The following is a 56,060-nucleotide window of genomic DNA, read 5'->3' on the forward strand; positions in this document are numbered from 1 at the left end:
GAGATATCTCTTTGGTAAGTAATCGAAAGGGCAAGTGGATGAGGTGTAATATCCTGTTCAACAACATAACCACCATTTGGCGTTAGTAATTGAGATTCATAAATATCAAAGAAAAACATGGTTAACTGAGCTTGGCCAACACTGGACCAACTTTTCCAGCTTTCAACGTTATGTCTTGAAGACTCAGACGCAAAAACACTACCGGTCAGCATTAGGAACACTGTTATTACTACTATGCGCTTCATATCCGTATACCTTCACAATCAATGCAATGATTAGAGTCCACTCAACGAGCAGTATGCTCACCGTGGTGAAGGTAGAAGCCCCAAATGAAACGGCTCCAAGACTTTCCCCCGCGATGTAGCTAAGTGTTCCTCCAATCCCTCCTACCATTGATACGACGGTTAATGGATACTGGCTCAATATCGGATACAAAAAATAAGCATACCAAGCAAAGATTAGCCACAGTGCAAACAGCCAAACGGGGAAATACTCGTGTTGAAACTGAAACCAGCCAATCGTTAAGTTGGTAAAATCAACTGCAACGCCTAAACAAACAACAACGACATACTTAAACCAATTAAGTGTCACTTTCGCAGCTGAGTAAACGAGAGTCAGTACGACAAGGGATAATGTCAGGTATTGCAGGTCGTAATTGCCGATAACCGCACAGAACCAGATAACTTGAAACCAAGTTGAGACAATTAGTAACCGTTTCATCATGCGCTCCTTTAATTTGGCTTCTAAGGGCGCTGAAAGGTCATGTGAACAGTGCTGATTGATTTTGCACGAAAGCCACCTTCACAGTAGCAAAAGTAGTAATTCCACATTCTTACAAATCGCTCATCAAATCCCAAGTCAGAGACCTGTTCATGAGCTTGGTTGAATTTCAGGTACCAGTCTCTAAGAGTTTTGGCGTAATCCTCACCAATGTCGTAAAGATCTCTCAGAACAAGGTCACTATGTTTTGTTGTGGACTGTGTTAATGCAGTGATCGACGGTAAAAAGCCACCTGGGAAGATATATTTCTGAATAAAATCAACATTATTGCTGTAATAATCGTAGCGTTGGTCTGCGATGGTGATAGCTTGGATTGCCATCAGTCCACCCGGCTTCAACAATGACTGGCACTTTTGAATGTAAGAGGTAAGAAACTGCTTGCCAACTGCCTCTATCATTTCAATCGATACGAGCTTATCAAAAGCCCCCTCCAACAAACGGTAGTCTTTTTTGAGCAGGGTAATCTTGTCTTGCAAGCCCTTCTCTTCTATCTTCTGCTGCGTGTATTGAAACTGCTGTTCTGAAATAGTCGTGGTTGTAACATGGCAACCATAGTTTTCTGCCATATAGATAGCCATTGCTCCCCACCCAGTTCCTATCTCAATCACGGAATCTCTAGACGAAAGCTTCAGTTGCTGACATAAGCGATCCATTTTATTAATCTGGGCTTGCTCTAGCGTGTCATTAGGCGATTCATAAATGCCTGATGAATAAAGCATGCGACTATCAAGGAATGTTTCGTAAAGTTCATTACTCAGATCGTAGTGAGCTTCAATGTTTTTTGCCGAGTTCTCTACCGTGTTGCGATTCAACCAGTGGCCAACTTGATAAATGAGCTTCGACAGAAAGCTTGAACGACTTTCTATAGTGTCTAAAGTTGACAGGTTCATTGCCATCAACTCCATTAAAGCGGTGAGATCAGGGCTTTCCCACCATCCGTCCATGTACGCTTCACCAGCAGCAATGCTGCCACCTTTCAGTAAGCGTGCATAAAAGGCAGGATTTTTAACCTCAATAATGGCACTAGGTTGACCCTTCTGCGGACGACCAAAGCTCTCTCTGACTTGAGGAGCACCTTGAGAACCAAAAGATTCGATGATGGTCAAGGAGCCATACTGAATCTTGTATAAACATGAAAATGCGATGTTTCGGGCTGTTTTCTGCACCGAAGTTAATTGCGTAGGCAAAGGTAGCGTTTGTGAATTAATCATTTCCTAGGCTCCTTGTTATTTTTCTATTTTCGCGCTTTGAGTCTGTTCAATTTCATCACCCTGCCTATATTTGGGGTGAGAATAAAACGGCGCTCCTTTGATCCAGAGTTTTAATGCGTGCCAATAAATGCCCACAGTAACTTTTACTGCCATTATTGGAGTAACGATCAAATGTTTAAGTAGAACTCGCGAACACAGTGGTTCCCTAGCCATCTTCATTGTGGCGTCAAACTCTTTATGGCTACGATGACACTCCAAGTGAATCGAGAGACGCTGATCAATAGGCTTAATTTTCCAAACGTACTCTTGCTCAATCGGATTAAAAGGCGAGACATGAAACGCTTTTGCATGCCTCCAAGTTTCTTGATCATTTGCATCTAATAAATAGTAGTAGCGTTCGTTCCAAGGTGTGTTACTAACCTCTGCCAGTAAGTAGCACCACTTTCCAATCTCATCGTAAATGTAGTAGAAATTGACCGGACTAAAATAGACGCCAAAATACCTTAGGTGGACCACAGCTTTAACGCTTCCTTTTGTGACCTCACCGCCAAGTTCCAAGACCTTGTTAAATACCGACTGTTTTAAGTCCCCTGAACCCAAGTAGTCATCACGTTTAAACCTAGCCCAATGCCACCAGCGAGTTCCGAACCCCCACACCTTACTTTGCAAAAGTTCAAGCTCATCTAAGTCTAGACATGGCATAAATAGGCGGTAGTTCAAAGCGTGTTGAACGGGAGTAAAACGCCTGTGCCTCACATCACCGACATAAAGACAGCTACCCTTTCCTTCGAACATCTTAAGCCACTCCCTGAGAACCGAGATTGGAATCAAGTAGATTGATTCCTCTCACTATGTCTAGAGCGCTACGTACACCATCTTCATGGAAACCGTTGTACCAATACGCACCACAGAACCAAGTTCGAGATAGACCGTTGATTTCGTCGCGTCGAGCCTGTGCCTCTATGGATTGCTGGTTAAAAACCGGATGGTGATAAACAAAGCGTTTTAGCACCTTATCTTGTGCTATTTGCTCACTACTGTTGAGTGATACGCAGAAAGTTTTCGGTGCATCAATGTGCTGCAAAATGTTCATATTGTAGGTCAATGTAGGCGCTCTGCCTTCTTCGCCTTCAGTGCCTTCAAGCCAATAGTTCCAAGATGCCCATGCCGCTTTTCGTTTTGGCAATAAGCTTTCATCTGTATGCAAAATGACTTCATTGGCTTGATAAGCAAGATTGGATAAAACAGATTGCTCAGTTGCGCTTGAGTCGTTTAAAAGCTGTAGAGCCTGATCGCTATGGCAAGCAAACACAACTTGATCAAACCTTTCTGCCTGACCATTAAAATGCAGCGTCACACCAGCTTGGTCTCTGACTACAGAGTCAACAGGAGTGTTGAGACGAATCTTATCAGCAAATCCTCGGGTAAGAGGCTTGATGTAGGCTCTTGAGCCGCCTTTGATGACATACCATTGCGGGCGATTGGTGACATCGAGAAGACCGTGATTGAGGAAAAATCTCGCAAAGAAGGGCAATGGAAACGCTCGCATATCTGCCAATGTCGAAGACCAGATAGCCGCACCCATTGGCAAAATATAGTTGTCGCAGAAGTAGTCACTAAAATCACGCGAAGTGAGGAAGTCTCCAAGCGTTAAATCGACCATATTGGGTTGATTGGCTATCTCTTTGACTTCTTTGTTGAAGCGGAGAATTTCCAAAATAAACGAGTAAAATTTAGGATTTAACCAATTGCGTTTTTGAGCAAACAGCGTCGACACAGTATGGCCATTATATTCAAGCCCATTACTATCGTTTCTTACGCTAAAACTCATTTGGCTTGGCCTGCCCTCCACTCCAATCTCTTCCATCAAAGCAATGAAATTAGGGTAGGTTCTGTCGTTATAGACAATAAAACCTGTATCTACAGAGTAAGAACTACCTTCAACGTCGATATCAACAGTTGCAGTATGCCCGCCAATGTAATCATTCGCTTCAAACAAAGTGATGTCGTGATCTTTATGTAAATAGTAACCACAAGTTAACCCTGATATTCCTGTTCCTATAATGGCTATTTTCATCGTCCAGTTCCTATCCTTGAGCGAGTAGCTTGGCAGTCAGTGCATTTTGCCAGCGATATGGGAGAGCGCCGATCAAGCGTAAAATTGAGGTGAACTTCCTAGGGAAATAGATGTGGTCTTTTCCTTTCGCAAGTCCGTCTCTTATCTCCTTAGAAGCCCTCTGAGGGGAAATTAACATAGGCATTTCAAAGGTGTTTTTGTCGGTCAACGGTGTTTTGACGAATCCAGGATAAATAATCGATACATCAATGCCTTGCGGCTTGAGATCCACCTGAAGAGTTCGTGCTAAATAACTTACTGCCGCTTTCGATGCACCATAAGCTTCCGCTCTAGGCAAAGCCACCTCGCTCGCAATCGACCCTACTATGGCGAGTCGTTGTCCACGCGAAAAATACTTCTGGCAAGCCTCAATGGCGTTAGTAAGCCCGATAACGTTAATGTCGAAAACACGTTTCATCAGAAGCGCATCAAGCTTTCCATCATCTACGTACTCGCAGTCACCTGCATTTAAAATCCAAAGGTCGGGAGTACTTTGTAGGGTGCTAAGAGCAACACTCGTCGCCTCTAGGTCTGTGAGGTCAAAAGCAATAGGGTGTAAGTTGGAAAACGTCTGTTTTAGCTCACTTAATCGCTCTTCATTCCTACCACAGGCATAGACCTCGAAACCGTTATCGGCATAATCTTTTGCAAGTTGGAGCCCTATCCCCGAAGTGGCCCCCGTTATTAGAACCGTCTTCATTTGCCCAACCTTTGCTTAATTGTTTTGATGACCGAGCCTAGTAGAGGCAGGTTTTCGTAGAGCATCTCTCCAAGGTCAAAATAGTCACGATGGTAAATAACTCGACCTTGAGAAAATTTCAGATGGCTAACACCATTAACGTACACCACAGAACCTTTTGATAGCTTTGGATGTTCCAGCGCCATCTGCCAAGTTAGAAAGCCACCGTTTCCTGTTTGCTGGTGCTCAAGAATGTTGAAATCACAACGCGTCACATTGGAGTAAAGAGATTCAAAGTAGGTTTCTAACTCTCGCCAACCTTCTAACCTGTGCGCAGCATCTTCAAAAACAACCTCGTCATGATATACATCGGATAAAAGATGAAGATTTGATTTGTTCAGCTGTTGATAAACCTCGCCTACCGCCTGTACATCCATTCGAAACACCTCATTCAATCTTGTACATTTATTTTTTTTGTACAACAATTTAACCATAGATGATTTCTAAAAGTTGTACAAATTTTAATTTGTATAAATTTTTGTATAACTTGTACGTGGAGTTTTTTAAAAGAGATCAAAAAAAGGCTTGGTTTTAAACCAAGCCTTTTCAATGGATTAGATGCGAAAACTACGAATTGCGTAGAGCTGAGATGCGTTTGTCTAGCGGTGGGTGACTCATCAATAACTCTGTCATAGAACGTTTGCCGTTGATGCCAAACGCCATCATAGAACCTTCTAGTTGAGACTCGTGGCTTACTTTTAGTCGCTCTAGTGCTGCGATCATCTTATGCTTACCCACTAACTGGGCCGCACCTGCATCAGCATGAAACTCACGATGACGGCTGTACCACATGGTGATGAAGCTCGCCAAGAAGCCGAACAACAACTCCAACACCATACTTACGCCAAAGTAGACCATCATATTGCTGCCGCCCTCTTCTTCATTGTCGTTAGACGCGACAATATTGGCGATAAAACGCGACAAGAAGATAACAAAGGTGTTCACTACGCCTTGCATCAAGGTCATGGTCACCATATCACCATTCGCAATATGACTCACTTCATGCGCAAGAACCGCTTCTGCCTCATCACGAGTCATATTGTGTAGAAGACCTGTCGAGACAGCAACTAAAGAATCATTGCGTTTTGCACCAGTCGCAAATGCGTTGATATCTGCTGAGTCGTAAATCGCTACCGTCGGCATACCAATGCCCACTTGTTCAGACTGACGACGAACCGTTTCTAATAGCCAATGTTCAGTCTCATTACGTGGGCTTTCAATCACCATCCCGCCCACAGAACGTAACGCCATACCCTTCGACATCATCAATGAAATAAATGAACCACCAAAGCCAAAAACAGCGGCCATAACTAGTAGCCCTGACAAACTACCTGGCTGCATCCCCGTCATTGCATACACAATGTTGAGGACGACACTCAACACCAAAACAACAGCTAAGTTGGTTGCAAGAAATAACATTACTCGCTTCATTACTTTTCTCCAAAAACCGGAAGCATTTTATTATTGTCCCTCAGAATCACTCTTGGGACTGTTCTTTACCTAATAGATATAGTCTATCCCCTTTAATTACAAGGTTAAGAAGTAAATTGAAACATTTGATTTCTAGAAAGTAAGTTTAGATTTAACACTCAGTAAACAATAGGCACAACAAATGAGTAGAACACCTTAAATAAGGCTACGACTTTTGCGTTAGACTTTGGTCGTATTGTGACTGTTTTCAAACGTGCTAGATTTAGTTGAGATTAAAAAATCCATGTAATAAGGGAACAAAATCATGGTTGAAACTAACAACTATCAAATGGCTATTGATCTGTTGTGTTGTCATCTCGGTATTTCTGAGGATGAGGCAAAGCAGCAGCTTGGGATCTCGGTTGAAGATCAAACTCAAAAACGCATTATAGAGACACAAAGCGCGTTAATGGGCTTAAACCAAGACAAGTAACAAAGACTAATATTTAAAAGGCTGCCAAATCAATTTGGCAGCCTTTTACTTTTTATCGATTTAGAAGTGGCGAAACATCAATATACTTAGCCAAATCCTTGCGCTTAACTTTAGGAACATACGGAATCTCACCAAGTTTTGGCGCAGCGATTTTGTTCTCAAGCATCTCTATAATTTCAGCGTAGTGCTCTGTGCCTGGGTTAACTCGGTTTGCCACCCAGCCAATCACTTCAACACCATCGGCCTTAATCGCATCTAGCGTAAGCATTGCATGGCTAAGACAACCTAGCTTGATACCAACCACCAACACCACTGGCAGTTTTTCTTGCTGTACCCAGCTAGATAAACAATCCTGCTTTGAAACCGGAACGCGCCAGCCACCGGCACCTTCAACCAGCACGATATCTGAGTTTTGTTTGTGCTCAGCTAGCTTATCGCTCAGCACTGAATACTCGATTTCTACATTCTCGCGAATAGCGGCAATATGGGGAGAAGCCGGCAGCTCCAATGCATAAGGATTTACGTCATCGTAAGCTACACTCACTGTTGCAGCGTCTTGCAAATACAAAGCATCCGAGTTACGGAAACCTTGCTCAGTTTTGTCACTGCCTGCCGCTACTGGCTTATAGCCAATCGTTTTTAAATCCTTTTCAGCAAGCGCATTTAAGATTGCTTTCGAAGCAACCGTTTTTCCAACATCGGTATCCGTACCCGCAATAAAAAATGCATCAATCATAGATTAATAACCCCTAAACAGACCTGATATGTTGCAGGTAGAAGACCCTGATGATTTCGATAGATTTGGTACTCGCCTTCTACTTTAAGCAATGCACTACGACTTGTTAGCCCATTGGAGCGACCATCAATATGAGTTGCACCGATGCCTTTTAGGTCGCGCATTAGCGCAAAAGACGTTTCATACCAAACCTTGATCGGCGCTAAGTCTAGTTGATGCGCATGGCATTCAGATTGCGCTAACGCAATTTTTACCTGATTGAATGGAATAAAGTCATTGACGTGTTGATATGAGTCAATTTTTGCCCAAGCTTGTTTGAGTTCAAATAACGAGCCATCGAGTAACGTGGATAAATACGCATTACCTTTCGGTTTAACCACTCGCTTGATTTCCCTTAGAGGAATACTAAGGTCGTCACACCACTGCAATGCAAGGCTAGAAAAGACGAAATCGAACTCATTACTCTGAAATGGTAAACACTCAGCATCTCCTTGCTGGTAGTGCACATTTACCGAGCCGCAACGTAGCTTAGCTTCCGCGAGCATTTTATCAGATAGATCGAAGCAGACGACCACTGCACCACGCTTTAAAAGTTCAAGCGAAAAATACCCAGTCCCACAGCCGATATCGAGTACGGTTTTTCCAGCAAGGTTTTGAGGCATCTTGTCTAGTAGGCGATGTCCAACCTCACGTTGAAACGCGGCATGGTGATCGTAGGTATTTGCAGCTCGGCCAAACGCTTCAGCAATCGCTGCTTTGTTGACTGTGTCTTTTGAATCTATCACTACTGCTTGATTCATTAACTTACACTCCTTTCACTGCTTGCTTGAGTGCATCAGCCAATTTGATGACATCTTGCTTATCATGTTTAGTGCTGAGAGTAATTCTCAACCTTGCGCTGCCTGTCGGTACTGTTGGTGGACGAATTGCCGTCACCCAGAAACCCTGATCGCGAAGCTGCTTTGATACACTTGTAGCTTTGTCAGCAGAGCCCAATATGAAAGGCTTTATTGGGGTAATCGTCTCTCTGTAACCTTCACATCCATGAAGTTGCTCATCAAAGCATCGAGATAGCTCAGCGAGTTTTTCTCTTCGCCACTCTTGTGTCTCAATCATTTCTGTTGCTTTTTTTAGTGCTATTGCTTGAGAAGGAGGAATCGCCGTTGAGTAAACGTGATGTTTAGCAAACTGGGTTAAATAGTCTCCAACCGAGTTGCTACACATAATCGCCGCTCCCGAGAGTCCAAACGCTTTACCAAAGGTAACCACCAATATCTCAGGTTGGATCCCAGCATAGTCACAACTGCCCTTCCCTTTGTTGCCCAATACTCCTACACCGTGAGCATCATCAACCGCTAGCCAAGCGTTTTGTACAATGGCCGATTTAATCGCCTTAAGCGGAGAAAGATCACCATCCATGCTAAACACACCTTCAGTCACGACCAAGGCACTCTGAGTAAGTAAGGTTTTTAAGTGTGTAACGTCATTGTGCTTGAAGCGCTTCATCGTTGCGGGAGAAAGCATACCTGCCTCAATTAACGAAGCATGGTTTAACTTATCTTGCAGTAGGAGATCGTCTTTCTTAAGCAATGTAAACAGTAGCGCTTGATTGGCAGAAAAACCTGACCCAAACAATATTGCTCGCTTAAATCCAAGCCAGCGACACAAGGTCTCTTCAAGCTTTTTGTGCGCAGAACTAAAACCGGTGACGAGTGGAGACGCACCACTCCCATTGCCATATATGTCGAGCCCTTCTTGCCATGCCTTAGTTAGCTCCTTATCTGAAGCTAAGCCAAGATAGTCATTACTGGAGAAGTTTAGATACTCTTGATCATCGTGGGTTAAGCTGGCGGTGTTATTTGACTCTACAGCCTTAAGCGAGCGAGTTAAGCCCTTAGCTTTTCGCTCACTAAGGGCAGAATCAATACGTTGCTCAAACACTTGCATCGTAGAATAGGTCGTCTTTAGTTGGTCTCGCCGCAACACGCTCTACAACGCGATCAAGAAGATCATTCTCTTCAATTTCATCAGGTTTTTGAGAAACTTCCTGGCTGTTAATACCAAGCTTGTTAAATAGCTGCATATCTTTATCTTCTGACGGGTTTGGCGTTGTCAGCAATTTGCAGCCATAGAAAACCGAGTTAGCGCCAGCCATAAAGCACAACGCCTGCATCTGCTCATTCATGTTTTCACGACCAGCCGAAAGACGAACAGCAGAGCCAGGCATCATGATACGTGCAATCGCGATTAGGCGAATAAAGTCGAATGGCTCAACATCATCAACCTCTTCTAGTGGTGTACCTTTCACTTTGACAAGCATGTTAATTGGCACACTTTCAGGGTGAGTAGGCAGATTCGCAAGCTCTACCAATAGACCTGCTCTATCATTAGCACTCTCACCCATACCAATAATGCCTCCAGAACAAATCTTCATTCCTGCATCACGCACATGCGAAAGCGTATCAAGACGATCTTGGTAAGTACGCGTGGTGATGATGCTGCCATAAAACTCAGGTGAGGTATCTAGGTTATGGTTGTAATAGTCTAAACCTGCATCCGCAAGTGATTTTGCTTGGTCAGAGGTTAGCATACCCAGTGTCATACAGGTCTCTAGACCCATCCCTTTGACACCTTTGATCATTTCAGTCAGGTGCGGCATGTCACGCTCTTTTGGGTTCTTCCACGCTGCGCCCATACAAAAACGCGTCGAACCTGCGCTTTTCGCTTTTTGAGCGGCATCGAGCACGCGTTCCACTTCCATTAAGCGTTCTTTTTCAATATCTGTGGTGTAACGGGCACTTTGCGGGCAGTATTTACAATCCTCTGGACAAGCACCTGTTTTAATAGAAAGCAACGTACTGACTTGTACATGGTTATGTTGTTGATATTGACGATGAACCAATTGCGCTTCGAACAACAGATCCATAAATGGTTTTTCCATAAGGCCGCGAACTTGCTCAATAGTCCAGTTATGACGTACTTCCACGTGCTTTCCTTTGATTATTGTTGGTTTGATTACTTGGCTAGTCTACTGACACCATGTAGACTGTCAACACAACAAAAAATCAAAAGTTTACATTTGGTTATCTTTTAATCGATCAGATTTCAGGAACTGGACATGGATCTCGCTTTCGACCGCCGTCATATATGGCATCCTTATACTTCAACGTTAACACCTCTGACCTGCTACCCTGTGACATCAGCAAAAGGGGTTCACTTACAACTTGAAGATGGAAAACAGCTCGTAGACGGTATGTCTTCTTGGTGGTCGGCAATACATGGCTATAATCATCCTCACCTCAATGCAGCAGCTCATACTCAGATTGATAAAGTGTCCCATGTTATGTTTGGCGGGATCACGCATGATCCTGCAATCAATTTGTGTAAAAAATTACTCTCATTTGCGCCAAGTAATTTACAGCATGTGTTCCTCGCAGACTCAGGGTCAGTCGCGGTTGAAGTCAGCTTAAAAATGGCACTGCAATATTGGCATGCGAAGGGTGAATCTCGACCTAAATTCTTAACCCTGCGTGACGGTTATCATGGCGATACATTTGCCGCAATGTCAGTCACCGATCCAGATAATTCCATGCACTCTCTGTACAAGGGCTTCTTACCTGAGCACATTTTTGCTACTTCACCCAAAACAGGCTTCTGGCAAGATTGGGATCAAAGCGATCTTGATCACTTTAGGTCTAAGATCTCTCAGCACCACAAAGAGATTGCTGCCGTCATCATAGAGCCGATTGTTCAGGGTGCCGGGGGAATGCGAATTTATCACCCAGAGTTCCTTAAAGGTGTACGAGAGCTGTGCGATCAATTTGGGGTGTTGTTGATTCTCGATGAAATCGCAACGGGATTTGGACGCACAGGCAAAATGTTTGCTTGCGAGCATGCAGAAATTCAGCCTGACATTTTATGTGTAGGCAAAGCATTAACCAGTGGTTATATGACGCTTTCAGCAACGCTAGCCTCAAGTGAAGTAGCAAATACCGTTTGCGGAGGTGAAGCGGGCTGCTTTATGCATGGCCCGACCTTTATGGGTAACCCACTAGCCTGCGCCGTCGCCACTGCGAGTATGGAGCTGCTAGAGAGCAATGAATGGCAAAGCCAAACCAGCCAAATTGAACAGCTGTTTTCAGAACTACTGCCTCAACTAAAAAAATATCAATTAGTTAAAGATGTTCGTTGGTTAGGTGCCATCGGTGTCGTTGAGACAACAGCCCCAGTCAATATGGAAAAGATCCAAGCGCTATTTGTTGAGGAAGGTGTGTGGATTCGTCCATTTGGCAAGCTTATCTATATGATGCCACCTTATATCAGTGAGCCAGAGCATATCGAGAAGCTAGTCTCTGCCATAGAGTCTGCCCTCAACGACCCAGAGTGTTTTAGTTAGTTGTTTGTTTTACTCTCGCAAAAACAAAACAGGCTTCCAATTGGAAGCCTGTTTTAGATTCAATTCTTTGTGATCATTACTCTTGGTCAATCATCCAACGACGGAACGCTTTACGCTCTTCTTTAGATGATTTTAGGTACCAAGCTTTTAGCTGTTCCACATTGCTAGTCGCCACTGGCTTAGCCGAAGAGGTTTTCTCTACTGTACTTGAAGTAGACGTCACAGCAGCCGTCGTTGCAGCTACGGCAATAGCTTGGGCTTCAACAGGCTTGTCGATAAGTTGGCCGTTGTTGAAGTAAATACCCCTTTGACTATTGTGCTTTTCAATGAGCTCAGCCATACCACCGTAAGGAATAAAACCACCTTTTCCTTCCAGCATAACTTGCTCGTGATTTAGAGCATTACCATCTTCTGTCACAATCCATTTAGGGTTAGACTCAAACACCCTTTCTGCTTCCACACGGCTACGTGCTTTAGGGTGGTTAATTACGACTTTGTCACCATCCGCTGTAAAGGAAATCACATAAGGCTTAGAAGTAAACACGTCACTGCTAGAACCACGGGACATATCTTTGTCCATACGCACCACCACTTGATTAAAGCCTGGTTCAATGTGGTTTTCAGAAATTTTACTTTCAGCAGGCTCCCCGTTTATATAAAGAATAGACACCCCTGATTTTGGAGCTAGGGTAGCTGCTTGCGCTGCACCTGTCATCAAACCTATAGACACAGCAATTACAAAGCACTTCTTCATAAATATTCCTTAATTTCTAGAAAGTAAGCTATTTTTACATTAGGACAATAAAAAAGCCACCCGAAGGTGGCTTTAAACAATATTTTAGCTTAGTTCATCTTAGAAAGAAGCTTCAACACCGATTGCTAGACCTAGGTTGTCATCTACGTCTTTCTGGTCAAGACCACCAACTTCAGCGTACAGTTTAGTGTTAGGAGCTACGCCGTATGTAGTGTTCACAAACCATAGGTCTTTTTCTTGAGCTTTGTCGTCGTGGTCACCGATAGAGTAGCCAGCCGCAAAGCCCCATTTACCCATAGTGTAATCTGCTGCAAATGCAACAACGTTGTTGTCGTCTTTATCAAGGTCAGAAGATACTGCGTAGTATGCAATCGCTAGATTAACATTTTCGATACCACTGAACACAAGTTCAGTACCAAAACCACTATGGTCTTTTGCAGTTGCAGTTTCAGTTTCAACACTGTATTGAGAAGCGAAAACAGAGATATCAAAGTTGTCTAAACCACGGAAACCAGCACGGCCATCGTAGTAAGTGTCACCGTTACCGTCTGCAACTGTGTCTTTAGTGTTGCTTAGGAAAGTGTTCTCAATTTTGTTTTGAACGTAACCTAGAGTTGCGTAGAAGTCGCCATTGTCAAAGTCGTAACGAACAGCTTCATCTGAACACTCATCAGTCGCGTTGTCTAGGAATGTAGAAATACCGAACGCTTCATCAGAACCGATACCTAGGTCATCAACTGCAGTACATAGGCGACCGAACTTGATTGAACCGTAAGTGTCATGGTAAGCAGCTACGTAAGTATCGCCGTTACGAGTGATTTCAGAGTTAGTTTTCTTTGAACCGTTGAATTCCCAGTAAGCACCAACTGCCCACGCGTCGTTCACAGTGTAGCGAACGTCAAAACCGAAGTCAGCATCTTCGATCTTTTGCTTCATTGAGCTGTCTGTCGTTGTGTTGCTGTATACAACTTCGATGTCACCTTTTAGAGTAACTGATACGTCGTCTTGGTTGTATAGTTCGATACCAGCTTGAGCCGAAGCCGCCGCTAGAACTGAAAGAGCTACTAGAGTCTTTTTCATAATAATCCACTGCCTTTTCTATAGAATGGGAATTCCTTGTCCGGTTCCCTTTATGTTTTTTGATGATGATTCCAATCTCTTAATGGTCGGATATCATCGCCACTTAATTTCGGGGTCTAGATTGCAAAAGATTACGCGACGTGTCAAATAATCTAAAAAACTTTGATAAAAAAACATAAAAACCATACTTATCAATAATTTACAGATTTTCAAGGTTAAATTTCGAGCGACATCATGGTTTAATGACGACTTTGTTAGTTTCTTCTGTTAAAACTAATTTTAGATTTTTATCCTGCAAGCATTGTCACAGATAGAATCTGACAAAATAATTAACTACAAAAGCAAAACCATTGGCGTGATATATTTTTTACATTTAGAATTAATTGTAAGTACCTGAAGGTTCAGTTTTTTTTTGTGAACAAGATCCACATTTGATTAATAAGGATTCTATTTCGTGAACTAAGTAGTACTTAGAGAACTGTGCTATGATGCGACACCCGCAATATAGGTCACAGTATGCTAACCAGTAAAATTCAACAATCCATTCGTACCAGTTATCAAAACCTGCAGTCACAGCTAGAAAACTTTGTACCTCGTCGAGCTCAGAACTATCTTGTTGCGGAGATAGCAAAAACATTGTGTGGCGAATATCACAAATCGACACGGATGATTGTCGCTGAAGCGGGCACTGGAATTGGCAAATCTCTCTCTTATTTAATGGCGACGATTCCCGTTGCTGTGCTCAATAATCGTAAAGTGGTTATTTCAACCGCGACTGTCGCGCTTCAAGAGCAATTGGTTGGAAAAGATCTGCCTCTATATAGAAGGCTCACAGACCGAGAGTTTTCATTTATCTTGGCAAAAGGTCGCCAACGCTATTGTTGTGCTGAGAAACTGGCTTCAGCGAGTGGCGTTGATGGCGGTCAGCTTGCCATGTTTGAATCGAAACCGAAGAAGAAAGACATTGAGCTACTCGAAACCATGTATAAGTCACTGGCTCAAGGTAAGTGGGATGGTGATCGCGACAGTTGGCCCAAGCCAATCAAAGATGAGATCTGGCAATTGATAGTCAGTGATAAGCACAGCTGTAACCTTAGTATGCCTGCTCATAGAGACTGCCCGTTTCAAAAGGCGCGTTCTGAGCTTGATAAAGCCGATGTCATCATTGCTAACCATAGCTTGGTCATGGCGGACGCAGATCTTGGCGGCGGTGTCATTCTGCCAGAACCAGAAAACACCATTTATGTTTTTGATGAAGCCCACCATCTACCGCACGTTGCCCGTGACCATTCTTCTGCGGCAGCGAGTCTTAAAGGCGCTGCGAGTTGGCTTGAAAGACTTAATCAATCGGTGACCAAGTTTGCCAATATGGCTGACGAAAAGAGAGTCGCTCGATTTAGAAATGAATTACAAGATTCTGTTCAACAGCTCATTCCTTCATTGAGCCAACTAGCAACGCGCTTTGACTCGTCTTATTTTGAAGAGAACATCTATCGTTTTGAAAATGGAGAATTGCCGAACTGGCTTGAAGAAGAGGCCAAAGAGCTGAAAAAACTCTCCCAAAAAGGTGCACAAGCAGTAGCCAAGGTCGCGGACCTTATCTCAGAGCGAGTTAAAGATGGCGAACTTGCTAACCGACTTGCAGAGCCTGCTTTAGCAGAATTAGGCTTCTACATTCAACGCATGGATAACCTCGCGCAAGTTTGGAATCTGATGGCTGAGCCATTGAGAGAGAAAGGCGCTCCACTTGCCCGTTGGCTAGAAGTAAGCCCAGAGCGTGAAGGTGATTTTGTGGTCAATGTTTCTCCGCTCGAAGTTGGTTGGCAACTTGACCAACAAATATGGAGCCGCTGCGTCGGAGCCGTGCTTACATCCGCTACCATGCGAGCACTTAATTCCTTTAGCTTTTTCTGCCGTCAAGCAGGCGTGAGTGAAAAGGCAGAAGATGGCGTTAGGTTCCTCGCGCTGGCTTCTCCGTTTGACTATCAAAACCAAGCAGAGCTACATGTACCAAAAATGTCCTGTGAACCTTCTGCGCCAAAGTTTACTGAACAGCTGATCGAAAAACTGCCTGAACTGATTGAAAGTAATAAGGCAAACCTCGTTCTGTTCTCTTCTTATTGGCAGATGAACCAAGTGGCCGACGCCCTCTCAACAGATTTCGTAAAAAGAGGATGGGGCTTGCAGGTACAAGGGAAAGAGTCGCGCTCAGAAATACTAAAAAAACATAAAACACTGGTTCAGTGCAAAAAAACGAGCGTTCTTTTTGGTACTGGGAGCTTCTCTGAAGGGCTAGATTTGCCAGGAGAGCTATTAGAAAACTTGATTATCACTAAGATACCTTTCGCTGTTCCTACTTCCCCTGTTGAGCAAGCTCACGCGGAATACATAGAAAGTCGCGGCGGGAATCCGTTTATGCAAATCACTGTGCCAGAGGCAAGCAAAAAGTTGATTCAGTCGGTCGGTCGTTTGCTGCGTAAAGAGCGTGATTCTGGTAAAGTCATCATCCTTGATCGAAGAGTAGTGACTAAACGTTACGGCAGCGCGTTATTAGACTCACTCCCTCCGTTTAAACGTATTATTGAATAACAGAGGTCAACAGGCCTACTCCCACTCTATATATAGAATTAAAGAAGAATAACTATATGGAATTTTTTGAGCCAACCATGTTGTTGGTTTTGGCACTTGTCGCTTTCTTAGCAGGATTTATCGATGCAGTTGCAGGTGGTGGCGGAATGCTTACCGTACCAGCGCTATTGTCCTTGGGGTTACCTCCGCATATTGCGTTAGGTACCAACAAGCTTGCGGCTACATTTGCATCATCAACTGCCGCATTTACCTACTATCGTAAAAAGTTGTTTAAGCCCCAATGTTGGGTGCGTGCGTTTGTTGCCACTTTAATTGGTGCCATATTAGGTACTCTGTTTGTTGATCTGATCAGTACCCAGTGGCTAGAAAAAATATTGCCATTGGTCATTCTTGCTGCAGCGATTTACACCATTTGGCACAAAACGCCAAGTAATGTGAACAATGAGTCACCACAACCCTGCCCCGTCTTAAACAAAAAACAATATGCTCAGGGATTAACGCTTGGATTCTATGACGGTGTAGCTGGCCCGGGTACAGGCGCATTTTGGACAGTCAGTTCAATGGCACTGTATCGACTCAATATTTTGCTCGCTTCTGGCTTAGCCAAGGCGATGAATTTCACCAGTAACTTCACTTCTTTAGTCACCTTCGCGATACTTGGACATATAGATTGGGTACTTGGTTTGACAATGGGTGTGTGCTTAATGGCAGGCGCATTTGTTGGCGCACACTCTGCAATACGCTTTGGCGCAAAATTCATTCGCCCTGTTTTTGTTACTGTCGTCAGTATCCTTGCAGTAAAACTCGCTTACGAAGCTTGGTTTGTTAACCTTTAGGCACATTTATGAGTAAAGTTAAGCAGTTACAATCAACGCTTGAACAACTCGCCATCAACGCTGCGGCTCTTGACCGACAGCGTGGTGAGCACCATCTCGCCCTTTTTGACGAGCGGCTGTTTCGGTGTAAAGCCAAGTTGCTCGTTCCATGCGTCAAAGAAACTCAGTCGACTCTAGACAGTATCATTCGCGAAGAAGATGCAGGAAAGCTAACGGCGATGCGTGCCGAGTATCTGACTGAACGTTTGCTAGCTCAGATCAGTGCTATTCAGCGAGAACTTGCCACCACAACTATTCGTAAGAACGAGCCTAAGCACAGCAGCTATTTTAGAAAGCCGATCAATGAGCTCTACCAACATTTGGCACAGCACCAAGAATGGGAGCGACGTCTAATGGAGATGGTACGCGATAAAGAACTTGCGCTTCAATATGCTCCACCTTTTCAGCAACAGTCTGCCCAACAAGCGCTAATGGCCACAGAGCAGCGACTGCAACGCTGCCAAGAGGCCAAACTCAAAATAGAAAAGCAAATTACCTACAGAGAGAGAAATCAGTAATGTCTTCGTCGAACTCAGGATTAGATAACGCACCGGATGAAATCAAACTTGCGGTTGATCTTATCTACCTTTTAGAAAGTAATGAGGTTGATCCTAAAGTCGCGCTCGAAGCCATCAAGATTGTCCAAGCAGATTTAGAAAGTAAGTTGGAGAATTCATGTACCAACTAAGCTTTGATCTTAAGAGTTTTCTCGCTGAGTTCTGGCACAAGAAGCCAACAGTCATTAAAGGTGGCTTTACCGACTTTATTGATCCTATTTCTCCTGATGAGTTAGCTGGCCTCGCGATGGAAGAGGAAGTAGATTCGCGCTTCATCACCAACAAAAATAACAATTGGACAGCGCAACATGGGCCGTTTGCTGAATCTCACTTCGAATCTTTAGATGAGTCACATTGGCAGTTGGTTGTACAAGCGTGTAACCATTGGCACTTGGGTTCAGCTGAATTGATTGAACCTTTCAAACCGTTACCTAACTGGTTATTTGATGACTTAATGGTTTGCTTCTCAGCACCTAAAGGGGGCGTTGGTCCCCATATCGACCAATATGACGTTTTCATTATTCAAGGTAGTGGTAAACGTCATTGGCGAGTTGGCGATAAAGACGTTGGCCAATACAAAGAGTCGATTCAAGCAGGTGCTTTAAGACAAATTGAAGGGTTTGATACGATTATTGATGAGATTTTAGAACCCGGCGACATTCTTTATATTCCGCCTGGTTTCCCTCATGAGGGAGACACGCTTGAACCAAGCATGAGCTACTCTATCGGCTATCGTTCACCGAAAGAGCAAGAGCTGCTCAGTAACTTTGCCGATTATGTCTTGGCGCATGATATGGGTGATGTTCATCTACACAACCCAAATATGAAACCCCAAGCAAGTTATGGCGAAATCTTATCTTCAGATACGGAGTTGCTTACTAACATGCTAAAGAATGCTTTAAGTTCTGATGCTGATATTAAGCAGTTCTTAGGTGCCATGCTCAGTCAATCTCGCCACCAGCTTGACGTTATTGAGCCAGAAGAGTTACTGACCCCATCGGAGGTTTTCGAGCACCTTGATGCTTCGGGCACACTGCGTAAAGTATCGGGAGTTCGCGCTTTATATCATCAGCAAGCTGCTGATACAGCCTATATTAACGGTGAAGCTTTCCAAGTCAGTGAAAAGTGGCTGCTTGATGCGTTATGTAATCATGAATGCATTGATATTCATTCTTTTACCAATGTGACCGATGAGCAGGCAGTGAGCCTTCTTACTGAGCTTGTCAACAAAGGCTATTGGTATCTCGATTAACTCGCTAATTGACGCTAAGCACTGATACAAAAAGGGTTTCGTACAACGAAACCCTTTTTTATTTTTAACGGTGAGAATCCATTATCTAAACTTTAAACTGATTCACCAACTGCTGCTGCTTATCAGACAGATCGGCAATTTGAGTACTCACCATCTCTGACTCTTCAGCTTGCGTGAGGATCTGTGCGCTCAAATCTCGGATATTGCTAACACTTTGGTTAACCTCTGCTGAAACCGATTGTTGTTCTTCAGCGGCCTTAACGATTTGAGTGTTCATATCATTGATAGACGCGATGGCTTCAAAGATCTGACCCAGCTCTTTGGCCGCACTTTGAACTTGAGCAGCGGAATCATTGGCAAGGTCGTTACCATCTTGAATCGCTTGAACCACATCTCGCGTGCCGTTTTGCACGTTTTCGATCACCTGCCTAATTTCACCAACGGATTCTTGAGTTCGGCTCGCAAGATTACGAACTTCGTCGGCAACGACCGCAAAGCCACGACCTTGATCACCTGCCCTTGCCGCCTCAATAGCGGCATTAAGTGCTAACAAATTCGTTTGCTCTGACACACCTTCGATCACCGATAAAATCTCGGTGATATTGGCGTTGTTTGCCGCGAGTTCTTCTACAACAGGAACCGCTGCTGTCATACGTTCCACCAAACGCAGCATTTCTTGTTGAGACTTGTCTATCACATCTTGACCAGATGCAGCCGCTTCATTTGCTTTTTCAGCTTCTCTTACTGCAATTTCTGCATTTTGAACCACTAAGCCCGCCGTTTGTGTCATCTCTTCAGATGCCGTTGCTACTAAATCAACTTCTTTAAACTGCGAGTCGCTACTGGTGCGAGTTTGCTGCGCGGCAACTCGCGACTGTTGGGTTGTTGTTCCTACTTGAATCGTCGTATCGACAACTTCACTGATAATTGATTGCAGTTTATCTAAGAAGCGGTTGAAACCGATCGCGAGCTGTCCTATTTCATCTTGCGACTTTACATCTAAGCGTTGGGTTAAATCCCCTTCACCTGAAGCGATATCATCTAAGCGTGCAACCACTTCTCGAATTGGCTTCACTAAACGCGAGGCAGAGAAGGCAATCGTAGCAAGACCAAGCACCACAAGCACAATACCTGCGATAAGCTCTGTCGTCACACTCGACTCGACTTGCTGGCTGATTATCTCATCTAGAGCCTCTGCATCTGCAAGCACACTAGAGCGAGGCAGATCAAATAGCACACCCCAAGTCTGATTCGCGACCATAATTGGTGCAAAAACATTAAGCCACTGGCCGTCTTCACTCCACTGTGTCTGAACAGATTGCCCAAACAATAGGTCAGTTAACTTATCCGGAGAAACAATATCACTCACAAATGGCTGGCCGACCGCACTAGATGGATTATCACTGGCGATCAATGAACCATCCAAACTGATCAGATTGACGTTACCACTACCGGAAAACAGCTGTTGATCAGAGTTAACGACAATCCCTGACAGACCATCTAATCGCAGGTCGATGCCAAAGAAACCAATTGTTGTATCATCAATCAAGAGTGGAATTGAAATTGAACTGGTTAAGAATGCCCCACCATCTTGAGTGACTACTCTTGGCGTGGTGATACAGGTATCACCCGATGCTAATGGGCAGTAGAAACGCTCACTGTTGGTTGAGTCTTCTAATACGGCTTCAGATAAAACACTCGAAACAATGTTCTCACCGTTTTGCGCTGTCATCCAATATGGTGCAAATCGACCAATTTCATTGGAACCAACATACTCAGCGTCAACATAGTTACTGTCTTCGTTATCAAGCATATTGGGCCTAAACACCAAGTAGGCACCTTGTACACTCTCAAAATCTATAACCGCTCTGCGTACCATCTCATCCAATGCGGTTCGCAGCTCCTCACTATCACCAAAGTTTTCTTCACTTAGGTTCTTTTGAAACATCACGCTAGATGCGAGCATCTCTGCTCGGTACAAAGCTTCATTTAGAAACTCTGAAACTTGCGTTGCATTAAGCAAGGCGCGAGTCTCTACAATCTGTTCTGACTTGTCGATAACAGACTTTGAACTCTGCTGTTTGATCTGGTGTTGATTAGAAATCGCGTTATAAACGGAAAAGCCAATCAAAGAAAGGGAAGTAACAAGCAGGCAAAAACCTGCTAGGAGTGTGATTTTCCACTGCACTGATAACGTTCGCATAATACATCCTTATAGCAAACTCGGTGTTTCAAATAGACAAATTAATTAATAAGTATCCTTGGAATTACACCATAAACGAAGTAGATATCAATCGAAAGTTTAAAAAAATGTTAAATACTGCCAAGTCCGTTCATCGCCTTCGCCGCGACTGAAAATTGATGCTAGTATTGCCTTACAAAAATTCGAACAGCCACAAGCAAGGAACGGAAATGAAAGTTATCTCTTTCAATATCAACGGTCTTCGTGCCCGCCTTCATCAACTACAAGCCGTGATCGATAAGCATCAACCTGACGTTATCGGCCTACAAGAAATCAAAGTTCACGACGAAGCCTTCCCCCTAGAAGATGTGGAAGCGATGGGTTACAAGGTTTACTACCATGGGCAAAAAGCACATTACGGCGTGGCTATGCTGTGTAAGAAAGAGCCTATCTCAGTTCAAAAAGGTTTCCCGACCGATAACGAAGATCATCAAAAGCGTATGATCATGGTGACGTTAGAAGATGACAATGGTGAAAAAGTCACGGTACTCAATGGCTACTTCCCACAAGGCGATAACATCAACCACGAAACCAAGTTTCCGTATAAGCGTCAGTTTTATAAAGACTTGATGACTTACCTCAACGATCATCACAACAATGATGAACAGCTTATCGTTATGGGTGACATTAACATCAGCCCAATTGACGCAGACATCGGCATTGGCGAACCAAACCGTAAGCGTTGGCTGAAAAGCGGTAAGTGTTCGTTCCAACCGGAAGAGCGCGAATGGTTGAAGACATTATTAGACTGGGGCTTTGTCGACACTTTCCGTCAAATCCACCCAGATGTGAACGATCGTTTCTCGTGGTTCGATTACCGCTCAAAAGGGTTCCCAGACAACCGTGGCCTACGTATCGATGTGGTTCTCGCTACACCGAAGCTTGCGGAGAAATGTTTCGAGTCAGATATTGACTACGAATTGCGTGGTATCGAAAAACCTTCTGATCACGCACCGATTTGGTCGACGTTTAAGTAGCGAGAAGCGAGAAGCGAGAAGCGAGAAGCGAGAAGCGAGAAGCGAGAAGCGAGAAGCGAGAAGCGAGAAGCGAGAAGCGAGAAAAAATTAAAGGGTTGGCACAATGTGTCAACCCTGTGTTTTTTATGTCATCCCCGAGAGGGAGGCAAGACTGAGTTGGGGACCTCTTCAAGCAAGTAGATAACTGATTGAGATTCCCTACTCGCTCCTTCGTCACTCTATGGAATGACCGAGTAATGCACGGGGTTCATCTCGAAGGACGAAGTCCGCTCTCGGAACGAAGCGTTCTGAACACGCCTCAATCAACCGCTTTAATCCCATACTTGACTTGCAGTTGACTAACCTGTTCCGCGTGGGTGATTAAGTATTGATTAAAATCACTGATTAGACTTGGGTTGTTGATGTTCGAAAGGTGATAACTGCCACCGACAGACTCGAGCAACCAGGTATTCACATCCAAACTAATACTTTGATCCATTTGTGACAGCAGAAATTGTCCAACGCTGCGATCCATTACCACCCCTTGAACCCTGCCTTTAAACACCATCTCTAACAGTAACTCGGGATTATCTGCTTCAAGCACTTTTAGCTGACCACTTTCAATTACCTCAGAGAGTTTCCTGGGAGTCATGCCCCTTACGATACCCAGCTTGTTAAAGTTAGCCAGCCGTAGGTCTTTATCTTTCTGCTGCACGTACATGACTTCCTCGAGTTCAATCACAGGTGTTGAATAATTGATTTGGTAGCCGACTCTCGACTCAATATTCCATAAGTCGCTATCAGGAAACTTGGCATCAATTTCACCGCTATAAAACTTCTTATATAAGCGATTAATCGGCAATGCCAAATAGTCCACTTTATAGCCATAGGCCTGCCCAAAATTATTGAGAAGTTCTGGCACGTAGCCGGAATAGGAATCCATCGATTTATCGTAGGCGTAGAGGGGATAATAGTTGATGTTCTCGATGCCGATTGTGATCGATTTTGCGTAGCAGCTTAAAGACAAGAAAATAGATAATAACAATCCAACTGCCCGTGAGCCTTTCATCATCGTCTATGCTCTCCAGCGACTAATACCTGCAGTAATTATAGACTCAAAACGCTTTCCACCAGTTTAAATCGAAATACATTCCCCTCAGCAACAAAAAGCCGATGTATTCACATCGGCTTTTAGTTAATTCTAGTTATCGAGATTTCTAAGAGCGAAACGTTCCAGCTCTCCAAAAGGCGGAACGTTGTTCATTCTCTATCAAATCGCGATGAAATCTGCTTTGTAATCTGGGTTTACGTCAGCTTCGTAATCTACGCCTTCAACACCAAAGCCGAATAGCTTCAAGAACTCTTCTTTGTACTCAACGTAGTCAGTCAGCTCTTTTAGGTTTTCAGATGTGATTTGAGGCCATAGGTCACGACAGTGTTGCTGAATGTCGTCACGTAGTTCCCAGTCATCTAAACGTAGACGGTTTTTGTCGTCCACTTGTGGTGCACTGCCGTCTTCTTTGTATAGACGCTCACTGAACATACGGAAGATCTGTTCCATACAGCCTTCATGTACACCTTCAGCACGCATCTTCTTAAATACCATAGCGATGTATAGTGGCATTACAGGAATAGCAGAACTTGCTTGAGTTACAACAGACTTAAGTACTGCAACATTCGCCGTACCACCTGTTGCCGAAAGCTTATCGTTAAGAGCTGTTGCAGCGCGGTCTAGGTCCATCTTCGCTTTACCTAGCGCACCATCCCAGTAGATTGGCCAAGTCAGTTCAGTACCAATGTAGCTGTATGCAACCGTCTTACAACCGTCAGCTAATACGCCAGCTTCAGATAGAGCGTTGATCCAAAGTTCCCAATCTTCACCGCCCATTACAGTAACAGTGTCTTTGATCTCTTCTTCAGTTGCCGGCTCTACGCTTGCTTCAATGATCACGTCTTTGTTGGTATCAACCGCTGTAGAAGTGTAAGTCTCACCGATTGGCTTAAGTGATGAACGGATTAGTTCACCAGTTTCTGGCATCTTACGTACTGGAGAAGCCAGTGAGTAAACTACCATATCAATCTGACCAAGGTCTTCTTTGATCAATTCGATTGTCTTTTCTTTCGCTTCGTTAGAGAACGCATCGCCATTTAGGCTCTTTGCGTACAAACCTTCTTCACGAGCAAGCTTTTCAAACGCTACAGAGTTGTAGAAACCCGCTGTGCCAGGTTTTTTCTCTGTGCCTTCTTTCTCAAAGAAAACACCGATAGTTGAAGCACCGCCACCAAATGCCGCAGCGATACGAGAAGATAGACCGTAGCCACTTGAAGCACCAACAACAAGTACACGCTTAGGTGCATCTTTGATTGGGCCTTGCGCTTTTGTGTAAGCAATTTGTTCTTTTACGTTAGCTTCACAACCCACTGGATGCGTTGTAGTACAGATAAATCCACGAATTCTAGGTTTGATGATCATATTCAACTTCCTTTAAAAAACCCCGCTAGGATAAAAGGTTCATCTAAAGATCGCATCTAATTTCTGTAAAAATGTCGCGAAAATGTAAGTGGTTGGAGCACTTTCAGCGGCTATCGAGATCTTTAGCAAAAAAGAAAGGCACCATAAGGTGCCTTTTTATAACCTCTAAGCCTTTGTTTTAAAACAACTTAAAATTACAAACGACCCAATAAAGACCACAAAAATTAATGTACTTGTAGCTATTTAAATCTAATTAATAGTGTTTTTAGCACAAGTGACTTTCCTCGGATAAAAAAGACTTCCACGAGATCCAAACAGCATTCAAAGTGAGATATGTCATTAAAAAACCGCTCAAAAGGGGGCTAATCCAAAGTTGAGTTATCTATACTATTTACACAAAGACTCAACTATCATCTTCAATGTAAACCACCAAGCATATACCGCTTGATAAGTCTCTCCATCGTCATCATCGAATAGTCCATGAGCAACTTCATTTCGATAATTCGCCCCTTCACTTTCAGTAAAAATTGCTTTTAGTTCAAAAGCACGTAGCTTTCCGAATATATTAACAACTTCGGGTTTATCCAGAAGCGACCCCAACCCTATATGCTCCTCAATACCATTTTCATCAAGTCTCGTTACATGGACACCATGCTCTCTTAGCTTGAAGCGAACCATACTTTCAACTTGAGGACAAAGGATGTGTAAAGCACCTGTAAAGTCATATTCAAACCCTAACCACAAGCCAAGCCCAACTATTTTTTCTCGTTTATCTGAAATTAAAGGAGACTCTCTACAAAGGAACTCGAGTAGTTCTCGTGCAACACAGTGCTCTGACAAAAGTTTTTGTATCGCAGGGAAAATAGATACTCTTGAGTGAAAGCTGACTCGAAACATGTAGCTTTCAATCATTTCTGAATATATGTCTTCCTTAATTCCATTTTTTGCGATGACCCGACCATCACGAGAAGTCCTAACCGTAGATACCAAATGTTTAATTACACCCTTTCTCAAAGACTCAGAAGCTTCTACTTCGAGCTCTTCATAGCTATTACAGATATTAAAACCCGTAAGTGCTCCCACTGCGGCTTCAGTAGAAAGCCTGCCTGAGACATGAAGCATTGCCTTTTCGACTTCATCTGACACATCAGGCATAGGAATATTAACCGCCGCCATCTCATTCAGCATCTGACGACCTGATTCCGCTACTTTATGTAATAAACGGTCTATTGAAGTATTAACCTCTCGGCTATCTCTATCTTTGTTAGGAATTTTTCGATACGCCTGAATGGCTCTCTCATAAAAAGAATTCGCCGCCATGCTAGAATCACGAGATCTAGAATCCCCTTGTAACTCATAGCACTCCGCAAACGAAACTAAGTGATCAATATATGCTTCACGATCAACCCGTTCGCATATATCTGCTGATAACTCAAAATAACTTCGTGCCTGAAAAAAGTCCCCGTTATCTTTAAAGTGCTCTGCGACATCAATCAGTCTAGAGACTGTGCCCTTTACTCTATCTGAAGCACCTTCTGTCCGAAAAAGAATCTTTACCAATCTGAGTATTAAAAAATTGTATTCACTATCATCTTTCGCCATGCGATCTAAGATACGTTCAGCCAAACTATCATTTCGAACTGTGTCTCGAATCTGCAATGATAAACGTATAGCCCTTTCCCATTCATGCTCTTGCGTTATAAACCATTTATCTTCGTCAATATCGTCCTGTGTAAAACAGTCAATAGCCAAACGAGCCCACTCTATATTTCTCTTACCTCTAGTCCAAATCCACAAGATATCTGCTAATCTTGCACGTAAAATTCTGTCATCAATTAATGGAAGTATTGAGTCAAAAAACTCTAGTTCTATCGGCTCAAAAAGTAGTGGGGTACGTGTACCTGTTGCTACATTAGTTGTATATGGATTGTTGACATTCCACGACTCTCGTAGATTAAGTTCCAAGGCTTTTTGGAGCATGTTTAGAACACTTTTCCTCAACTCATCAGATTCTGAATTAATCGCGTCAGACAAATAAAAATAGTATGAATGTTCATATTCAGGCTCTATTTTATATTTTTTATCCCACTCTAAAGAACAAAACGCTTCCAAGTATTCATCCAGCACAGTCATATACACACCTAAAATTCAACAACTTACCGTACATTCACACGATTAAACAAAAAAATCAAATTCTCCTTAGTCGCCTTACAGCACAAAACGCCCACATCTTTTGGGGTTTATTATTATTCATATTTACGTGTTTTACTTTTAGTTGCTGTTCCATCACAATCAATACGATTAACAACTGTTTAGAAAGAACTTTTTCTATTCCTCAGGACAACTGTACTAAAATTAGTTATAGAAAGAGACACGTATAGATTTTATAAAACACAACTACTACAAAGGCTTAAAGGGATGGAAAATATAGGACTGATATTCTTTGAACTGCTTTTGATTGCAGCTCCATTCATCATTCGTTATCTGGTCGTTGAAGAGGTGATCAACATTAAAACGGCAAAAGTCGTTGCCTCTTTGCTGCTTCTTTTATTGCTCGGTGAGATGGTTGTAAGTTTCTCTATCGTTATGGGTTTCATAGATGTGCCGTTAGCTAATCGCTCATTGCTAATAGGGTATGAAATTTGGAACACGCTGCTTTCAACTGCACTGTTAGGTATGTATGGTTTGTTTCTTCTCGAAACCCTGCCCAACTTGGATAACCAAATAAAGAAAAAAGAAAAACCGCTATAGAGCGGTTTTTTATTACTTACGTTTTCTTATTTTACGTTTGGTTGTCGTGCCTTTTGCTTTGACCACGCCACCACCTTTCTTGAATCGGTAGCCTTTCTTTAGTGTGCCGTTTGCCTTTAAACCAGTTTTACGTGCTGCCATTACGCTGCTCCTTTTGTTTCTAATATCGTGACCCGTGTATGAAGCTTAAATAGCCCCACCAAAATTAAAATTGTGTTGCCGTCTAAACCCAGCGCTTGAATAACTTCCATCAATATCCCCGCTTAACCAGTAAGCGATACACCAAGGATTTAAAGCCGAGCGTGTAGATAATCGATGCTGCTACCACATACTGAAACCAAACGGGCATCGTCGCTAAGCTCTTAACCCCTGCAACCGCATGAGGCTGCAAGTCAGGAATAAAGCACGACCACACCACCGCCCAGATAGAGATAATCACAAAGTCATCTAACCACCCGATTTGCTTGAGCGTGATGGCGTCAAGCTCTGCCATTGAGCGCTCACCTTGCGCCAGATTGTTTTCGCGCTGTTTGTTCTCTTCGCGTTTGGCTTGCACCGCTTCTCGCGCAGCAATGGACTTTTCCTTTACCGCTTCCGCCTTGCCCTGAACCCAAGATTTAGCCAAGGAAAAGCCGCCTGTAATGAGTGAGATAATCGGGAGTGCCATCAGACTGCAATCCCCGCCATCTGCGCGCCAAGATTCACCGTTTCACGGTCAAGGTACTTACCATTTTCATGCTTAATCATGTGATAAAGCAGCTCTGGAATGTCTGACTCTAGAATAGGCTCATAAGGACTCACACCCAGTTTATGCGCGACATGTTCAGCGTAAGCGTTCGTGTCGTTCTCCACCGATGGCGCCCAGCGGTCAACAATGCCGTAGACGGTGCGCAGCCCGTAGAAGTTCATGTAATTGCGAACCAGTTTCGCTGCTGCTCGAATGCCCCACTTTTTCGATTTGAACGTCGCAAAGCGCGGATTAGACACGCCCTTTTCCATGCCTGTTTGACCGTCCCATTGATTCGATGGGTTGTAGTCAATGTTTAGAGGGTTGTTGTTACGAAAGCCGCGAGGCTCTGTTGTTTTACTCATGATGACACCTGCCGTTATTAGTAGGAGTGCCAGCGCGATAATTTTTGTCTGTGTGGCCATAAACACCCCAATAGATTGAAAATCAGTTCACTTGAGCGCCCGCAAAAGCGCCAGTAACCAGAATTGTTATTTTTGATTTGCCGTCGATGGCATAGCCACCCCGACCGCCATTAGCGCCACTTGGACGAATTAAGCCCGTATTGCCCCAAGAGGCTGAGAATTGCGCCGTGCTTTGACCTGCTTCACCGTGGCGACCACCGCGCCCGCCATACACACCCCAAATGACCGTAGCACCATTGCCTAAGATGGTAGGGGCACCACCATTCCCGTGACTCTCTAAAGAGCCATTCGAGCCGCGTTGTCCACCATTGCCACCCGAGGCACCAGAGCCGCTACCTGCTCCGCCACCACCGCCACCGCCTGCTCCAGTCATCGTGAAGGCGCTACCCGGTGACAAGAAAGCCGAGCCACCCGCACCACCACCGCCGCCACCAAGAATGCGCCCGTGATTGCGCAAAATTAGCGGGTTCGCCGTGCGAACATACAGCGCTGTTCCCCCTGCGCCGCCATGACCGCCACGCGTTGAGCCCGTGCCGCCTTTCCCGCCTTGACCGCCCTTACCAATAATGGAGCCCCAGTTATTGATGACGACGTTTTTCCCTGTGAACGCGTTGCCCACATTGAAAGCCGCAACCGCAGAAGTGCTAGAAGACATCACCACACCCGACTTGATGTTGACCTCAATCTCTTCAACATCAGGAATGGTATTGCCGAGCGCCGCAAACAGGTTGTAGTTGACCTGATTGCTGCTGATATCAACCACAAGCTTGCGGTTGTAGGTCAGCACCCATTGACCATTGACCTTGTGAAATACCCGCTTGGCAAAGTGCCACAAACCATTGTGTTTTATGGCGGGTTTACCTTGCTGCCAATGCCCCTCAACTTTGACTAAATTATCCAAGCCCCACCCCTAATAGACGTAAAACACATCGCCGTCTTTCCCCACGTCACTGGTTGGCGTTTCTGTCCCACTGTGCACCTTGGCAAGCTTCGACATTTCGATGTTTGTCCAGTTAACCTTGTTGTTGACGAGGCTGACCGCTTTCTCACTCGCCGCCACATCCGAGCGATTACCCGCAATCTGATCACTCAAAGCGACTTGCTCTGGAAACTCGATTTTGAAAGGCGGTGGAATAATCTGACTCATGCCGTCACCTCGCTTACATACAGCTCACAGTTAGGCGGAATCAAGACCTCAAGACTTGCCCCGTTTGACAGAATAAAGCCGCCGTCCGGTCGCAATGGGTAGCCGCGATTTTCATAGCCGCCCAGCCAGATAATCCCTTGATTGTTCGGCGCCGCATGGAGCAGCAGTTCTTTACGGCGATTGTTGGCGGAAATCGTGCCCGTTTGCGTCATGGTGTCGTGCGCCACATAGCTGAGGTTTGGCTCTGACACTTCGACCACATGCACCTTTTGCACGTCTTTTGCTTCAGGCATATTGACCACTCTCACCGCTTGCTCTGACGGTAAGTTGCTGACTTCCACGCTCATGCTTTGGTCGTCCGGTAGCGTGACAGGTTGAGCGCCAAGAAAACGCACGCCCACTTCACTCACTTCTAGGTCAGCACTGATATTGAGCTTTGACCCGTCCACACCCGCCGTAAAAGGCACGTCGGAAATGAGCAGAGCAATATCCCCGTCTAGCCCCTGCTGAGTAATCACGAGCTCGGTAAACTCGCTTTCCACGTCAAATGTAAAGCCGCGATAAATATCCATTGAGCGACCGTTCGCTATCACCTGAATCTCATCACCTTTATCTAGATAGATATAACGACCTGTGACACTTGCCGTCACCGTGGCGCCATTCGTTAAATATTGCTCGTACTTCATTGTTTATTTCCCTCGCCGCATCGCCATGAGTGCAATAATCAGCATCATTGCGCCGATGACATACAACGCGACTTTTTGCGTTTCCAGAACGTCGCTTGCGCCGCCTGTGTTGTTGCTCTTGACCGTGGATTGAATGCCTTTTAACAAAGCCGCATTGCTCGAATTTTGATTGCTCTGAATGTTGGCTAACGTATCTAAGGACTTATTGTTCGATTCGGTTAACTTGGTTAACGCGTCCTGACTCAGCAGCAAACTGTTATCAAGCGCCGTTTCGGTGATGTCCTCATAGTTATCGAACGCTTCTTTCGTCACGGTCACATTGCTATCCAGCGCGTGTTTCGTGGTCTCTCCCGCCGTTTTCACGGCATCATTGACCGAATCAAAGCCCTCATCCGCAATGTTGTTAGCAAAGTCAAAGCTTGCTTGAATCGCACCACCGTCTAAGACGTTGTTAACCGTAGTATTGGTGGTAGTACTGGCTTGAGAACTCTTAGAACCCGACATTAGTCACCCCCTAAGTTGACGCGATACACGCCATGCGACGGGTCGTTATCCCACCCCTGTACACGCTCAGGTTTCCAACCGCCAATCACTCGCAGAATCAACAACTCGCGACGACTGCTTTCGTCGATGTGAAAGCGGATAGACTTCGCCCCTGCACGCTTGGCACCATCAAAGAAGGTTTGCGCCCACTGCTTAAGACCGCGACCAATCGACGCCATCCACACCACTTCGTAATCGTGCTCATTGACCATTTCAACGCGGGTAATGATTTGTAAATCCCCCGCCTGATACACTTCACCATTGCCCTTGTTGACGAACATTTTCAGCTCTTCAATGATGATGGGCGCAAAGCCCGCATCGGCAAAACGCTGCTCAAGCTCTGGCGTCCAATTGACTTTTTTAGGCGTTACTTTTTCCATAGCAAAATCACCAATAGCGCAACCAAAGCCAACACCGCATAGAGCTGATAGTTTGGCGCTTGCTTAAACGATGACGTGCCGTTGTTAAACGTCACATTGCCAACGCCGCCGCCCTTAAAATCGCCATTCTTCGCGCTTGAGCTAGAGCTGTTGGAGTAGCCACCGCCACCGCTTAACATGTCCATCATTAGATAAGCCCTCGCTTTTTCGCCCAGAGATAGGCAAGCCCTAACACCACAAGGTAGACCCAAGGCGGGACGCGAAACGCATCGCCGCCCGTGACTGCCTCAACCGTAGATTTGGTACCCCACCAACCCACGCCCACACCCGCAACCAACGGAATCAGTAAAGGCATTGTTGACCCCCTTACTTACTTTTCAGCACAGAGAACAGCAGAAACACAGCCACCAGAACCCCGCCGCCAATCAGCATCATTTTGCGCTGCTCGGCGTCCTTTTCACGCTGATAGGCAAGCTGCTCGGTTTGCAGCTCAATGCGCGCTTGCTCGGTCTTGGTGGCGTTTTCGTTTTTCACTTTTTCCACTGCTGCCGCGTCTTGCTGCGCCTTGGCTTGCTCGTTAGCGGTCACGTTGCCGTACACGTCTTTACCGAAATCAAGCGCATCACCAAAGAAGCCGCCCACTGAATCGCTGATACCTTCATACCAAGCCATATCAGCCCCCTTAATCGCTCAGTTGTGCTTCGACTTCGAGCAGTTCAACGAAGAACTCAACTTCACCCGTGGTGCGCTTATCAAGCTCTAGCTTTAAGCTGTTCAGCGCGGCAGGAATAAACGCGGTATCGTTCGCCCAACCCAGCTCAACAAAGTCAATCCAAAAGCCCGCTGACGGCGGCAACTTGTCCCCGTAGCGCTTTTGGTTGTAGCGCAAGTCTTCCACCGAGATTTCACGCTCAATCGCGTTATCACGCTTAATCGTCACCTTGGTGATGTCGTCGTTTTCGGTGCGCACAAAGATACGGCGAATGCGGTTATTGATACCCGCAAATGGGAAGTCATGTTTTTGCGCACCGACCAGTGAATGCGTCACTGAAGTGTGCAAAAACTTGATTTGGTCAAAGCGCACCGTTTGAGCGCTGCTGACACGCGCCGTCGCATGAAAGCTCGGCATATCAGGGTCACCGCTTGCTTTCGCTTTCACCTGTACTTTCAAAATCAGACGCTCACCGTCGAGCATGACCAGCTCACCGCGACGAATGCCAAGCAGTGTTTTTAAGTTTTCGTCTGCAAAGTCGATGGTTAAACGCGTTTGCGCTGCCCCATCCACACCCTTAAGCTGCGTTGGATTCTTCAAATACGCATCACGCATCTGGAAGAACTCCGCTGGAACACCAAACACTTCACGACCATCACGCTCTAGAGACACACGCCCCAAGCGTTTAAGCGGTAAATCGACCTTTACGCAGATAGACGAATACGTGTAGAGGTCGGTGATATCCAAAACCGCTTCTTTGCCATACGGCAAGCCGTTTCGAAACGGTTGCAGGTCAATCTGACGAACGTCATAAACGCCCTTAGTCTGAACGCGCGCCGCTTGCTCTTTTTGTGGAGTTGCCATTTCGTTACTCTCTTGTTAGTTAAACCCAGTGACACAACGCTTACGCGTTAGTCGTCCAGACCAATCTGGTCAGCGACATCTTCAAGCGCAGACACGTTATGAATCGCATACATCAGCGCAAACACGACCACGACTGCCACAGCAACGACTTTCCATTGCCCTTTAGTGATACCGAACATATTTTCAAACCCTTTTCCGATTAAGGTATTAAACCCAATTTTCCACATATAACCCCCGCCACCATTGGCTTGAGGCTTATTAGATAACCACGGCGAGACGCGTAAAAAAAGGGCACAAAAAAACCTATAGGTCTGAGACCTATAGGTTTAATTAGCGTCTAAATTGTGATCTGTTTAACGCAACTTTTTAACCCCTTGCGCCTTGTAATTTGCCGTAAATGGCAGGTTTGCCCGTTTCTTTAAAATAGTAGTGCCAACCTTTTAAATTCTTGATGTCCGTAACAGGCACATCAATCTGCTTACTCCACCACTCCGCTTCAGAGGAATTGTCGACTTTGCCTATCCATTTGTAACGAGATAGGTTAGTGACCACCTTGGGTACATCTTGCGGACGCTGAAACAGCGCGTGCATCACAAGCCCAAACTGACGACCACCGCGCCACAGCTCACCCACGCGCCCATCAATCGCCCTTGGCGTGACGGAAGCGGCAAGCTCTTCAATCACGGTATGCAGCTCTTTGTTGCCATCTGCCACCGCCCACAGAATTTCCGCGAACAAAATCAGCTCTTTCTTGCCATACACCCCACACAGCGACACGACAAACGGCTTTTTCTGGTTCATCAGCTTATGCAAAGTGACCGCGAACTCTTTTAGGGAATAGGTTTTGATGACGGGCTTGCGCCCGAGTTTGTGATACGCGTTGTAAGGGTCAAAAATGGCGATGCGGTTTTGTTTGCGCAGTACATCCGACTTATGGATGGCGGTCGTCTTACCGCCGCCCGTAGTAGCAGAGTAAAGCGTGTGCTTGGCTTCCAGCTCTCTGCTATTTTTTGCCATCCTCACCCCCTTCTGGCGCCACTGGCTTGCGCTTCATTTCCTTAACCGACATCCACATTGAAAAGCCCAGAATCGCCACAGCAAACAACGCTTGCCCCTCTTCTTTGTAATCCCCAAGTAAGCCAACAATACCGCCGTCATACTTGTTCAGTACGGGCGTGAAGTTATTCACGATAACGGCTTTTTTCTTATCCGGTAGGGCGTAATCTTCATTGATGAAGCTCTTAAACCCCGCCTCAATCATTTCAATCATCCACTCGGCGGTCATTTCTCCCTTAGCCCCTGAGTAGTCCTGTTTCGCCTCTTCCTCCTGCTCCGCTTCCGGTTGTGGCGTTGGCTCAATCGCTTCAAGGTCTGCGATTAACTCAGGGCTGAAATCCAAGCCATTGAGATCAAACTCTTGCTCTAGTGCTGCCTCACTCATTGGCTTTCACCTCTTGTTTGGCTTGCGCTTCGACCGCTTTGCGCTTGCTGCGCTTGATTAGGCAGTAACCACCGACAGAGACCAGTAGCAAAACGGCAAGCAGCACGAACAGCCATATCGCGCCGCCACGCTCTTGCGGCTTTTTTGCTTCGGCTTCCTCATCCACCACCTGCTGCGAGTCGTTGTCGATAGTCACCGACTCCTGCCCTGGCATGTCCGTTTTATCCTGCTGAGGGGGTGCGACTTCGAGCACCTCCCCCTCTAGAGGCTCACTGTCTTCAAGCAAAGAGGTTTGCACCTCTTCGACCACACCGTTGACCTTTACCTCATACAAAGCAGGATTTTCCGTCCACTTGTTCGCGGCAAGTTGCTCTTGCTCGGCGCTCACATCCACATCAAAACGCTCGGCGTAAGCCTCAAGCGTAGGCGCGTAATTCTGCTTAATGTGCTCTTTGGTCGCACTGGCTTGAATGGTTTTGTTGCAGCCACCGCAAGACAGATACGGCGTGTTGGCGCGTCGTCCGCCACTTGGAAAGTGCACCACCGCTAAAGTGCTGCACTCCGAGCATGGCACATAGCCTGTAATTGGTTTGTTCGCGGAGACTTTAAGCATTGGTCGCCGCCTCCATCTTCGCCGCCACTTTTTCCGCGACATCACGAAGTCTCGCGCTTAGCGTCTGGTACTCGGCTAAGTCACTGAATAGGCTTTCAGGCAAACCCAGCGCCTCAAGATTTAGCCCACCACCGCTAAAGACTTTCATCAACGACATAGGGTTAAAATCTCCCTTACCTTGAAAGCTCTCTAAAGCCTGTTGAATGTTCGCTTCTAGCTCTTTGTGACGTGTTGTGATTTGAATTAAGTTCATGGATAAAATCCCCTGTCTCTCGACGTTAGTTAAAAAGGTTGCCCCTGATTCCCATCGTTGGCGTGTTTGGTTTACTGCATGAGGTGGTATTGCTCTAAGTCACTCATGTTTTGATTCAATAATTCTTGGTGTATCTCTTCCGGCATCACCGGCGGCAGCTCTTGCTCTAACTGATTGCTCCAATTGGCTTGCTTAAGTTGCCATGCTTTAAAGGCACACTCGTAGCGGTCTTTGGCTTCAAGGCGAATATCATCCAAATACAAATCATCGGTATTCATGCTCCAACCGCGCGCACCCGCCGCCCACTCTAGAAAGTCATTGGCTTTTTGCTCGAAGTCGTCACCTTCAAAGCTGATAGAGAATTGATTGTCTGAACTGGCGAACACGCCGCGACTGTTTAAGCGCGCTTTTTCCGCTTGGATTTCGCTATCAAGCTGACTAATGAGTTTGTTTAACTTGACCACCGCGCTGACTTGGCGGGTCTTTTTGTTGATATCGACCGCTTTCTTTGCCTCAGCTTTTTTAGCTTGCTTGCGAGCAATGGCGCGCTTGATTGGGGCTTTCCACTGATCCAAGCGATAACCGCACTCTTTGATGATCCCAGTCATGTTGTGTACATCGAAACTGGCGAGCGCTTCCCACTGCGGGGCACGGCTACAGCGAGCAATGTTGTAGCGGTTGCCCTTAATCATGCCTTGGTCAGCGTTGCCGCCTTTCGCCGCGTAGCCCACCGCCTTAATCAGATAACCCGCTGCTGCCTCTTTGTATTTGATGCGCTCAAGGTGCGCCAAGCCGTGACCCCATAAGCGCTCAATACGTTTTGCCCACGCTTGAAAATGTTCAGGCTCGACTTGCCAGTTCAAAAGAATGTGTACGTGAGGGTTTGGTTGCCCGTGCTCATTGGTCGGACACTCAGCGACCCAGATATAGTGAAAATCCGCTTTAGCGCGAGCGGGACCCACTAGCTCAACCTTGCTTTTGCGTCCCATCAATGGCGCGGCTTTGTAGTGACCCGCCACCTTGACCTCATCCCCATCAAAGGCAAGATTTGCCTGACCGGACAGGTGACTTTGTTTGTAGCTAAAGCCACGGTGATACATGCGCTTTGCTGCATCCAGAAAACGCGACACCTCGTTGCCAATCGTGATTTGTAGCGGGGAATACGCCGCCATATCGTCAGACAGTGGCGAAAACTCGCAGCCTTCAGAGGTCAAATGGACATTGGAATCAGTAGCAAACAGCTTAGCGCGCTGAAAATCATCAAACGTGAGCGTCAAAAACGTGGTGAAACCACCTCGGCACGCTGCCACGTAAGCACCTGATTCAAATATCTTCTTAACGGCATTTGGATTGAGTTGATGGGTGTAGCGCTCACCCGTTTGCGCCTCGGGTGCGTCGCTTGGGCTTGGGTGGTAAGTCACTTGCAACTTCACTTGCTTTGACCAATCGCGCTTAAGCAGGTAAGCGCGGCTCATGCCCTTACTTGGTAGATAATCCAAACGCTTGCGCTCATCGTCTCGCGCCCATCCGGTTTGTGGCGCGGTCTGCTCGATACCGTAGCCTTGCGGCTCAACGTAAAAGCTTTCGCTCTTGGTGCGCGGTTTGAGGCGGCGTGAGCGGGTAATAAAGCGGTCAATGTGCTTACGATTGCCGTGTCGGACTTTGCCGCCCTTTGACAAGCCTAGTGTCTCCACGGCTCCGCCGTGCGCTCCGCGCCGAGCATTGTCGAAATATTCAGTCGGAATCTTTGAGCACTTACCCTCGTAAAACAGTTTCTCGATTTCGCCCAAGTAAGCACTTTCTTTCGTGTTGTGAAAGTGGATTTGCTCCGCCGCGCGCACTTTATCGAGCTCGCTTTCTAGCCAATCCGAATTTTGAGCACTAAAAAAACCGCTCTCGATAGCGGCTATATTCTTCTCCGTTGTGGTGACGTCTTGCGCTAAGGCGGTCACATAGCCCACATCGTGTGGGCTAAGAATATGAGTAATCTCTCGCTCAGCTTGCGGTTCGTATAAATGGTTCACGCTAAAATCTCTTTGTGCTTAATGGCTTGAAGTCGTGCGGCTTTCTTAAATTCCGCCTGACCTTTGCGGCTAAAGCGGAAGTCTTTCCCGCCTTGCGGGTGTGAGCGGTATCCATTTGGAAACCACTTAGCCTTGAAATCATTTAGAGTTTTCAATCCTGTATCTGTAGGCATTACCATCCCCCAACCTAAATTGATGATTTCCAGTCTTGATACGCTGCGGCTTGTTCTTCAGCATAAACAGCCAATGCATGCATATTGATGTAATTGCGTCCACGCTCTTTGCGAGCTCGACGAAGCAAAGGAAGCTTGCCGTTTTTAATTTGTCCGTTTACTGCTGCAACCGTCTGACCAGTCAACTCCGCATACTTTTCAGGCGTCACAAAAGGAGCGTAGTTAACGCTTGTTGCCTTTAATTGCTCTTCATAATGTTCTAACATCATCTATTAAACCCTTATTCTTCGTTACTAACCTTAAGTAACCCTAAGTAACCTTTGTGGAATTTACTATTATTAGTAACCCTTTGTAAACCCCTCGGAGACGATAAAATGAAGGAATGGTTTCTAACATCGGAGTTAACAGGATTAAACAACACTCAAATATCGAGACAATCAATTGTCAAAAAGGCAAATAGAAACAACTGGTTAAAGAGAAAAGCAAAAGGTCTAGGTAGAGCTTTCGAGTATCATATTTCCAACTTGCATGAAGACGAGCAAAAGCAGTTAATTGTGATACACGGCAATGAACATGAAAAAAGAAACCCAGAAGAAACCCTAAGTAAACTAACAAATAATGCTAATCAACTTAAACAAACCCAAGCCGAACCCAGTAACGTATCTAAAATTGTTCCACTCAGTGATTATGAAGATTGGGCAAGGTTGCCTGTTTACGACGTACATGCTGCTGCAGGAGCAGGAACATTGATCCAATCAGAATTTCAAATTGGTGTTTTCAGCATTCCGGTAGCTCTACTGCATGAATTTGGACTTAAAGAAGATTATTGCTCAGTAATATTTGTTGACGGGAATTCTATGCATCCGACAGTATCTGATAAAGACCGAGTTTTAGTTGATATTAGAGAGGTACCACATCCAGCTAAGGATGGTGTGTATGTTATCCGAATTGACGATGCTGTTTACATAAAACGTCTCAATTGGAACATTGCTAAAAGTGTTTACAACGTCATTTCTGACAACCCTAAACATGAATCGTTTGAGATCAATCATAACAACGGACGTAACTTTAAAATCATTGGTAAGGTGGTTACTACTGTGATGAAGGCTGTAGTATGAGTGTCAAAAAAGACGGTGAAAGCTGGCTTGTTGATGTTCGACCTTCGGGACGTAATGGGAAAAGATTCAGACGCAAGTTCAGCAAAAAGTCAGAAGCTCTAGCATACGAAAAACATATTCTTGCAACTTCTCACAACAAGGAATGGCTTGGGCTACCTGAAGATAAAAGAGCTCTATCAGAATTAATAGATCTATGGTGGAAAAAGGCTGGGCAGTTTAAAAGAACTTCTGACAACTACATGCAAAAACTACAACTAATTTGTCGAGAGCTTGACGACCCAGCAGCCAACAAGATCACTACAAAGCTATTGTCAGATTGGATTCAAAAACGGCTAGAAAAAGGACAAAAACCAGCGACAATAAGACGGTTAGCAAAATCGTTAAGCAACGTTTTCTCCGTATTGATCGATTCTGGTGATTACAAAGGGGTTAACCCAATTAAGGATTTAAAACTTCCTACAGTCAAGCAACCAGAAATGACCTATCTTGACCGCAACCAAATCATTGACCTGATAAATGCGATCAAATCGAATGACGAACTCAGCAGAATCGTTGCTATTTGCCTAGCTACGGGCTCAAGGTGGCGTGAAACGGTCACACTCAAAACAAGCAACTTATCACCTTATAGAATACGCTTCACAAATACTAAAACCGATAAACCACGTACAGTACCCATTAGTAAAGAGTTGTACGAAAGAATCTATCCATCAAAAGGGGCTAATCTGTTTAGCTACGACCCTCAACAAGAGCTATACGATATAATGGAGAGTTTGGACTTAGACTTACCGAAAGGGCAAAAAGCTCATGTACTAAGACATACTTTTGCTAGCCACTTCATTATGGGCGGGGGGGATATACTAACTTTACGTGACATTCTTGGTCATAGCGATATAAAGCAAACCATGACTTATGCTCACCTAGCCCCTGACCATCTTAGCGATGCAGTGAGGCTCAATCCATTGTCGAGATTAGGCATCTAGAATCGTCCACATTATGTCCACACTCATTATCCTTAGTTAACCTTCGTGAACCAAGACAAATTAATAAGGCAATGAAAAATAAAGATTTTACCAATCCTTACCTTTCATCGCCTTTAACCATAAGCACCATAAGGTGCCTTTCGTATCTTTATTGTTACTTCGCTAAGCTGCAGTATTTAGCTTAGCTTTGCCCTTTTTTGGCTTACCATTGGTGTGAATCGCGCTAAAGTCATGGCTAAAGTGGTCCACTTGAATCGCTTTATAGCGAAGCTTGTCTGCCGCGACAATCTGATCCACTTCTTCCTGAGTTAACACATCCGCTTCTAGTGCCTGCGCCAAACGGTCTGCCAGTAACCCTTTGCGGGCAACCTTACCTTCCTTCGCCGCACGCATTAGCTTACGCTCTAGCCCCTTAATGTCATACATAGCTAAGAATGCCGTTTCCATTAGGCCAACACTGTCATTCTCATCTTTGCCAACGTAGCAAAGGTTAGTCAATCGGTCACGTTGCGCACCCGGAGTCATCAAGGCTTCTGCTAGTTTCACCGTTAAATCATCACTTGGCTTCGCAAAATGGTTACCCAACGGGAAGATAAGTACTTTTAATAAACGCCCTACTGCTTTTTGAGGATAGTTAGTGAAGGCTTCTTGTAATGCATTAGCCGCATTGTATAAACAGTGCTGAACAGCATAGTGAACAAAGTCTAGATCTTGTTGTTGACGACCTTCATCCTCATATTTCTTAAGCGCTGCTGAAGCCATGTATAGATAAGCAAGCACATCACCTAAACGAGCAGAAATCATTTCTTTACGTTTCAGATCTCCACCTAGCGTCGCCATGGCAATATCTGCACTCACTGCAAGCGCACGGCTTAGGCGAGTCATCTCTTTGTAGTACTTCTGAGTCGCACCGCTCATGTCGGCTTTGATGAAACGAGAACCTGTCAACGCCGCACCAAACGCACCGAAGGTATTACCCATTGCATGTTTGATATGCTTAAACAGCAAATCATCAAACTCTTTCGCACCTTGCTTGTGATCAGGATTTGCTGCCGCTTCCATCTCTTTAAGTACGTATGGATGACAACGTGTTGCACCTTGCCCAAAGATCATCAAGTTACGAGTAAGAATGTTGGCACCTTCTACCGTAATCGCCACCGGAATACCCAAGTATGGCGATGCCAAGTAGTTCATTGGGCCATCTTGAATTGCACGACCAGAGTGAATATCCATTGAGTCATTAAGAATAGTACGAGCCATCTCTGTCATATGGTATTTAGCGATCGCGGTGACAATGCCCGGTTTCTCTTTAAGATCTAGAGAGGTTGTCGTCAGGGTTCGACTTGCTTCTAGTAGGTAAGTTAAACCACCAATTCGGCCTAGCGATTCTGCTACCCCTTCAAACTTACCAATCGACATGCCAAATTGCTTACGAACATACGCATAAGCACCTGTCGTACGTGAAGTTAGGTGACCAACCGCAGTGCCCAATGCCGGAAGTGAAATACCACGACCTGCTGATAGACACTCAACGAGCATACGCCAGCCTTTACCTGCGTAATCTTGACCACCGATCAGCCAGTCCATTGGAATGAACACATCTTTACCAAAGGTTGGGCCGTTCATAAATGCTAACCCTAGTGGGTCATGGCGCTCACCGTTTTCCACACCTTTATGATCAGCTGGGATAAGAGCACAGGTGATACCCAATTCTTTCTTGTCACCCATCAAACCATCTGGATCGTACATCTTGAACGCTAAGCCAAGAACAGTCGCAACAGGTGCTAGTGTAATGTAGCGCTTGTTCCAGTTGATACGAACACCTAAGACTTCTTTGCCTTCATGCTCGCCGTAACAAACAATACCTTCATCTGGAATACCACCAGCATCAGAGCCCGCTTCTGGGCCAGTAAGCGCGAAACATGGGATATCAGTACCATCCGCTAGGCGAGGCAACCAATAATCTTTTTGTTCCTGAGTACCGTAGTGTGACAGAAGCTCACCTGGACCTAACGAGTTCGGTACCATCACACAAACCGCTGCACTGATACTACGGGTTGCAATTCGCGTTACAATTGTTGAGTTCGCCAATGATGAAAACTCACGACCACCGTACTCTTTTGAAATGATCAAAGAGAAGAAGCGCTCTTTACGCAGGTACTGCCAAACTTCAGGTGGCAAATCGCGATCTTCTTTTACGATCTTATGGTCATCTAGCATAGCTAGCAGAGTTTCTAGCTCGTTATCCATAAACGACTGCTCTTCAGCCGTTAGGGTTGGCTTCGGATAATGGTGAAGCTTAGTGAAGTCAGGGCGACCAGAGAAAAGCTCTCCATCCCACCAAACACTACCCGCTTCCATTGCTTCCTTTTCAGTGCTCGATAGTGGTGGCAGCACTTTCTTAAACATTTTAAAAGCTGGGTCACTTACCCATTTTCTTCTTAGAGAGCCCATAATCAGATCCTTTTGTTCACTATTTAGTGGTCCAATATTTTTGTTATTTGTAGGTACTAGTTAAAACTTCGATTCCGCAGCGACGCCTGCTGCTAGGAATGGAATCAGTTGGTCAACAACAGATTTGGCATCCATTGCTTTTCCATAATCATTTTCAGCAATCTCAAGTAGCGCTTGACTTGAAGCCATTGTGAAAACACAAGTCCCGAGCGTAAAATGTAAACGCCAGAACAACTCTTCTTGAGTGAGCTTCGGATTCGCTTTCATTACCGATTGAGTAAATAGAGATAATGCTTCCGAATAACGAGTAGTGATAAACCAACGCAGATGGCCCTGCACATCGGTATAACCGCGACCGATTAATAGCATAAAGCGACTGGTTCCATTTGGCCGTACATCATTTAGATTACGTAACGGACCGCGTAGAGACTCAAACACGTCAGCCATCTCAAAACTTTCATTTAGGTTGAGGTTAATCAATGCATCTTGAACGGCAGGCATAAATGCTTCGAGGTATCGATCCAACACTGCTCTCACCAAGGTTTTCTTATCACCAAAGTGATAGTTAACCGACGCTAAATTCACACCCGCTTTACTGGTAATCGTGCGTAGAGAGGTATCTTTAAAGCCATGTTCTGCAAACAGCGCTTCTGCTACATCAAGAATTTTCTCTTTGGTGGAGTTTCTACTTGCCATTTTAATCACTCGTATTAAACAACTGTTTGAAAATATACATCCGAAACAACAAAGCAACAAGCTGTTAACATCACATTTTTATAGATTGGTCTGACCACCATGTCTGGATTGGGTTCTAAGCGCTTGAAAGAAAGAAAAGAAAATTTTTTTTAAAAAAGTTGGAACTGTTTTGAAAACGCCCGGTCTGAATAAGTGTAGTTAGCAGAGCATTCGAGGGTTTGGACAACCCACTAAGTTTACAGGCCGTCAAACTTGTTTTCTTACTGAAGCTACTAATTTACGCTGCTTTTTCTTATTAACTCCTATGTTTATTTGTATCCGCCCAGAGCCTGATTGCTCTGGGCTTTTTTTATTCTGCGCGTTTAATACCAACCTGAGCAAAAACCCAACGAGAACTTAGCAAGTAGTTACTCACCATCCCTACCAGTATCCCAGCAACCAAGGCAATCAAAGGCCCTCTCCCTACTTCTCCTAAAACATACGACAACAGCTTAAACACCAAGAAGTTTGGCAAGGCAGATAAGCTCGCTCCACACATAAACTTGATCCATTGCTGAGCCACATTTTGTTCTGTGTTTTGAAAAGTGAAGATGCGATTACCAAACCATGTCACCGTCGCAGCGCACACAAACGCGATTACACGGGCAATCATAATTGGCGTGCCTGACAGATAAAACAGAGCTGAAAAAACCAATGCATCGGCGACAAAGCCGATGCACCCAATCACTGCAAAGCGAAAAAGCTTGCTGTTCATGACTGTTGACCACAACGATACAATGAGCGACGACTCTTTGCGGTAAACTCGATAATGCAGCTTAACTGCTTTTCTTTAACCAGTTTATCTACTGCATTGCGTTCACCAATCAGCTGCACCTGAGACAAGGCATTCAGTTCCGATTCATCACTGAGTAACTTCGCCTGACCAGAACTGTAAAACTGTCCGGAGAAAGGACGTGAGCCAACATAGTAGGTAGCAACGTCAGGCTGAGCCATTCTAAGAATGACTTTGTCGCTACGTTTATCTCCGACATCTAAATGAATAAATCCGACCGCTATCACCAGTAACGCGGGTACGATACTCGCGGTGACCTTAAACCACTTTTTATCTTGTTTTAGATCCGAAACCAGAACCGCCATCAGCAAACCAATCGCAGGCACACCCGGCAGCACATAAGCGGGCAGAATATTTCCTGAGAAGGTAAATAGAACCAAAGGCGCTATCATCCAAAACAGTAAGAAGCTAACAATGCCATTTTCAGGTTTGATCCTTGATTTCAAACTGCGACATTTTTTCCACAGCAAAACTGGCAGAACAATAGACCAAGGCGCAGCGGAATATAGCCAAAACAACCAGATAGTGCCGCGAACTTCATTGTGTGCTGTCCCGTAAAGATCGCCCTCCCAACCACTGACTAGAAAGCGCTTAAAGTGCTCACCTACGATGAAATAATCGATAAAGCCCGGAGTTGCACGTTCTGCCAACACATACCAAGGTAAGGCAATGATTAGCATCAGCAGTGTCCCTGTTGCGATCGGGAAACGCTGCCAAAGCACTTTTAGCGCCTGAGTGAAACCATGCTGCAAAACAAGCCAAGGCACGACAGCAAGCCCCATTAACACAATCACAAGCGGCCCTTTAGCCAATAAGCCGATCGCTAAGCCGACAAAACCAATGTAGCCCCATCCCCTATTGGGCTTATCTTCCTCATAACTAAGCCAGCAGAGGTAAAAGCCAAGCATGGCGATGGTAATGCCTAGGGTTAGCGCCATATCCGTCATTACCGCGCCTGCAGCAATTGAAAAGATCCCACAGGTTGCTAGGACCAGTGCCGTGATTAAGCCGTTGTAACCTACCCGCTTGGCAAACAGTCCCATAAACAGCAAAATCAATATACCAGCCATCCAATGGGGAACTCGAACGGCAAACTCGTTGATACCGAACGTTTCGATACCCACTGCACTCATCCATGTAAACAAGGGCGGCTTACCCCAGAAAGGCACGCCATAGTCAAATTGAGGCGTGATCCAGTTGCCCGTCTCAATCATTAACCGCGCCATTTCACCATATCTGGCTTCGGTGGTATCCATAAGTGGGTAAGCGCCTAAAGTCAGCAATCTAATCAAGAGTGCCGCGCCTAAAATCGCCCATAAGTGAACTCGGTTAAAACTCACGCTCGTTTCTCCCTTTTTTGTACTTGCTGCCTTGCTTGTTTTTCACTGACCGACTGCACTAGGTAGAGTGGTCTCTGTTTGGTTTCAATGAAGATTCGCCCAATGTACTCGCCCAATACGCCGATACTGAGAAGCTGAATGCCTCCTAGTGCCAACTGCACAACCATCATTGACGGATAACCGGTGACAGGATCACCAAACAGCAGTGTTTTAATCACGATCATCACGCCATAGATGAATGCGCCCCCTGCAATCAAGCTTCCAAGCACTGTGGCAATCCTAAGAGGACGAATTGAGAAAGAGGTAATACCATCGACGGCTAAACCGATAAGCTTGAGATAATTCCATTTGGTTTCACCGCTAAATCGTGCATCGCGTTGAAACTGAATCGTTGCTTGTTTGAATCCCGGCCAAGCGAAGATCCCTTTCATGTAACGATTTCGCTCAGGGAGACGATTAATATGGTCGACGACTTCTCTTGAAAGAAGACGAAAATCTCCGACATTTTCAGGGATCTCAGACTTGACCATGGAATTGAGAAGGCGATAAAACACAGCAGCAGACTGACGTTTAAACCACGTTTCACCGAGCCTTTCTGCTCTTTGCATATTGACCACATCGTAACCCTCGCGCCATTTATCTAGCATTTGAGGAATTAGCTCAGGCGGATCTTGAAGATCGGAGTCAATGAGAATTACCGCTAAACCATGGCAGTGTTCGAGTCCTGCACTCATGGCTGCTTCTTTACCAAAATTACGGCTTAGCGACACACTCTGAATCGATGAAGAACGACTGGTGAAGCTTTCCACAATCGCTAAGCTATTGTCTGTGCTACCATCATCGATGTAGATGATCTCACTGGTGTCAGCCAAACTGTCTAAAACTGAGCTTAAACGTTGATGTAGTTCAGGCAGCACCTCTTGCTCGTTGAAGTAAGGGACAACAACGCTAAGAGTGACTGATGACTGAGTATGATGTGGCACTGAGGTGACAATACCCATATGGCCCCCTATTTGGGTTAGATTCTCAAACGCAGCTCAAGTGAACTGCTGTATTGCGATCGAATCTATCAACCAGCGTGTGAAAAGCTTGTTGTTCACGTTTTTTTCACGGCGTCATTGAGATCATAAAGCCCCATAAAATGAGAATGTGCGATGAACAGAGTATTACTGGTTGAAGATAACCGAGAGGTTGCGGGTATCTTGTTTGATTACTTCGAGTGTGAAGGAATGGAACTCGATTACGCAGACAACGGCGAACTGGGTCTACAACTGGCACTGGAAGGCACTTTTGACTTAATACTGCTCGACCTCATGCTTCCGAGAATGGACGGTCTGACCGTGTGCAACAAGCTAAGAGAAGCTGGCGTTAACACACCCGTACTAATGCTGACTGCGCTTGATAATCGTGACGATATGCTTAACGGCTTTCAACATGGCGCCGATGATTATCTGACTAAACCGTTTGATTTAGAGATCCTTGAAGCGCGCATCCACGCTTTGATTAAACGTTACAAGGGCCAAGTCGCCAGCTCCGTTTTACAATTTGGCAGTTTGAAGATCGACCAGAAAACTCGTCAAGCTTATCGCCAAGACAAACTATTGGCCTTAAACCCGACCACTTACACAATTTTAGAGGTGCTCTGTCAGCGCGCCCCCGAGGTGGTCACTCGACAAGAGATCTCTGAAAAGCTGTGGCAAGAAAGCGAACCCAACAACGATGTACTGCGCAGCCATATTTATCAGCTACGTAACCAACTCGATAAGCCTTTTCATGCGCCGATGTTAACCACTATCCCTAAAATTGGCTTTCGCTTAGAGGACATCTGATGCCACACGGTTTTCTCTCCAATACCCAAACGCTCACAGGAAGGCTTGCGGTATTTTTTACTGGTATGTCTTGCGTTATCGGGATTGTTACCTTTCTCATCTTCTACCTTGCGTTGCAATGGTCGGAGGATCGAGTAGGTGAACGCCGCATTCTTATTGACCGCGATAGTGCCGTTGAGCGCTTTCTAGCCGGAGAGCAAGGAGAAATCCGCCTCGACTCACTCACTGTTGCCTACAACGACGCGGATTTAGTCCCCCAAGAATATCGCAGTTATGTTGAAAACCACGAAACCTTTCTCGGAGAAGTAGGCTCTTTGCTTTCTCCTCACGGACATATGGTTTACAAAGGTTACTATTCAGATAATAGCGAGCAAAAAACCATCGTACTGCTCTCTTTGATCGACAAAGTTGAGTTTGGCAACGAGGAAATTCTTTATTCAGGTATCATCGTCATCAGCTTTGTGTCTCTGCTGATGTTTACGTTTGGTGCGCTGTTGTTTCGTCTTTCTAGGCGCTTGATTGAACCCGTCAATGATATCACTAAACAGCTTAATAAGATGTCAGGTGACACTACCAAAGCCTTTGAAATACATCATGAAGCAGCCGAAGAGTTCCAGCTACTGACGACCCACCTCAATCAATATCGTAATGAACTTAACCTTGCCTTAAAGCGCGAACAAGCTTTTGCTCGTTATGCTAGTCATGAACTAAGAACGCCACTCACAGTGGTCAAAGGAGCAAACAAGCTCCTTACGCGCTCTAAACCGGATGAGTTTCAGCATCGACAGATCTCTCGTATCGAAGACGCGACTTTAGAGATGATTACTATGGTTGACGCTTTGCTCTCAATCGTACGCTACGAACGCAATGTCGACGATGCGCCGATGAGGAACATTGAGCATGAAGAGATTAACAAAGTCGTCACGGCCAACAAGGTACATGCGTCAGAGAAAGATCTAGAGATCAATGTCAGCTTCCTTGCGCAGCCTAAGCTAAGAGCAACCCCCGCGGTTCTGAACATGGTGCTGGGTAACCTAGTCCGTAATGCGATTGCAGCCTCTGATCATGGAAGAATCGATATCGAGGTGTCATCCGAGCATATTAAGGTGATTGACGATGGTCCGGGGCTCACGGACTCTCCAGACTCAGAAGGACATGGACTTGGGCTTCTGATCGTCGACGACCTCTGTCGACGCTACCAATGGCACTTTGAACTGACCAATCATCAAAATCGCGGTTGTTGCGCCACTATAAAATTTTGATCTAGATTGATACTCATGGTCGCCAATCCGTTAAGATAGGCGGCCAAGTTTTCACGATCAATTTTTATGAAGCTCGCCAATACGCCCATCACTCAGCACCAGTTTGCAGAGATACCGTTTTTCCTCAAGCGCGATGATCAACTGCACAGCCATTTCAGTGGTAATAAAGCACGCAAATTTATGGCGGTGCTTGAGCAAGATTATCCGAACATTAAAACGCTGATAAGCTACGGCAGCACTCAGTCTAACTCGCTTTACTCGTTGTCAGCGCTTGCTGCGATTAAAGGATGGCAACTAGAGTTTTATGTCGACCGTATCCCTCAATGGTTAGATGACAACCCACTTGGCAACTATCGAGGCGCATTAGAGTTAGGGGCTAAAATCATCCCCACTGCTGAATACCACCTTCATCCGCTAGAGTATATCGAGCAGATTCGTCAGCCAGACAATTCTTGCCTGTTTTTACCTGAAGGGGGGCGTTCAAAGCTTGCTAAACAAGGGGTTGAGCAACTCGCAAGTGAAATCCTCTCTTGGACAAGATATGAGTCCAATCACCAATTCGTTGTTGCACTACCTGCTGGTACTGGGGCAACAGCCCTCTATCTACATAAGTTTCTAAAGCCCCACTCTATCCCCGTATTAACTTGTCCATGCGTGGGTGGAAAAGAGTACTTAATCAAACAATTTGAAGAGCTGGGCGAGAACGATTTTCCACAGATACTAGAGTTAGAAACAAAACATCATTTCGGTAAACTTTATCAACAAGATTATCGTATTTGGCAGCAATTACTTGATGAGACCGATATCGAGTTCGACCTTCTCTACGATCCTATGATGTGGCAGTGTCTACAATCATGGTATAAAGAGAATCAAGATAAGAGCATCATTTATGTTCATCAGGGAGGTTTGCTTGGTAATGAAAGCATGCTGCCGCGATACGAACGTAAATTTGGTCAACGCTTCGGAGAACAAAAATGAAGTCCTACATGGTAGTACTAGTTGCTGCACTGGCTTTACCTGTGTCTGCCAATGTCATCTCAACTCCTGCTAAGCCGATCATCGGAATCAACGCCGGAGAAGTGGGCAAGCGCGTTTGTTACTACCAAGATAAAGCGTACTCTGATGGCGCTATCGTCCAAATCGATGAGTATTACATGATCTGCGCTGCTGCTAACGATTACGAACTCAATGGGGCATTAAAGTGGCACAGCATTGATCAATACCAAGCAGAACAATCCACCAGCAACGAGCAAAGTGGAAAACCAGTAAAAAGATACTCGGTAAACTAACCCCCTTTCCTGATAACAATAAATAGGCATAGATTGATCACTCCAATAGCGGTTCGCCTCACCAAGGGTGATGACCTTAAGCAAAGCATTCAGCACTTGGTCACGGAACATAATATCAGTGCAGGTACCATCGCCTCTTGTGTAGGGTGTTTTACTCACCTAAAGATCCGCTTGGCTGGCGCAACGCAAACTCTCGAATTAAACGAACCCGTAGAGATCGTCTCGGTAATGGGTACACTTACGCCCAATCATCAACATATCCACATCTCGGTTGCAAAACAAAGCGGAGAAGTTGTGGGTGGTCATTTGATGGAAGGTTGCATGATCGATACCACTGCGGAACTGATCATTCACCAGTATCACAACTTAACCTTTAGCCGCCAAGCAGATCCGCAAACGGGATATACAGAACTCACGGTGAGTCAGTTAGGTTACTGACACACCTTTCTTCCCATTGGCAATTCAACTTTACAAGCCTACTCCTTATCCTTAACAACAGTGGTGAATAGCACTAGCTTTACTATCATTAGCAGAAAGAAGTAGAGTGAGATGCGCTATGAAAGACACGCAGTCCGTCGGTCTCTTTGGCAATTTGTCCGTACGTTGGAAATTTCTGCTCGCCGCCGGGGGTAGCCTAATTATTACCGCTTCGGCATTGATGGTGTCATTTTTGTACGCCAGTGACCAAGCACAACAGCTCGTCCGTCGCCAAACTGAACACAACCTAAAACAGTCTGCCGAGCAGTACATCAGCGAACTTGCAAATCAGCAATCGCTGAAAATGCAAAGCTTCTTTGACGGTTCCTTTGATCGAGCCGATATGCTGGTGAAAAACATTGTTTCACTAAAAGAAAATACTGACCAAGGGTTAGTCGACTCTGACTCACTGCGGCCTCTCCTTAATCAAATCATCAAGAAAACCGTAAGTGACCACAGCGAGATGTTAGGTCTATACGTGGTGTCAGAATCAGAAGCACTTGATAACAGTGATGTGTATTACGTCGATAGTGAAGAAGCCGCGTCCAACGAAGCCGGTCGATTTGCGCCTTACTGGGCTCGCTCAAGTGATGGCAGCGTGGAGCTTGAGGTTCTGCTCGAAGAAGATATCAATGATACCGAACTCGACGAAAGCAATACCCCTATCAATGAGTGGTATGCCTGCTCGATACGCAATCGAAATGCCTGCGTTCTTAATCCATACCTAGATACGGTGGGTGACGAAGAGATACTGATGACCTCGCTTACTCTGCCCATTTTATCCAAGGGGCAGCTTGTCGGTATGTTAGGTGTTGATTTTGGGTTAAACAAAATTCAGACCCTAATCACGCAGGCCGACCAAAATATGTTCTCGGGCCACGGTCAAGTGTTATTGCTCAGTCACGGTGGGTATGTCGTCGGCTACGATGCGGATCAAAGCCTAGTGGGGACTCACTTATCCGAGACCAACATCACAGGCTCACAAGCACTTCTCAGCTGGCTTAGCCAACCTGCCTATTCCGTCAATTGGGAGGATAACGGTGAGACGCTGCGTGCCAAAATCCCCGTTAAATTATCAGCTAACTCCCAGCCTTGGGGGCTGGTTTTTGATGTGCCACGACAAGACGTGATGCAACAAGCACTCGAATTAGAAAAGACGTTAAATCAAGCGAACCGTGAGTCGGTAACAAATATCTTTCTGATTGGGGTCTTCATTACCGTCACAGTACTGATACTAAATGCTCTACTTGCCGCCAAATTAGTCAGCCCAATACGCGTGGTTGCTCGGAGCTTAGAAGATATCGCAGGCGGTGAAGGTGATTTAACCCGACGTTTGACAGTAAATAGTAATGACGAAATCGGTGCCCTCGCCTCTGGTTTTAACCAGTTTGTGAGCAAGCTACAAGGCATTGTGACACAGATTTCGACCTCTGTTTCCGGCGCAAAACTCAATGCTGAAGAAGCTTCAAGTATCTCTCAACGTACCAACCAAGGAATGCAGCAGCAATTTGCCGAAATTGATCTGGTCGCCAGTGCGTCTGCTCAACTCGCGTCGACGGCACAAGAAGTCGCCAACAGTGCCAGCCAAGCGGTAAATTCTGCCAAAGAGGCCAACGATGCAGCCGAACAAGGGAAAATCGTCATCGACTCTACCACTCACGCCATGGAATCTTTGGTCGCGGAGGTAAGTGCGGCTGTGCCTGTCGCAGACAATCTGGCGCAAAACAGTGAAAACATTACCTCGATTCTAGTGGTCATTGAAAGCATTGCTGAGCAAACCAATCTATTGGCACTGAATGCGGCGATCGAAGCAGCTCGTGCCGGAGATCAGGGCAGAGGCTTTGCTGTTGTTGCAGATGAAGTTCGGACACTAGCAGGAAGAACTCAAGACTCAATCAGTGAGATTCGCGAAGTGATCAATCAGCTAAAAACAGGCACCAATGAGGTGGTTATTGCGGTGCAAAAAGGGAACGAAAATGCTCAACAGACCGCAGAACAAGTCAACAATACCGTGACCGTGTTGGAGCAGATCATTACCCACATCGTCAGCATAGATGAGATAAGTAACCGCATCTCTGAAGCCGCAATGGAACAACGTGGGGTTGCAGAAGAGTTAAGTCACAATGTCACCAATATACGAGACGTGAGTCAGTCGGTCAGCCAAGAGGCAGATTCCTCCGCTAGGGTGAGCCAAGAGCTATCGAACTCAATGTCTGAGCTGAAAGGATTGGTTCAGCAATTTAAAGTCGAATAACCCGAGTTGATAGATGTACGCCCCATCAGATAAGAAAAAAGCTCCATCGGATGATGGAGCTTGGAGCATAAATAGTTCGGGGGAACTATTTGACTAAATTTCGTTTCGATTTGATCAACGCTGCCGCATTGTGCATGGCATCTTTGGTGCTGACATCGATAATCGTAATATTGCTAAACCTTTCTGGCTCTTTTATTGCCACGTCATGAGCGAAGATAACCAGTTTTGCTCGCGCGATATCTAGTTCGGTGATGCGGTTGTTAATGCCATCTGCGCCTTGGGTTTCTACTTTAATTTTGATGCCCATAGAATAGGCTGCTTTCTCTAATGATTTAGCCGCTAGAAACGTATGGGCAACACCGGAAGGACATGAAGTCACCGCAAGTACATCGGCTTCCCCCTCTGTTTGCACTGAAGAGTATGCGCGGCGAAACGAGTCATACTCTTCATCTTCTCGGACCGTTTTTTTCAATAGAATAACAATACACGCCGTCGTGAGTGCGCCCGCAACGGTTCCGACGATATAGCCCAACTTGCCATCGACAACTGGAAGTACGATCCAACCTCCCCAAGGGGCATGGTTGATGACATGGAACATAAAGCCCGTCACATTACCGACAATACCACCAGCAACAATGGCTGGTAGAACACGCGCAGGGTCGGCGGTCGCAAACGGAATCGCCCCTTCACTGATCCCAATCATGCCCATAATGCCAGCGGCCTTTCCGGCCTCACGTTCGTCACGCTTGAATTTATTGGGTGATATAAGCGTCGCTAAGGCTAAGCCAAGCGGAGGCGTACAAATTGCAATTCCAACGCCCCCCATAAGCCAAGGCTGGGTGTTAACTTGTGTTTGGGCAAAGAGCGTCGCCACCTTATTGACTGGCCCACCCATGTCAAATGCAGTCATTGCACCAAGAACGGTTCCAAGCACCACTTTTCCCGAACCTGCCATATCAGTCAAAAGCAGGTTCAATGCGTTCATGGTTGCGGAAATCGGAGCGCCTATTAGCCACATCACTAACCCACAAGTGGCAAATGTCCCAGCGAGCGGGTAAATGAAGATGCTTCCTAGTGAGCTCATGCTATCCGGCAACTTAATCTGCTTGAGCAACAACACAAAGTAGCCGGCAAAAAAACCGACGACAATAGCACCGAGAAACCCGGTATTGTATTGATCAACCGCTACCCAAGAACCAATCATTCCCGGTGCCAGTCCTGGTTTATCAGCAATTGAATACGCTATATATCCACCCAGTACCGCAGTAAAAAGCGTTAAACCCGCGATTCCCATGTGCGCCATATCAGCCAGAATGCCCTGCTCTGGTAGTGCGGCATGGCCTGTCATCATCACCGACAGTGAAAGGAGAACCCCACCCGCGACAATAAACGGGATCATATGAGAAGTGCCAAACAATAAATGCTCTTTCACACGAGCTAAGTGCCTTTTGACAGGACTCATCGGCTCTAAGCGTGCATCGTGCGCGAGATAACCCTGATCCAAAAATGGCTCGGGGGTACTTTCAGTAATCAGCTGCAACGCCGCCTCTACGCTTTCTGCTTGTTTCAGCTGATGGATAAACTCCTCTTCAATCAGCTTACTGGAAAGCTGCGCCAAAACCTCAATATGATGGTGGTCGTCACCATCGGGGGAAGCGAGCATAAAGAAAACGTCCGAAAGCTCTCCATCCTCGGCGCCATAGTCAATCCCATTGCGGCTTATCCCTACCGCAACAGCGGGCTTAGCCACTGCAGAGCTTTTGGCGTGTGGAATCGCAATACCATCTTCAAAACCTGTATTACCAATTTCTTCGCGAGCCCATAAATCGGCAATAAATTGCGATTTGTCGGCAAGGTTTCCGGCAGCATCGAGTAGCTCCACCAACTCCTTGAGCGCTTCTTCTTTGGTGGTTGCTTTTAGGTCGAGACATATCGTCTCCGACTGAACCAGGTTTGTAATATCCATTATTTCTTACCTTGCCGTACTCGCGCTCGACTATAGATTAGTCACCTAGCCTTGCCCAATATATAGGACTAAAACGGCTTTAACTGGATTATTGTAACACTCGAATAAAAGTGTGAAGCCCATCTTTCAATTTGTCGCTTTGAACTAAGGCAATCTACCGTTGCTATGCTAATATCCGCGAAAATAGCCACAGAGAATTACTATGAAAATCATTGCTGTCACTGCCTGTCCAACAGGTATTGCACACACCTACATGGCAGCAGATGCACTAAAGAAAGCTGCCCCAAAACATAACGTGCAAATTAAAGTTGAGACCCAAGGTGCAATGGGGATCGAAAACCAACTCACTCCCCATGATATTACTTGTGCCGACAAGGTATTAATTGTCTCGGATATAGAGATTGAGCAATCGAGCAGATTTGATGGGTTACCTTGTGTAAGAATCGCTATTGAAGACGTACTGATTAACGTTGATAAAGTATTTATCCTCCACTGCCGAGCATAATGCTGCTAATGACAGAGTATCAAATTACCTTTCTTGTTAATGACTCCGGTGCTAGTGCTCACGCCACTAAACCACTGTGTAGTCTTGCGAAAAAGTTCAAAAGCAACATACGAATTATCAACATCACGCGCAATCGTAGTGCTGACCTCACTAAATCTGTTGCCTTACTGCAAGCGGGATTGGTCGAAGGGGATTTGTGTCAGATTACCGCTTTTGGTATCGATGCCGAGCTCGCCTGCTTTGTACTCAAAGATGTCATCTCCGAGCACTATGCCTTAGTCGGCTCCAATATTAATTATGAGTTTTCCAATCAGTTAGCACAGCGATTACCGCAGCTAAAAACGCCAAGTGCAGTCAATTGGTACTATGCCAAGGCTCATACAGAACTGTCCAAGTTTGAATGTTTAAAAGGGTTGGCTCAGCTTATCTACCCTCAATCAGCCGATGATCTGATCCTTGCCTTCATCAAAAGAGAAGAACGTTCGTCAACCTGCGTAACGTCAGGCATTGCCTTACCTCATGTGATATTCGATGGCATCAATGAGATCAACATCGCCGTAATAAGCAGTGATACAGCGATTGATTGGGCTTCTAAAGTGGGTCAAGTTCACTTGGCTATAGCACTGGTGATGCCTTCATCCCCTACTCGCGATCAGATAATTACCGCAACCAATCTGACCAGAAACCTTCTCTGCGGCCAATTTGCAGAACGTCTTTTAATGACAAAAAGCAGTATCGATCTTCAAGCCCTGCTGATGTATTCCATGTCACGCTTAATTACATAACCGCTAGATTGATCCGCGATAGTCAGATGGCGTTCTTCCAGTGCGATTTTTGAATACTCGACAAAAGTAGTTCACATCCTTAAAGCCACACCTAACCGACACTTCATTAAGTTTAAAGTTGTATTTCTTGAGCATGAATTTCGCTCGATCAATTCGGACCCAAGTAATGTAGTCTGCTAACGTCATGTGCCCTTGCTGGCGAAACAAGCGCGATAAGTGATTGGCAGAGATGCTAAATCGAGCGGCGATACTGTCTCGGGTGATCTGGCGGTGGAAATTCTCCTGAATGTAGATACAGATCCCCTGATAAAGATCCTGAACTCGGTTGTGAGACTTTTCTAATGGCGTATCTAACATGGTTTTGCAGTATTGCAACAACGCCTGCAGCAGCAGCTCATCCATTGGCTTTTTGGCATTTTCTCGTGCAAGCGAACTCAGCGCCTCAAGAATGTTATCGAGTGCAAAGCCAGAACGCGTCTGAATACTGTGCTTTTGGATGTCGTAAAAGTTGGTTTCCCCTTTACGTTTGCTAACTAAACTTAAGCCCAATTGACGTCGGCCAAACAGGATACTCAATACCGAACAATTGGTATCCCAATCTGGCTTGTTCCAGCAGTTCGGCGGAATAAAGATCGCGTCTCCTGCCTTAGCGATAACTTGAGTGACTTTACGCTCATGATCTTCCATTTCATTAATGTATTCACCATCAAGTACTAACTCCAATCGAGGAAAATTAACCTGATAACTGCATTCCGGTGGCGTGTGAAAATCTCCAGCAAACCATATGTGATGAAAAGCTTCTCTTTCACCGAGTACCGAAGAAATTAAGTCATGAAATACCATTTGGATACTCTCAATAAGTCGCGCGTGTGCTA

General features: G+C 45.4%; 64 protein-coding genes (1 of these 64 only partly in view). 19 read left to right on the forward strand and 45 right to left on the reverse strand.

Translation table 11 applies throughout. The features are described from left to right. The 8 genes from AC6R00_RS13520 to htpX all read right to left on the reverse strand — a co-directional run. Positions 1 to 245 carry the 5' end (the start) of a chalcone isomerase family protein gene (locus tag AC6R00_RS13520; protein WP_500640734.1) on the reverse strand. Its footprint begins 301 nt before the window's first position, so 245 of the gene's 546 nt are visible here — the first part of the coding sequence; its start codon is at positions 243 to 245; its stop codon lies beyond the left edge, outside the window. Then, entirely contained in the window at positions 199 to 720 is a 522-nt protein-coding gene (locus tag AC6R00_RS13525; RefSeq protein ID WP_500640735.1) for a DUF2878 domain-containing protein, read from the reverse strand. The genes AC6R00_RS13520 and AC6R00_RS13525 overlap by 47 nt, the downstream gene beginning before the upstream one ends. Before the next feature lie 23 nt (positions 721 to 743). Further along, positions 744 to 1,991, reverse strand: coding sequence for a class I SAM-dependent methyltransferase (locus tag AC6R00_RS13530; RefSeq protein WP_500640736.1), 1,248 nt, complete (start codon positions 1,989 to 1,991; stop codon positions 744 to 746). A 15-nt stretch (positions 1,992 to 2,006) separates the two neighbouring features. Continuing rightward, on the reverse strand, positions 2,007 to 2,786 hold the full coding sequence (locus AC6R00_RS13535; protein WP_500640737.1) for a DUF1365 domain-containing protein: 780 nt from the start codon (positions 2,784 to 2,786) through the stop codon (positions 2,007 to 2,009). 1 nt (position 2,787) lies between these two features. Beyond that, entirely contained in the window at positions 2,788 to 4,068 is a 1,281-nt protein-coding gene (locus AC6R00_RS13540) for an NAD(P)/FAD-dependent oxidoreductase (RefSeq protein WP_500640738.1), read from the reverse strand. Between the two features lie 10 nt (positions 4,069 to 4,078). Then, complete coding sequence (locus AC6R00_RS13545; RefSeq protein WP_500640739.1) at positions 4,079 to 4,807, reverse strand: SDR family NAD(P)-dependent oxidoreductase; 729 nt, start codon at positions 4,805 to 4,807, stop codon at positions 4,079 to 4,081. Beyond that, complete coding sequence (locus AC6R00_RS13550) at positions 4,804 to 5,223, reverse strand: nuclear transport factor 2 family protein (RefSeq protein WP_500640740.1); 420 nt, start codon at positions 5,221 to 5,223, stop codon at positions 4,804 to 4,806. The genes AC6R00_RS13545 and AC6R00_RS13550 overlap by 4 nt, the downstream gene beginning before the upstream one ends. Before the next feature lie 190 nt (positions 5,224 to 5,413). Then, positions 5,414 to 6,277, reverse strand: coding sequence for a protease HtpX (gene htpX, locus AC6R00_RS13555; RefSeq protein ID WP_004746881.1), 864 nt, complete (start codon positions 6,275 to 6,277; stop codon positions 5,414 to 5,416). 304 nt (positions 6,278 to 6,581) lie between these two features. Here htpX and AC6R00_RS13560 point away from each other — a divergent pair, with 304 nt between their 5' ends. Beyond that, positions 6,582 to 6,749, forward strand: coding sequence for a hypothetical protein (locus tag AC6R00_RS13560; RefSeq protein WP_004746882.1), 168 nt, complete (start codon positions 6,582 to 6,584; stop codon positions 6,747 to 6,749). Between the two features lie 52 nt (positions 6,750 to 6,801). Here AC6R00_RS13560 and bioD read toward each other — a convergent pair whose 3' ends face one another. The 4 genes from bioD to bioB are packed head-to-tail and all read right to left on the reverse strand — an operon-like array spanning position 6,802 to position 10,471. Beyond that, the gene (gene bioD / locus AC6R00_RS13565) at positions 6,802 to 7,485 is read right to left on the reverse strand and encodes a dethiobiotin synthase (RefSeq protein ID WP_425666634.1); all 684 of its coding nucleotides are present in this window, start codon (positions 7,483 to 7,485) and stop codon (positions 6,802 to 6,804) included. Next, entirely contained in the window at positions 7,482 to 8,285 is an 804-nt protein-coding gene (bioC, locus tag AC6R00_RS13570; protein WP_500640741.1) for a malonyl-ACP O-methyltransferase BioC, read from the reverse strand. Before bioC ends, bioD begins: the two co-directional genes overlap by 4 nt. A gap of 4 nt (positions 8,286 to 8,289) precedes the next feature. Then, positions 8,290 to 9,432 (reverse strand): 8-amino-7-oxononanoate synthase, encoded by a 1,143-nt coding sequence (bioF, locus tag AC6R00_RS13575; RefSeq protein WP_500640742.1) that lies wholly within the window; start codon positions 9,430 to 9,432, stop codon positions 8,290 to 8,292. After that, entirely contained in the window at positions 9,419 to 10,471 is a 1,053-nt protein-coding gene (gene bioB, locus AC6R00_RS13580) for a biotin synthase BioB (RefSeq protein ID WP_004746890.1), read from the reverse strand. Before bioB ends, bioF begins: the two co-directional genes overlap by 14 nt. A 132-nt stretch (positions 10,472 to 10,603) precedes the next feature. On the opposite strand from bioB, the gene bioA reads away from it, so the two are divergent. Continuing rightward, on the forward strand, positions 10,604 to 11,881 hold the full coding sequence (bioA, locus tag AC6R00_RS13585) for an adenosylmethionine--8-amino-7-oxononanoate transaminase (protein ID WP_500640743.1): 1,278 nt from the start codon (positions 10,604 to 10,606) through the stop codon (positions 11,879 to 11,881). Between the two features lie 76 nt (positions 11,882 to 11,957). Here the strand turns inward: bioA and AC6R00_RS13590 are convergent, their stop codons facing one another. Both AC6R00_RS13590 and AC6R00_RS13595 read right to left on the reverse strand, forming a co-directional pair. Continuing rightward, positions 11,958 to 12,635 carry a YccT family protein gene (locus tag AC6R00_RS13590; protein ID WP_500640744.1) on the reverse strand — a complete coding sequence of 226 codons (678 nt, stop codon included), beginning with the start codon at positions 12,633 to 12,635 and terminating at the stop codon, positions 11,958 to 11,960. Positions 12,636 to 12,734: 99 nt separating this feature from the next. Next, positions 12,735 to 13,715 carry a porin gene (locus AC6R00_RS13595; protein ID WP_500640745.1) on the reverse strand — a complete coding sequence of 327 codons (981 nt, stop codon included), beginning with the start codon at positions 13,713 to 13,715 and terminating at the stop codon, positions 12,735 to 12,737. 516 nt (positions 13,716 to 14,231) lie between these two features. Here AC6R00_RS13595 and dinG point away from each other — a divergent pair. From dinG to AC6R00_RS13620, 5 genes are read left to right on the forward strand one after another with little or no spacing between them, the layout of a single operon-like run. Next, positions 14,232 to 16,304: an ATP-dependent DNA helicase DinG gene (gene dinG / locus AC6R00_RS13600; protein WP_500640746.1), complete on the forward strand. Its 2,073-nt coding sequence runs from the start codon at positions 14,232 to 14,234 to the stop codon at positions 16,302 to 16,304. 56 nt (positions 16,305 to 16,360) lie between these two features. After that, positions 16,361 to 17,140 (forward strand): sulfite exporter TauE/SafE family protein, encoded by a 780-nt coding sequence (locus tag AC6R00_RS13605; protein ID WP_239826114.1) that lies wholly within the window; start codon positions 16,361 to 16,363, stop codon positions 17,138 to 17,140. Positions 17,141 to 17,148: 8 nt separating this feature from the next. Continuing rightward, the gene (locus AC6R00_RS13610) at positions 17,149 to 17,697 is read left to right on the forward strand and encodes a primosomal replication protein (protein ID WP_004746906.1); all 549 of its coding nucleotides are present in this window, start codon (positions 17,149 to 17,151) and stop codon (positions 17,695 to 17,697) included. After that, on the forward strand, positions 17,697 to 17,867 hold the full coding sequence (gene rsmS / locus AC6R00_RS13615) for a pleiotropic regulatory protein RsmS (RefSeq protein WP_004746908.1): 171 nt from the start codon (positions 17,697 to 17,699) through the stop codon (positions 17,865 to 17,867). Before AC6R00_RS13610 ends, rsmS begins: the two co-directional genes overlap by 1 nt. Then, positions 17,855 to 18,988, forward strand: coding sequence for a ribosomal protein uL16 3-hydroxylase (locus AC6R00_RS13620; RefSeq protein ID WP_500640747.1), 1,134 nt, complete (start codon positions 17,855 to 17,857; stop codon positions 18,986 to 18,988). The genes rsmS and AC6R00_RS13620 overlap by 13 nt, the downstream gene beginning before the upstream one ends. An 85-nt stretch (positions 18,989 to 19,073) precedes the next feature. On the opposite strand, the gene AC6R00_RS13625 is transcribed toward AC6R00_RS13620, so the two are convergent. Next, positions 19,074 to 21,191 carry a methyl-accepting chemotaxis protein gene (locus tag AC6R00_RS13625; RefSeq protein WP_500640748.1) on the reverse strand — a complete coding sequence of 706 codons (2,118 nt, stop codon included), beginning with the start codon at positions 21,189 to 21,191 and terminating at the stop codon, positions 19,074 to 19,076. Positions 21,192 to 21,400: 209 nt separating this feature from the next. Between AC6R00_RS13625 and xthA the strand changes: the two genes are divergently transcribed. Beyond that, positions 21,401 to 22,207 carry an exodeoxyribonuclease III gene (xthA, locus tag AC6R00_RS13630; RefSeq protein WP_500640749.1) on the forward strand — a complete coding sequence of 269 codons (807 nt, stop codon included), beginning with the start codon at positions 21,401 to 21,403 and terminating at the stop codon, positions 22,205 to 22,207. A gap of 298 nt (positions 22,208 to 22,505) precedes the next feature. Here the strand turns inward: xthA and AC6R00_RS13635 are convergent, their stop codons facing one another. From AC6R00_RS13635 to AC6R00_RS13645, 3 genes are all read right to left on the reverse strand, one after another. Then, on the reverse strand, positions 22,506 to 23,258 hold the full coding sequence (locus AC6R00_RS13635) for a substrate-binding periplasmic protein (protein WP_500640750.1): 753 nt from the start codon (positions 23,256 to 23,258) through the stop codon (positions 22,506 to 22,508). A 198-nt stretch (positions 23,259 to 23,456) separates the two neighbouring features. Continuing rightward, a complete protein-coding gene (gene fabV / locus AC6R00_RS13640; protein ID WP_239826119.1) occupies positions 23,457 to 24,659 on the reverse strand; it encodes an enoyl-ACP reductase FabV in 1,203 nt (400 codons plus the stop codon). Positions 24,660 to 25,046: 387 nt separating this feature from the next. Next, positions 25,047 to 26,792, reverse strand: a complete 1,746-nt coding sequence (locus tag AC6R00_RS13645) for a DUF7380 domain-containing protein (RefSeq protein ID WP_500640751.1) — start codon at positions 26,790 to 26,792, stop codon at positions 25,047 to 25,049. A gap of 285 nt (positions 26,793 to 27,077) precedes the next feature. Between AC6R00_RS13645 and AC6R00_RS13650 the strand changes: the two genes are divergently transcribed. Further along, the gene (locus AC6R00_RS13650; protein ID WP_500640752.1) at positions 27,078 to 27,410 is read left to right on the forward strand and encodes a hypothetical protein; all 333 of its coding nucleotides are present in this window, start codon (positions 27,078 to 27,080) and stop codon (positions 27,408 to 27,410) included. Positions 27,411 to 27,422: 12 nt separating this feature from the next. Here AC6R00_RS13650 and AC6R00_RS13655 read toward each other — a convergent pair whose 3' ends face one another. From AC6R00_RS13655 to AC6R00_RS13750, 20 genes are all read right to left on the reverse strand, one after another. Next, on the reverse strand, positions 27,423 to 27,551 hold the full coding sequence (locus tag AC6R00_RS13655) for a hypothetical protein (RefSeq protein WP_500640753.1): 129 nt from the start codon (positions 27,549 to 27,551) through the stop codon (positions 27,423 to 27,425). 109 nt (positions 27,552 to 27,660) lie between these two features. Further along, a complete protein-coding gene (locus tag AC6R00_RS13660) occupies positions 27,661 to 28,077 on the reverse strand; it encodes a hypothetical protein (protein ID WP_500640754.1) in 417 nt (138 codons plus the stop codon). Continuing rightward, complete coding sequence (locus AC6R00_RS13665; protein ID WP_500640755.1) at positions 28,077 to 28,502, reverse strand: structural protein P5; 426 nt, start codon at positions 28,500 to 28,502, stop codon at positions 28,077 to 28,079. The genes AC6R00_RS13660 and AC6R00_RS13665 overlap by 1 nt, the downstream gene beginning before the upstream one ends. A gap of 82 nt (positions 28,503 to 28,584) precedes the next feature. After that, the gene (locus AC6R00_RS13670) at positions 28,585 to 29,463 is read right to left on the reverse strand and encodes a hypothetical protein (protein ID WP_500640756.1); all 879 of its coding nucleotides are present in this window, start codon (positions 29,461 to 29,463) and stop codon (positions 28,585 to 28,587) included. A gap of 9 nt (positions 29,464 to 29,472) precedes the next feature. Next, a complete protein-coding gene (locus AC6R00_RS13675) occupies positions 29,473 to 29,709 on the reverse strand; it encodes a hypothetical protein (protein WP_500640757.1) in 237 nt (78 codons plus the stop codon). Next, positions 29,706 to 30,359, reverse strand: coding sequence for a hypothetical protein (locus AC6R00_RS13680; protein WP_500640758.1), 654 nt, complete (start codon positions 30,357 to 30,359; stop codon positions 29,706 to 29,708). Before AC6R00_RS13680 ends, AC6R00_RS13675 begins: the two co-directional genes overlap by 4 nt. A 39-nt stretch (positions 30,360 to 30,398) precedes the next feature. Beyond that, positions 30,399 to 30,899 carry a hypothetical protein gene (locus tag AC6R00_RS13685; RefSeq protein ID WP_500640759.1) on the reverse strand — a complete coding sequence of 167 codons (501 nt, stop codon included), beginning with the start codon at positions 30,897 to 30,899 and terminating at the stop codon, positions 30,399 to 30,401. After that, complete coding sequence (locus AC6R00_RS13690) at positions 30,899 to 31,318, reverse strand: hypothetical protein (protein WP_500640760.1); 420 nt, start codon at positions 31,316 to 31,318, stop codon at positions 30,899 to 30,901. The genes AC6R00_RS13685 and AC6R00_RS13690 overlap by 1 nt, the downstream gene beginning before the upstream one ends. Continuing rightward, entirely contained in the window at positions 31,306 to 31,506 is a 201-nt protein-coding gene (locus AC6R00_RS13695; RefSeq protein WP_500640761.1) for a hypothetical protein, read from the reverse strand. The genes AC6R00_RS13690 and AC6R00_RS13695 overlap by 13 nt, the downstream gene beginning before the upstream one ends. Beyond that, the gene (locus tag AC6R00_RS13700; RefSeq protein WP_171383520.1) at positions 31,506 to 31,673 is read right to left on the reverse strand and encodes a hypothetical protein; all 168 of its coding nucleotides are present in this window, start codon (positions 31,671 to 31,673) and stop codon (positions 31,506 to 31,508) included. The genes AC6R00_RS13695 and AC6R00_RS13700 overlap by 1 nt, the downstream gene beginning before the upstream one ends. An 11-nt stretch (positions 31,674 to 31,684) precedes the next feature. Then, positions 31,685 to 31,990: an SH3 domain-containing protein gene (locus AC6R00_RS13705; RefSeq protein WP_171383519.1), complete on the reverse strand. Its 306-nt coding sequence runs from the start codon at positions 31,988 to 31,990 to the stop codon at positions 31,685 to 31,687. Between the two features lie 10 nt (positions 31,991 to 32,000). Further along, positions 32,001 to 32,894 carry a major capsid protein P2 gene (locus AC6R00_RS13710; protein ID WP_171383518.1) on the reverse strand — a complete coding sequence of 298 codons (894 nt, stop codon included), beginning with the start codon at positions 32,892 to 32,894 and terminating at the stop codon, positions 32,001 to 32,003. 47 nt (positions 32,895 to 32,941) lie between these two features. After that, positions 32,942 to 33,121 (reverse strand): hypothetical protein, encoded by a 180-nt coding sequence (locus tag AC6R00_RS13715; RefSeq protein WP_006880065.1) that lies wholly within the window; start codon positions 33,119 to 33,121, stop codon positions 32,942 to 32,944. A 139-nt stretch (positions 33,122 to 33,260) separates the two neighbouring features. Beyond that, on the reverse strand, positions 33,261 to 33,917 hold the full coding sequence (locus AC6R00_RS13720) for a hypothetical protein (RefSeq protein ID WP_171383517.1): 657 nt from the start codon (positions 33,915 to 33,917) through the stop codon (positions 33,261 to 33,263). Further along, positions 33,898 to 34,335, reverse strand: a complete 438-nt coding sequence (locus AC6R00_RS13725) for a hypothetical protein (protein WP_500640762.1) — start codon at positions 34,333 to 34,335, stop codon at positions 33,898 to 33,900. The genes AC6R00_RS13720 and AC6R00_RS13725 overlap by 20 nt, the downstream gene beginning before the upstream one ends. After that, positions 34,328 to 34,948: a hypothetical protein gene (locus tag AC6R00_RS13730; protein WP_500640763.1), complete on the reverse strand. Its 621-nt coding sequence runs from the start codon at positions 34,946 to 34,948 to the stop codon at positions 34,328 to 34,330. Before AC6R00_RS13730 ends, AC6R00_RS13725 begins: the two co-directional genes overlap by 8 nt. Next, the gene (locus AC6R00_RS13735) at positions 34,941 to 35,201 is read right to left on the reverse strand and encodes a hypothetical protein (RefSeq protein WP_500640764.1); all 261 of its coding nucleotides are present in this window, start codon (positions 35,199 to 35,201) and stop codon (positions 34,941 to 34,943) included. Before AC6R00_RS13735 ends, AC6R00_RS13730 begins: the two co-directional genes overlap by 8 nt. A gap of 71 nt (positions 35,202 to 35,272) precedes the next feature. Further along, positions 35,273 to 37,225, reverse strand: a complete 1,953-nt coding sequence (locus AC6R00_RS13740; protein WP_500640765.1) for a rolling circle replication-associated protein — start codon at positions 37,223 to 37,225, stop codon at positions 35,273 to 35,275. Next, positions 37,222 to 37,398 carry a hypothetical protein gene (locus tag AC6R00_RS13745; protein WP_500640766.1) on the reverse strand — a complete coding sequence of 59 codons (177 nt, stop codon included), beginning with the start codon at positions 37,396 to 37,398 and terminating at the stop codon, positions 37,222 to 37,224. Before AC6R00_RS13745 ends, AC6R00_RS13740 begins: the two co-directional genes overlap by 4 nt. Before the next feature lie 14 nt (positions 37,399 to 37,412). Then, positions 37,413 to 37,667, reverse strand: coding sequence for a hypothetical protein (locus AC6R00_RS13750; RefSeq protein ID WP_500640767.1), 255 nt, complete (start codon positions 37,665 to 37,667; stop codon positions 37,413 to 37,415). Between the two features lie 105 nt (positions 37,668 to 37,772). Between AC6R00_RS13750 and AC6R00_RS13755 the strand changes: the two genes are divergently transcribed. Next, positions 37,773 to 38,516: a helix-turn-helix domain-containing protein gene (locus tag AC6R00_RS13755; protein WP_500640768.1), complete on the forward strand. Its 744-nt coding sequence runs from the start codon at positions 37,773 to 37,775 to the stop codon at positions 38,514 to 38,516. After that, the gene (locus AC6R00_RS13760; protein ID WP_500640769.1) at positions 38,513 to 39,496 is read left to right on the forward strand and encodes a phage integrase; all 984 of its coding nucleotides are present in this window, start codon (positions 38,513 to 38,515) and stop codon (positions 39,494 to 39,496) included. Before AC6R00_RS13755 ends, AC6R00_RS13760 begins: the two co-directional genes overlap by 4 nt. A 162-nt stretch (positions 39,497 to 39,658) precedes the next feature. Here the strand turns inward: AC6R00_RS13760 and AC6R00_RS13765 are convergent, their stop codons facing one another. The 5 genes from AC6R00_RS13765 to AC6R00_RS13785 form a co-directional block, all read right to left on the reverse strand. After that, on the reverse strand, positions 39,659 to 41,950 hold the full coding sequence (locus AC6R00_RS13765; RefSeq protein ID WP_500640770.1) for an acyl-CoA dehydrogenase: 2,292 nt from the start codon (positions 41,948 to 41,950) through the stop codon (positions 39,659 to 39,661). Positions 41,951 to 42,010: 60 nt separating this feature from the next. Continuing rightward, the gene (gene psrA, locus AC6R00_RS13770) at positions 42,011 to 42,646 is read right to left on the reverse strand and encodes a TetR family transcriptional repressor PsrA (protein ID WP_239826121.1); all 636 of its coding nucleotides are present in this window, start codon (positions 42,644 to 42,646) and stop codon (positions 42,011 to 42,013) included. A gap of 349 nt (positions 42,647 to 42,995) precedes the next feature. Continuing rightward, positions 42,996 to 43,400, reverse strand: coding sequence for a GtrA family protein (locus tag AC6R00_RS13775; protein WP_500640771.1), 405 nt, complete (start codon positions 43,398 to 43,400; stop codon positions 42,996 to 42,998). After that, complete coding sequence (locus tag AC6R00_RS13780; protein WP_500640772.1) at positions 43,397 to 44,818, reverse strand: ArnT family glycosyltransferase; 1,422 nt, start codon at positions 44,816 to 44,818, stop codon at positions 43,397 to 43,399. The genes AC6R00_RS13775 and AC6R00_RS13780 overlap by 4 nt, the downstream gene beginning before the upstream one ends. After that, the gene (locus AC6R00_RS13785) at positions 44,815 to 45,819 is read right to left on the reverse strand and encodes a glycosyltransferase family 2 protein (protein WP_500640773.1); all 1,005 of its coding nucleotides are present in this window, start codon (positions 45,817 to 45,819) and stop codon (positions 44,815 to 44,817) included. Before AC6R00_RS13785 ends, AC6R00_RS13780 begins: the two co-directional genes overlap by 4 nt. Before the next feature lie 153 nt (positions 45,820 to 45,972). Here AC6R00_RS13785 and AC6R00_RS13790 point away from each other — a divergent pair, with 153 nt between their 5' ends. The 6 genes from AC6R00_RS13790 (at position 45,973) to AC6R00_RS13815 (ending at position 51,929) form a co-directional block, all read left to right on the forward strand. Next, a complete protein-coding gene (locus AC6R00_RS13790; RefSeq protein ID WP_500640774.1) occupies positions 45,973 to 46,647 on the forward strand; it encodes a response regulator transcription factor in 675 nt (224 codons plus the stop codon). Further along, the gene (locus AC6R00_RS13795; protein WP_500640775.1) at positions 46,647 to 47,909 is read left to right on the forward strand and encodes a sensor histidine kinase; all 1,263 of its coding nucleotides are present in this window, start codon (positions 46,647 to 46,649) and stop codon (positions 47,907 to 47,909) included. Before AC6R00_RS13790 ends, AC6R00_RS13795 begins: the two co-directional genes overlap by 1 nt. Positions 47,910 to 47,975: 66 nt before the next feature. Then, positions 47,976 to 48,887 carry a 1-aminocyclopropane-1-carboxylate deaminase/D-cysteine desulfhydrase gene (locus AC6R00_RS13800; RefSeq protein WP_500640776.1) on the forward strand — a complete coding sequence of 304 codons (912 nt, stop codon included), beginning with the start codon at positions 47,976 to 47,978 and terminating at the stop codon, positions 48,885 to 48,887. Next, complete coding sequence (locus tag AC6R00_RS13805) at positions 48,884 to 49,198, forward strand: DUF1496 domain-containing protein (RefSeq protein ID WP_500640777.1); 315 nt, start codon at positions 48,884 to 48,886, stop codon at positions 49,196 to 49,198. The genes AC6R00_RS13800 and AC6R00_RS13805 overlap by 4 nt, the downstream gene beginning before the upstream one ends. Positions 49,199 to 49,231: 33 nt before the next feature. Then, entirely contained in the window at positions 49,232 to 49,636 is a 405-nt protein-coding gene (locus tag AC6R00_RS13810) for a PPC domain-containing DNA-binding protein (RefSeq protein WP_500640778.1), read from the forward strand. 118 nt (positions 49,637 to 49,754) lie between these two features. Continuing rightward, entirely contained in the window at positions 49,755 to 51,929 is a 2,175-nt protein-coding gene (locus AC6R00_RS13815; protein ID WP_500640779.1) for a methyl-accepting chemotaxis protein, read from the forward strand. A gap of 85 nt (positions 51,930 to 52,014) precedes the next feature. On the opposite strand, the gene AC6R00_RS13820 is transcribed toward AC6R00_RS13815, so the two are convergent. After that, entirely contained in the window at positions 52,015 to 53,895 is a 1,881-nt protein-coding gene (locus AC6R00_RS13820; RefSeq protein ID WP_500640780.1) for a fructose-specific PTS transporter subunit EIIC, read from the reverse strand. Between the two features lie 202 nt (positions 53,896 to 54,097). Between AC6R00_RS13820 and AC6R00_RS13825 the strand changes: the two genes are divergently transcribed. Together AC6R00_RS13825 and AC6R00_RS13830 are read left to right on the forward strand one after the other, a co-directional pair. Then, positions 54,098 to 54,400 carry a PTS fructose transporter subunit IIB gene (locus AC6R00_RS13825; protein WP_500640781.1) on the forward strand — a complete coding sequence of 101 codons (303 nt, stop codon included), beginning with the start codon at positions 54,098 to 54,100 and terminating at the stop codon, positions 54,398 to 54,400. Between the two features lie 8 nt (positions 54,401 to 54,408). Next, positions 54,409 to 55,185 (forward strand): PTS sugar transporter subunit IIA, encoded by a 777-nt coding sequence (locus tag AC6R00_RS13830; RefSeq protein WP_500640905.1) that lies wholly within the window; start codon positions 54,409 to 54,411, stop codon positions 55,183 to 55,185. Positions 55,186 to 55,188: 3 nt separating this feature from the next. Here the strand turns inward: AC6R00_RS13830 and AC6R00_RS13835 are convergent, their stop codons facing one another. Beyond that, on the reverse strand, positions 55,189 to 56,028 hold the full coding sequence (locus AC6R00_RS13835; RefSeq protein ID WP_004745822.1) for a helix-turn-helix domain-containing protein: 840 nt from the start codon (positions 56,026 to 56,028) through the stop codon (positions 55,189 to 55,191). Positions 56,029 to 56,060 lie beyond the last annotated feature (32 nt).

This window comes from Vibrio sp. R10-SF1-ISO8 (assembly GCF_059833805.1).

Coding starts and splice junctions, on each gene's coding strand:
- htpX (WP_004746881.1), bottom strand. CDS start 6,277: ATGAAGCGAGTAATGTTATTTCTTGCAACCAACTTAGCTGTTGTTTTG.
- AC6R00_RS13695 (WP_500640761.1), bottom strand. CDS start 31,506: ATGATGGACATGTTAAGCGGTGGCGGTGGCTACTCCAACAGCTCTAGC.
- bioF (WP_500640742.1), bottom strand. CDS start 9,432: ATGCAAGTGTTTGAGCAACGTATTGATTCTGCCCTTAGTGAGCGAAAA.
- AC6R00_RS13675 (WP_500640757.1), bottom strand. CDS start 29,709: ATGAGTCAGATTATTCCACCGCCTTTCAAAATCGAGTTTCCAGAGCAA.
- bioC (WP_500640741.1), bottom strand. CDS start 8,285: ATGAATCAAGCAGTAGTGATAGATTCAAAAGACACAGTCAACAAAGCA.
- AC6R00_RS13835 (WP_004745822.1), bottom strand. CDS start 56,028: ATGGTATTTCATGACTTAATTTCTTCGGTACTCGGTGAAAGAGAAGCT.
- AC6R00_RS13825 (WP_500640781.1), top strand. CDS start 54,098: ATGAAAATCATTGCTGTCACTGCCTGTCCAACAGGTATTGCACACACC.
- xthA (WP_500640749.1), top strand. CDS start 21,401: ATGAAAGTTATCTCTTTCAATATCAACGGTCTTCGTGCCCGCCTTCAT.
- AC6R00_RS13560 (WP_004746882.1), top strand. CDS start 6,582: ATGGTTGAAACTAACAACTATCAAATGGCTATTGATCTGTTGTGTTGT.
- AC6R00_RS13535 (WP_500640737.1), bottom strand. CDS start 2,786: ATGTTCGAAGGAAAGGGTAGCTGTCTTTATGTCGGTGATGTGAGGCAC.
- AC6R00_RS13665 (WP_500640755.1), bottom strand. CDS start 28,502: ATGAGTAAAACAACAGAGCCTCGCGGCTTTCGTAACAACAACCCTCTA.
- AC6R00_RS13660 (WP_500640754.1), bottom strand. CDS start 28,077: ATGGCACTCCCGATTATCTCACTCATTACAGGCGGCTTTTCCTTGGCT.
- dinG (WP_500640746.1), top strand. CDS start 14,232: ATGCTAACCAGTAAAATTCAACAATCCATTCGTACCAGTTATCAAAAC.
- AC6R00_RS13620 (WP_500640747.1), top strand. CDS start 17,855: ATGTACCAACTAAGCTTTGATCTTAAGAGTTTTCTCGCTGAGTTCTGG.
- AC6R00_RS13705 (WP_171383519.1), bottom strand. CDS start 31,990: ATGGCTTGGTATGAAGGTATCAGCGATTCAGTGGGCGGCTTCTTTGGT.
- AC6R00_RS13650 (WP_500640752.1), top strand. CDS start 27,078: ATGGAAAATATAGGACTGATATTCTTTGAACTGCTTTTGATTGCAGCT.
- AC6R00_RS13765 (WP_500640770.1), bottom strand. CDS start 41,950: ATGGGCTCTCTAAGAAGAAAATGGGTAAGTGACCCAGCTTTTAAAATG.
- AC6R00_RS13760 (WP_500640769.1), top strand. CDS start 38,513: ATGAGTGTCAAAAAAGACGGTGAAAGCTGGCTTGTTGATGTTCGACCT.
- AC6R00_RS13745 (WP_500640766.1), bottom strand. CDS start 37,398: ATGCCTACAGATACAGGATTGAAAACTCTAAATGATTTCAAGGCTAAG.
- AC6R00_RS13595 (WP_500640745.1), bottom strand. CDS start 13,715: ATGAAAAAGACTCTAGTAGCTCTTTCAGTTCTAGCGGCGGCTTCGGCT.
- AC6R00_RS13805 (WP_500640777.1), top strand. CDS start 48,884: ATGAAGTCCTACATGGTAGTACTAGTTGCTGCACTGGCTTTACCTGTG.
- AC6R00_RS13815 (WP_500640779.1), top strand. CDS start 49,755: ATGAAAGACACGCAGTCCGTCGGTCTCTTTGGCAATTTGTCCGTACGT.
- rsmS (WP_004746908.1), top strand. CDS start 17,697: ATGTCTTCGTCGAACTCAGGATTAGATAACGCACCGGATGAAATCAAA.
- AC6R00_RS13540 (WP_500640738.1), bottom strand. CDS start 4,068: ATGAAAATAGCCATTATAGGAACAGGAATATCAGGGTTAACTTGTGGT.
- AC6R00_RS13710 (WP_171383518.1), bottom strand. CDS start 32,894: ATGGCAACTCCACAAAAAGAGCAAGCGGCGCGCGTTCAGACTAAGGGC.
- bioD (WP_425666634.1), bottom strand. CDS start 7,485: ATGATTGATGCATTTTTTATTGCGGGTACGGATACCGATGTTGGAAAA.
- psrA (WP_239826121.1), bottom strand. CDS start 42,646: ATGGCAAGTAGAAACTCCACCAAAGAGAAAATTCTTGATGTAGCAGAA.
- fabV (WP_239826119.1), bottom strand. CDS start 24,659: ATGATCATCAAACCTAGAATTCGTGGATTTATCTGTACTACAACGCAT.
- AC6R00_RS13700 (WP_171383520.1), bottom strand. CDS start 31,673: ATGCCTTTACTGATTCCGTTGGTTGCGGGTGTGGGCGTGGGTTGGTGG.
- AC6R00_RS13550 (WP_500640740.1), bottom strand. CDS start 5,223: ATGGATGTACAGGCGGTAGGCGAGGTTTATCAACAGCTGAACAAATCA.
- AC6R00_RS13530 (WP_500640736.1), bottom strand. CDS start 1,991: ATGATTAATTCACAAACGCTACCTTTGCCTACGCAATTAACTTCGGTG.
- AC6R00_RS13730 (WP_500640763.1), bottom strand. CDS start 34,948: ATGCTTAAAGTCTCCGCGAACAAACCAATTACAGGCTATGTGCCATGC.
- AC6R00_RS13635 (WP_500640750.1), bottom strand. CDS start 23,258: ATGATGAAAGGCTCACGGGCAGTTGGATTGTTATTATCTATTTTCTTG.
- AC6R00_RS13545 (WP_500640739.1), bottom strand. CDS start 4,807: ATGAAGACGGTTCTAATAACGGGGGCCACTTCGGGGATAGGGCTCCAA.
- AC6R00_RS13590 (WP_500640744.1), bottom strand. CDS start 12,635: ATGAAGAAGTGCTTTGTAATTGCTGTGTCTATAGGTTTGATGACAGGT.
- AC6R00_RS13800 (WP_500640776.1), top strand. CDS start 47,976: ATGAAGCTCGCCAATACGCCCATCACTCAGCACCAGTTTGCAGAGATA.
- AC6R00_RS13685 (WP_500640759.1), bottom strand. CDS start 30,899: ATGTCGGGTTCTAAGAGTTCTCAAGCCAGTACTACCACCAATACTACG.
- AC6R00_RS13795 (WP_500640775.1), top strand. CDS start 46,647: ATGCCACACGGTTTTCTCTCCAATACCCAAACGCTCACAGGAAGGCTT.
- AC6R00_RS13625 (WP_500640748.1), bottom strand. CDS start 21,191: ATGCGAACGTTATCAGTGCAGTGGAAAATCACACTCCTAGCAGGTTTT.
- AC6R00_RS13775 (WP_500640771.1), bottom strand. CDS start 43,400: ATGAACAGCAAGCTTTTTCGCTTTGCAGTGATTGGGTGCATCGGCTTT.
- AC6R00_RS13725 (WP_500640762.1), bottom strand. CDS start 34,335: ATGAGTGAGGCAGCACTAGAGCAAGAGTTTGATCTCAATGGCTTGGAT.
- AC6R00_RS13785 (WP_500640773.1), bottom strand. CDS start 45,819: ATGGGTATTGTCACCTCAGTGCCACATCATACTCAGTCATCAGTCACT.
- AC6R00_RS13525 (WP_500640735.1), bottom strand. CDS start 720: ATGAAACGGTTACTAATTGTCTCAACTTGGTTTCAAGTTATCTGGTTC.
- AC6R00_RS13750 (WP_500640767.1), bottom strand. CDS start 37,667: ATGATGTTAGAACATTATGAAGAGCAATTAAAGGCAACAAGCGTTAAC.
- AC6R00_RS13645 (WP_500640751.1), bottom strand. CDS start 26,792: ATGACTGTGCTGGATGAATACTTGGAAGCGTTTTGTTCTTTAGAGTGG.
- AC6R00_RS13735 (WP_500640764.1), bottom strand. CDS start 35,201: ATGAACTTAATTCAAATCACAACACGTCACAAAGAGCTAGAAGCGAAC.
- AC6R00_RS13790 (WP_500640774.1), top strand. CDS start 45,973: ATGAACAGAGTATTACTGGTTGAAGATAACCGAGAGGTTGCGGGTATC.
- AC6R00_RS13755 (WP_500640768.1), top strand. CDS start 37,773: ATGAAGGAATGGTTTCTAACATCGGAGTTAACAGGATTAAACAACACT.
- AC6R00_RS13605 (WP_239826114.1), top strand. CDS start 16,361: ATGGAATTTTTTGAGCCAACCATGTTGTTGGTTTTGGCACTTGTCGCT.
- AC6R00_RS13690 (WP_500640760.1), bottom strand. CDS start 31,318: ATGGAAAAAGTAACGCCTAAAAAAGTCAATTGGACGCCAGAGCTTGAG.
- AC6R00_RS13830 (WP_500640905.1), top strand. CDS start 54,409: ATGACAGAGTATCAAATTACCTTTCTTGTTAATGACTCCGGTGCTAGT.
- AC6R00_RS13715 (WP_006880065.1), bottom strand. CDS start 33,121: ATGTGGAAAATTGGGTTTAATACCTTAATCGGAAAAGGGTTTGAAAAT.
- AC6R00_RS13820 (WP_500640780.1), bottom strand. CDS start 53,895: ATGGATATTACAAACCTGGTTCAGTCGGAGACGATATGTCTCGACCTA.
- AC6R00_RS13655 (WP_500640753.1), bottom strand. CDS start 27,551: ATGGCAGCACGTAAAACTGGTTTAAAGGCAAACGGCACACTAAAGAAA.
- AC6R00_RS13610 (WP_004746906.1), top strand. CDS start 17,149: ATGAGTAAAGTTAAGCAGTTACAATCAACGCTTGAACAACTCGCCATC.
- bioA (WP_500640743.1), top strand. CDS start 10,604: ATGGATCTCGCTTTCGACCGCCGTCATATATGGCATCCTTATACTTCA.